This window comes from Streptomyces shinuiensis (assembly GCF_043660855.1).
Classification (GTDB): Bacteria; Actinomycetota; Actinomycetes; order Streptomycetales; family Streptomycetaceae; genus Streptomyces.
In genome coordinates this window covers 55,986-113,656 of the sequence record NZ_JBIHML010000002.1, presented here as the reverse complement: position 1 = coordinate 113,656, position 57,671 = coordinate 55,986, and the positions used below count along the sequence as shown (strand labels likewise).

Sequence of the window (57,671 nt, the reverse complement as noted above, 5' to 3'; positions counted from 1 at the left end):
TGTCCTGACCCTGGTTGTCGTAGCGGCGCATGACAACCCGCGCGATCCCCGAGATCATCTCGAAGCCGCGGAGCTGAACGGTCTCCACCAGGCCGTGCAGGCGCACGTCGAGGGTGAGGCGGTGTCCGGCGCGCCGGGCCCGGCCTGCCATCTCGGTCAAGGCGGTCATCAGCTGAGATGCCTCGGCCAGTTCTGGGTCGATCTTGGCCCCGGTGGACAGCGCGCTCTCCAGTTCCAGGTCGTCAACATCGTCCAGACCGAGGTCCGTCTCGGGATCGTCCGGCTCGGCCCTGCGCAGCTCCCGGTTGAGCTTGTGGACGTGCGCTATCAGCAGACGCGGACTGTCCAGGGCCTGTACGGAGTCGAGCCCGGAGGCCCGAGCCGCGTGGTCCTCGGCGGCCCGGGCGAGGGTGCGCATGGCCTGCCCGCCCGCCGTGTTGCGCTGCTCCCACTTGTCGAGGTGGGCGCTGACTTTGGCGGCGTGGCGGGCGATGAGGCTTGCCGCCAGCGTGGTGATCTTGGCAGCCTGGACCGCGGTCTGGGGAGTGATCTCCGCCTGTTCGTTGAGGCGTACCAGGACGTCGTCGACCTGCTGGCGGATGTCGCGTATGGCGTGCCAGTCGGGGTGGCTGAAGTAGTAGGCCTGGTTGTCCTGCGCGGCAGCCATCGCGGCGTTAAGGCCTGCCAGATCGCGAGGGCCTGCTTCGGGAGGCGCATCCGCGGTATCCAGCGCCCGGGCACGGCGCATGCCGCGCTGGAGGTTGACCAGACGTGCGTAGCGTTCGAGTGCTTCCGCGTTCATGCCCGCGGTCACGTCGGTGGACAACTTCGGTACGGGCGGGGTTGGTTCGGTCTGCAGTGGGGTCGGTGTCGTCATCACGGTCTCCGCGTCAGGACTGGCTTGGGGCGAGTGAGGCGGACTGACCTGCGGCGAGAGCGTTGTCTGCGGCTTCCTGGTGTGCGCTCTTGCGCAGGTTCTTGCGCACACGTGATGCAGGCGTGGCGCTGTCGTCCGGCTCGGGCTCGCCACCGGTCACGCTGCGTGTCTCCTTGTCGGCGATGATCTTGCTGAGGAGCTCCAGGAGCCGGGCCATGACGAGGTCGTCGGCCTCCGCCTCCGGAGCGTCCGCCGCTGTAGAGGCGGGGCTCTTCGCAGTCGGCGCGGGGTCGGTTGCGGCGGGTGAGGTGCGGGATCCGGTCGGGGTTGCCGGCCGGGCGAGGAGGGTGTCGATGTCGGTGGCGCGGGCCAAGACGGTGCGCGGTGCGTCGGCCCGGTAGGGGCCAAGGATCTGCTGCTCCTCCAGGCGGTGCAGGAGCCGGTCGGCCCGCTCGGCGGTGACGTTCATGGTGCGCCGCAGGGTGAGCGGGGAGGCGTTCCGGTGGGCGGTGACCGTCAGGGCAGCCTGCCGCAACTGGGCCGGGGAAATGGGGCCTTGCGGGTCGTCTCCGGTAGGCACGATGCCGATCAGACGCTGCTGGTAGGCCCAGGCCACACCGTTGAGGAGGTCGGCGGTGGGCTCGTAGGGGTTGGCGTCCTCGCCGGTGTGCGGGTCGGTGTCACGCAGTTCGGCGACGCGGACGGCGAGCCGGTCCAGCAGCAGTTCGTGTGCGGCGATCAGGTTCGGGACGGGCGGGGCGCCCGCGACCAGGCCGTTGTCGGGCAGGAAGTCCCCGCCCGGGGGCTGGCCGTTGAGCTGTTCGTAGCGGGCACGCCAGCGTGCCCGGTTGATGATCCACTGTTCCTGGAGTTCACCGCGCTCGGCGAGCGTGGTGGTGGGGGACGCCATGCGGCGTTCGAGGTCGCGTTCGATATGAGCGAGGTCCTGCATGCGCCGGTCGGTACGCACCGCGCGCGGGACAGTCTGCTCGTCCGGGTCATGGCCGCGCAGGCGAGCAACGGTGCGTTCCAGGCGGTCACCCAGGCCGGTGAGCCGGATCTTGGAGGCGACGGTGGCGAGTCCCTCAAGGATACGGACGACGCACCTCTTGGCCCGGTTCATCAGCTGTTCACCGCCGGGGCCGTGCAGCCGGCGCAGCGCGGGCTCGCCGGCATCCATCTGGGCTACCAGGTCGGTGATCTTCTCGTAGAGAGTGTCGGGCAGGCCGATGGAGTACGGGCGCAGTGCGGCGAGGGCTTCGTGCGCACTGTGGTGGGCGACGGTGAGATCGGCCGCCATCGGGGTCTCGTCAGCGGGCGGGAGCTCAGCGGCGGCTCGGGTGATGTCGGCGAGTTCGACTGCCTCCTGGCTGAACCCGTTGTCGAGTTCCTCCCAGGTCTGCTGTGTGGCCTCTTCCTGAGTCCAGGAGCCGTCGTTGCGCAGGACCCAGATGTGATCGTCGGCCGCCAGGACGTCCAGAGCCATGTCCGGGTGGCCGGCCGTGTACGCGGAGAGGGCCTGTTCGGCACGGCGCCTGGTGTGCTCCTGGTTGCCATCGGTGCCCTGGGCGATCGTGTCGAGGAGATCAGCGAGCTGGGCGGGGGTGGGTTGGGCCGGGAACGCGGCTGGCAGGATGCTGCGCACCGCTGTGCGCCATGTCTGACTCAGGGGGGTGCCGAGGAGTCCGGCGGCTTGGGCGGCGCGCCACTCGATGGCGGCGAGCAGTTCAGGGCCGCTCATCTCCACGAAGCGGCTGTACGACATGCGCAGCGAGTCGGACCGGGCGGTACCGAGCCACACCACGACCGTGGGGTCCTCGCTCGCCTGGTCGTCCCCTGACGTGCTCAGGTCGACGCCGTAGACGGTGCCCAGCTGCAGCGGCTGCGGAAGCCGGTTGGGCTCGGGACTCTCGATGGTGTGCTGACCGAGGCGTTCGTGCACGGCCGCGTGCAGGGCATACGCCGCGGTGGTGCGGTCGGTGTACTCGACCGGCCGTCCGTCGACCGGTGAGGGCAGGGACATCCTCAGCACCAGTTCCCCGGATTCGAGGACTGGTTCGTTGGTCGGCGCACTGGTGGGGGTTGCGGATTCGCTCGCGCGTGTCCCCGCGGGCCACTGCCCGGGCCGTCGGCCATCTGCGGCTTCTGCGCCGGATTCCGTTGCGGACGGCGTCGCCCAGACGGATTGGCGGCTACGGACATGGGGGTCGTTCGCGAAGTACCCCTCGGGATCGGCTGCGAGCAGGTCCAGGGCCTGCTCGTAGACCTCGTTCTCGTAGTCCTCGTGGTGTCTGCCCGGCCCGAGCAGCACCGCTGTGGCGGTCATGTACCCGGGAATGCCCCACTCCTGGTCGAGTCGCTTCGCCCAGGTGAGCGCGGCGTGCTGGAGTGCGGTCGTGTCGCCGGGTGCTTGGGTCTGCACCGCCTGGTGGATGTAGCGCGCAGCCTCGGCGGCAATGAACCGGGTGCGCGGGGGGAACGCGGCCGAGTTGAGGGCGTGGTTGGCACGTTCGGTGTCGTCCGCGTTCTTCAACAGGACCGCTTCGACGGCGGCGTCGAGAAGTGGCTGGTGCTGTTCCAGGGCCTGCAGGACGGATGCTGCTCCGTCGCCGCTGGCTTCGATGCCCTCTTCCCACAGCTTCGCGGCGTCCTTGGCATCCGGAGCGGTGGTCACCCTCGTCGGGCCGGCTGCCTTCACCAGCAGGTCCCACTTGTCGAGCAGTACCTTGCGACCGCTCTCGTCCGCGTCCAGGAAGGCGATGTGGGGGCGCGGGTTGTCGGTGTCGAGACCCCTGAGGAGCGTGAGCTGGCGTTCGGTAAACGCTGTGCCCATCGGGGCGCCGACCACGGGCCGCTGCTCGATCGGTACGGTGGCAGCCGCCCGCGCAACAGCGATCACGTCGAGGTAGCCCTCGACGCTGACCCGGGGCCCGCTGCTCTGGTCCAAGGCCTGTGCCTGCGCAGGGTGGTGGAGACCGAAGACCAGATCGCCCTTGTTGAAAAGGTCCGCGTCGTTCGAGGTGTTGAAGTACTTCGGTCCCCCGCGCTCCTTGGCCTGTTCCTCCGTCTCGCCGGGCCGGTCGACGCGCCGCCCGCTGAAACCGACGATGTCCCCGTTCTCATCGTGGATGGGGAACATGATCCGGTCGGTGAACGCGTCGATGAGCGTGCCGCGCTTGCTGCGGGTGGCGAGGCCTGCGTGAAGGAGTTCTGCCTCGGTGAAGCCCTGGGCTGTGAGCTCATTGACCAGCACGTCCCAGCGGCCGGCGCCGCGGTCCGAGGGCGCGTACCCCAGGCCCCACTCTCGCTGCACCTCGGCGGGAAGGTGCCGTTCCTCGGTCAGGTAGGTGCGTGACAGTTCGGCGTTCGGATCGTCCTGCAGTCGCTCGGTGAAGAGCTGCGCGGCCGCACGATTGGCGGCGATCAGCCGTTCGCGTGGCACGACGGTCCCTTGCGGCGCGCCAGCGGCGGGCAGAGCGCCTTGTCCGACCTGGGGCGTGTGCTGGAGGTCGACGCGGTAGACAGCCAGGCGCTGGTCTGGATGCTGGCGTATCGCCTCATGGAGGGCGGGCCGGAGTTGATCCGCGATCTCGCGGTCGCGCTCGGCATCGCCGCTGGCCTCCAGCGTGATCACGACGGTGCGCTCGGCGGTGGCGACACCCGTCGCTCCCAGCGTGACCCCGAGGTCGGTCAGGACGGAGCGGGCCAGCTCCGTCATCTGGTCGACCGGTTCGGCGGGGGCGGGCGCGGGTCGCTCGGTAGTCGCGGCAGGGGTGGCCTCTTCCGGCGGGGTGCCGCCCTGTTCATGCTGCTGTGCTGCGTCAGGAGGCGTGGCGGTGTTGTCCTCCGGCGCAGTGGCACCTGTGCTGGTCGAGGCCACGGTCTGTTTCGTGGCGGCGCCAGCCTCCGGTGCTGTGGGGGACTCCCCCGCCAGGGGTGTGTCCACTCCGGCAGACGTGGTCTGTGCGCGGGTTTCTCGCGTGGTTGCGGTCTCGGGCGCATTGGAAGCTGGGGGCTGTGCGGATTCGGCGAGGGTTTGCGGCTCGGGCGCCTGTGGTGCGGTGGCTGTGGCGGCAGGCTGCTGCGCCTCGGCCGGCCTTGCGGTCCTTTGGTCCGACGCCAGGGGTTCAGGGTTCTCGGCAGCTTCGGAGGGGGCGTAGTCCAGGAGGGGACGACCTCCCTCATCACTCGCGTTCAACCATGCCGTGACTGCGGTCAGCAGCGTTGCCGGAGCGGTCACGGCAAGTTCGTGGCCCGGAATGGAGACGGCCCGTGCGTTCCCCGGATCGTCGGCGGCAGTGAGCCCGAGCACGAGGACGGGTGTGGGCGTGTTCGCCTGGCCGACCATCGCGTAGACCGGACGACCATGGATGTGGGCGAGTATCGAGACGACTGGGTCGCCAGCGGCCAGGCGGCTCTGTGTCTCGGCGAGCAGGCGGGGGGCGGCCTCGGCCGCGGACATGATGCTCTCGCCTGGCACCTCGAAGACGGGCAGCTCGCTGTCGTCGTCCTGGTCCACAACCACGGTGGTGGCCTCCTGTGCCGTCTGGGGAACCGGTTCGGCGGGGTTCTGCACGCCGACGGGTTCGGATAGCTGGGCGACCTGCTGAGCGCGGATCGGTAGGTACTGGCCGAGCTGCAGCCAGCCGTCCTCGGTCTGCTGACCGAGGGCAAGGAATTGGCCCTCGGCGGCCCTTTCGTACAGATGGCGAAGCACGTCCGTGCTGCTTGTGCGCGCGACCTGAGCAAAGAAGATCTTCGCCATGTTCATTTGCCCGCACCGGATGTGGTGGTTCAGCCGCTGCGCAAGCTGCTCGCGCTGGCCGTCCTCGTCCAGGCCCTGGTCAAGCGCGGCTTGCAGGGCGAGCAGGGCGGCAAGGCCAGGACTACCGAGGTCTCGGGAGTCCGCCAGAATGGTTGCTGCTTCCGCGGCGGCCGGGGTGTGCGCCAGCCACTGCTCGTGCTGGTCGAGTTCTGTCAGCAGGGCCTCGTGGGCAGCGGTGTATGCAGCCGCGTCCGGATAGGGCGCCGGGGCCCCGAGGTCCGACTGTGTTTCGCGTGTCCTGGTTCGGCCGGGGACGGCGGCTTCCTCGGGGAAGGCCGTGCTCGGGGAAGTACTGGTGGCCACGGTGCCCTCCTCACGTACAGCGGCCGGTCGGGGGTGCGGGTTGTTCCCGTCTTCAGGAGCGATGCTCAGCGGCCGGTCGCCGACCTCATTGGCGGCCTCCGCTGCCGGGGCAGCAGGGTGGATGCCGGGTGGCTCCTCGGCGGCCTCGCTGATGGACGTGCTCTCGTCCGGTAGGACGGGGCCATCAGGCGCGGTTTCCTGTGCACCGTCGGGCGCGCCAGGCCCGGGGGTGGTCGGTGTGGTGTTGGCGGAGGCCGCCATCGTGACCGGAGTGTCGGGTTTCTGCGGCACCGGACCGGTCTCGGGCTTCCTGGCTGCGGCCGGGCCTGCGGAGAGAGCAGTCTCAGGCGGACCGGCTTCGCCGCTGTCTGTCGGTGCCGGCTGCGTCAGCACCGTCTCTGTGCTGCTTGCTTGATCTCCTACGGCCTGGCCCTGCCGGTTGTGCTGCGAGGTGCTGGTGCTCTCGTCGGGCGGGGGCGTTGATGTCGCCTCGCTTCCGACGACGCTGTTGTCGTTGGGGGTCGGCTCTGCCGTGGTGTCTCGGGTATCTCCGTCCAGCGGCGTGTGAGGCCCGCCGTCGTCCACCGGAGCTGATGTTGGCGCAGAAGGCGCGCTGGCTGGACCGACCTGGTCGGACGCAGCGGGACCGGACTGTGTCTGGGCATCGACCGGAGCGACATCGGCAGGGCCCGGGTCGGGTGCGTCACCGGTGGGTGTGGAGGGGGCGGGCCTGGGCTCCAGAGCGCGCCAGGTCGCGCGGCGGTCTGCCACGGTGTCGACCGTGTCGGTCTCGCCCAGCGCGTAGGCCCGAAGTTCGTTGGCCACGTGCTGAGCGGCTTCGGCGACGTGCTCGGCTGCGGGCAGCTGCGGGAACTTGACTGCCTTGTTGCCGAGCGGGACCAGTTCGCCCGACCAACCCGCTGCGTCCTCCAGCACGTGGACGATCGCGTCTGCGTCCAGGCCGTACTTCCTCGCGTGGTCGCGGACGGTGTCGAGGTAAGTGATGACAATGCCGCGTACCCGTACCCGGTGGACATCGTCCGCCTGTACGCCCCTGGCGGTCTTCCACTGCGGGTTGCGTACGTTGCTCACGTAGTGGTCGGCCGCTTCCTTTCCCGCCTCCTCCAGAGCGGCGCGCAGGTTCAGTACGGCGCGGGCGGCGTACTCGTGGGAGACGGGGTCGGTCAGCGTCTCGAGCGCGGCGGCAGCGTTCTCGTCGTACTGGGCCAGCGGATACTGATAGGTCCAGTACAAGTGGTCCGGGCCCGCTGTGAGGTCCGCGACGTCACGGGCGGTCGGCTGGGCGGCCCGCGCGGCGGCTGCGGCCGCCATGGCGTAGGTTTCCTCGATCTCCTTCTTGGACCGCCTGCCGGTCTTGTGCCAGTCGTCCCGCAGGGGTGCCGGGGCTGGTGGCCGTGGGGCGCTCCCGCTCTCCTCGGGCACTGGGAGGGCGCCCAGGGGCGCGTAGTCGATGGGCGGCAGTGGCGCCTGGTCGACGGTCTCGAGGTCCCGGGGGGCACCGGGCACGGGGAGGTTGTGGCGGTTGTACCAGGCGTAGCCGTGGTCGGAGAGCTGGATCTGCGTGCCGGCGCGTTCGGCCAGCCCTTCGTTCAGGAGGGCGCTGATGCGCTGCGGTGAGCCCGCCGGGTGGACGGAGCGGCGGGGAACGCGCTGCATGAACCGGCCGTCGACTTCGGTGATATTGCCGCGGGCGATGTCGTTGAGGACCTGATGGCGTTCTCGGGAGTAGCGCGGGAGTTCTTCCGCCAGCTCGGTCGCTGTCGTGTCAGATGCTGCTGTGCCGTCCCGGGCCGGCGTCGGCACGGAGAACAGCTCGGTCTGTTCTCTGGCGCTGGGCTGAAGTGCCTCGGTGGCAGGATCCTCCTGCGGCCCGGGCGCTTTTGCGGGCGCCGAAGGAGCCTTGTGATCGTCCCAGGACGCCACCGAGGGTGCCTCGGCCAGGCCGGAGGGGACGTCGGCCGACCAACCTTCTGGCTCGACGGGGTCATCGACGACCTCCTGGGGGCGGTGTTGCGGGGGCGTCACGTCGGCGGCGGGCAGGTTGCTGACGCCATCGGCCGTCGTACCGACAGTGGTCGTGGAGAAGGTTGTGTTCGCCCCTGGGGGATTCTGGCCTGGTGTCGGCGGCAGTTCGCTCAAGGGTGCTGCGGACGTGTGCTCGGCACCGCTGGCGTCCTGCCCCCGTTTATCGGCCACCTCTTCCGGCTTCTGGGGCGCATCTGCGGCTGGGGTTTGGCCTTCGATGACGGCGGACCGCTCGCCACGGCTCATCGCCGCCCAGCTCCAGAGCCGCTGTGCCAACTCCGCCATGTCAGCATGCCGGGCGGCATCCTCCGAGCTGATTTGGGGGACCTGGCCGTCATCCAGCAGCACCGGCTTCTCGCGGACGGCCCGCATTGCGTGAGGGTCCAACGGCGGCAGTCGCCGAGCCGCCGACTTGCGTTCCTCGTTGTTCATCCACGACCGACGCGAGGCCTTGTACCGTGCCTCATAGGCGGCGCGCTCATCCTCGTGGAGCCCTTCCGGGTACAGCGTCGCGAGGTACAGCGCTTCTCGCCCCATGTCCGAGGGGTGCAAGAGCGTCAAGGTCTCAGCATCGCTACCTGTCACCAAGAACCCGGCCGCGCGCAGCATCGCGACCCGCTCGGCATTCACCTTCCGCCCTGCCACGACGTGCCCGTCAGCGGTCCGCTTCACCAGATGCGGGGCGCCGGTCTCATCCAGCCACAGTCGCCCCTGGTGTGCGTGAGCCATGTCCGCGGCGACTGCCGGCCACCAGCCCAGTTCGGGCACCGCACCCTCGGCCCGCCACCGGGCGCCTTCCAGCAGGTCACGATTGGCGGCGTCCATGCGCGTCACAGCGCTCAGTTCCCGGTCGCGCTCAGCCCGCAGCATGTCGAGCATCGCCTGCAACTGTTCACGCGCCTCGGCCTGCCGGGCTGGCTCTGTAGCCAGCTTGAGCTCTTCGAGAACCTCCCTCAAGGTATCCGCGGTCGTGGCGACGCCAGCCGCCCGCTGCGTCTTCACCGCTGCACTGATCGCCTCGGACGCGTAGTACGCCAGCCGCGACTCCTCTCCGTCAGCGTGTGCCCGCCGCGCCCCGCTGTGATGGTGCTCAGCGTCGAGCCAATGTGCGTGGGCGGCATGCATGACCGCCTCCAGACGCTCCTCATTCCGGGTCGAGGACCTTGACAGGGCTCGCTCCGCCCCGTTGGCCGCCTCGTCCGCGTACTGGAAGGCCCGGTCGGCCACGTCCATGAGAGCGGCGAGGTAACCGTCTCGGTCGAGCTCTTCCAGCTCCTCGCCCACAGATGCGGGCGCGTCGCTTCCCTCCCCTGGGCCTGTGGCCACCGGGGTAGTGTGCTGCCTCTGCCAGACGTTGGCTTGCTGCTCCGGCGCGGCGCTCTGCTCGTCCGGCTCGGTATCAGCGGCGTTGGGTATTTCACCGTTCGGCGCCGGGTGGCTTCGGGGGATGCCGTCGCCGGCAGTCCCGGGCACGGTGGAGCGGACAGGTGAGTCTGGGTCACCGCGTGCGTCGGCGTCTGTCTCCTGGCTGCCGGTGCTGTGGGGGCTGCGCGCCGCCGTGCGGGTTTTCCCCGCGGCCGCACGCGCGTTCGTCTGAGCCGTATCGGAGGTGTCGATGGGCCTGACCTGCTCCGGAAGGTTGGGGCGTGCGGATCGGCCCGGATGCCTGTGTACGGGGGCGAGGACGCGAGGTACGTCATCGTCGGCGGACCAACCCGAGGCTGGGGCAGCCAACCCGGACGGCGCTTCGTCCTTCGCCGTCCATCCGGAGCCGGCCGCAGTCGTTGAATCCGGCTCCACCGCAGACAGGTCCAGCACGCGCGGGGCGTCGTCGGTGCTCGCCCACCCCTCGGCCACAGGGCCAAGTGCCGACGGTGCGTCCTCCTCGCCCCAAGCGCTATCCGTGCTGCTCGTCGCAGCGGTGCCGTCTGCTTCCCCGCCGTCCTGCCCGGGCGCGAGAACACGAGGAATGTCGTCCGTCGCGGACCAACCCGTCACCAGTTCGGGAAGCACCAACCCCGACGGCGGCTCCTCCCCTGCGGTCCAACCCGGGCCCGGCAAGGTCGAGGCGGATGCCTTTGAAGCGGATGGGTTCAGGACGCGCGGGGCGTCCTGGTCGCTCGCCCATCCGTCCGGCACAGGGCTAAGGGGCGAAGGTGCGTCCTCGTCTCCCCACGCCCCATCCGGTGTAGTGCGGACAGCTGAATTGTCTGCCTCCGCGGCGTCCTGTCCGGGGCCGAGTACGCGGGGTACATCGTCCGATGCAGACCAGCCCGTGACGGGTTCGGGAAGCGTCAGACCTGACGGAGCCTCCGATGCCCAGTGCGGGTCCGGTGCCAGGGCGCGCGGGGCGTCGTCGGTGCTCGCCCACCCCTCGGCCACAGGGCCAAGTGCCGACGGTGCGTCCTCCTCGCCCCACGCCCCGTCCGCGCTGGCGGTGACGGCTGAACCAGCCATTCGCCCAGCGTTCTGCTCGGGGGCAAGGACGCGCGGGGCGTCGTCATCGCTCCCCCACCCCTCGGCAACAGCGTCAAGGGCGGAGGGTGCATCCTCCTGGCTCCACTCCTCAGCGGCAGTCGTGCCCACAGCGCGGCCGGCTGCTCCTCCGGCATCGTGCTCGGGTGCCAGCGGGCGAGGTGCATCGTCCGCGGCAGACCAGCCCGGATCCACGTCGGCAAGCGCCAGACCCGACGGAGGTTCCTCGGCCGCCGTCCAACCAACCGGTTCGACCGCGGCCGGGGATGCCAGCTGCCTCGCGACCGGGTCCAGGACGCGCGGCGCGTCCTGGTGACTCGCCCATCCAGCATTGCCGGGGCTGAGGGCGGAGGGAACGTCTTCGTCTCCCCACGCGCCGCTGCCACCACTCAGGGCGGCGGGGCTGGCTGTCTCCCCAGTGGTCTGTTCAGGTCCAGGGGCGAGTACACGGGAAGCGTCGTGCACGGCAGACCAGCTCGGAGCCTCGCCGGACACCGCCAGACCCGACGGAGGTTCCTCCTCCGTGGCCCATCCTGTGTCGGGTGGCAGGACTCTGGGTGCGTCGTCCGCGTCCGTCCATCCTTCGGCCGCAGCATCAAGCGCGGAGGGGGCGTCCTGGTCTCCCCAGCCGCCCTCTGCACTGCGGGGCGGGATCGAGAATTCCTCCGGGGCGGTGGCCAATTCGTCACCTCGTTGAAGATCACGGGTGGCGGCCGGGCCGCCTGCAGTCCCTGGGGCAGATCAAGTGCCTTTCGACGCTAGGGATCACGGGTGTTCGAGGGCGCTACCTCCTTGCGGGCCTCCCGCCTGGGGGGATTCGTGACTCAGAAATCTGGTGACCGATTCCCCCAGGCGGTCCGTGACGCCTGCGCCCTCGGTCAACGGGTCGGGGAGGAGGTCGGTGCGACCGGGCGTTCCGTCTCGTCGGGGCGCGGCTGCTGCGATCGCCCGGAGGGCGCAACAGTGGAAGGCATCTGGGGCATCTGCCGTTGGCGGGCTCCGGCCTGCAGGCGGTCGCGGAGCTGGCGCGCACGGTCAGCATTGAGACGATCTTGAACGAATGCCTCCCCGTAGCGCTCAACGATCTGGACCACCTTGGCGCTGGTGGCACCGTGGAGGTCATCTCGGGTGAAGAGTCCGGCAGGCGCGGCCTTGGCATCGAATCCGAAGCGCAACACGTTTCCGTGCTGCGGGTGGCCGGTCACCGCGACGTACAGGTTCAGGGCGCTCATCGTGTTCTGGAGCGTGGGCACGCTGGGCGCGTGCGGGTCGTCCATGAGCTTCAGGAGGTCATCGCGCAGCCGGTCTGGGACGATGGGCCCGGGATCCTTCGGGCTCGGCTGGCGCTGGGATGCCGGGAGGCGGGCCAGCACACCGCGCAGTACCTGTTCTCCGGTGGCGCCTTCGAGCTCCGCGGCCGTGAACTGCGCAGCCGCGCGGGGTGCGTTGGGGTCGAACCCGAACTGCACAACCTGTCCGTGCCGGGGGCTCTGGGCGACCCGTACGTACAGCGGCGCGCCGCCGACGATCGCGTGCTCGGTGGGCGTGGTGGGTGCCTCTCGGTCGTTGAGCAGGCGCAGCAGGTCACGGCGTAGTTGTTCGCCCTCGGACAGCTTGGTGGGAAGCTCCGTTACATTCTGCGCCTCGGCTTCCCCCTGTAGCTCCGGCTCCGCCTCGGCTTCCTCGTGCAGCTCGGTTTCCGGTTCGCGGTCTGCTTCGTGCTCGGACTCCAGGTCGTCGGCTTCGATCTCCGGGGCGTCCTCCGGCTCGTGCTCCGACTCCAGGTCGGCCTCCGGGTCTGCACCGGCCTCGTTTTCGAGCTCGGATGCCAGTCCCAGCACAGCTGCGAGCTCCGCCTCGAAGTCAACGTCCTGATCGGCGTCAGCTTCGAATTCCGAGGCCAGCTCCGCCTTGAGTTCGGCCGTCAGCTCCGCCTCCATCTCCGCGCCCATGTCCGGCCCGGCCTCTGTTTCCGGCTCGGGTGTGATGTGCGGCTGAGGAGCCGGCCGGGCCAGGGCGGTGGGTTGCGGCTGTGCCTCTTGCGGTGCGAGCGGCGCCCGCAGGGAGAGTCGGTAGACCGTTTCGGGCAGTTCGAAGGCCGTGGCCTTCAACTCGACCGAGGCCGGCTGGATGTCCGCCCCGTTGACGATGGTGGCGTCCATCAAGTACGTCCGCTCGCCACCGCCGTGGGGGTGGTTGTGGGTCACCATGGCGCGGCCGCGGAGCCGGAGGGTGTCGGCGGCGGGTGTCCCCGCGGCGCCGCTCGGCACGAGCGGCGTGCCGTCGGCATCGAGGTCGAATTCGATGACGTCGTCGTTGAGGACGAAGTCGGCGGGCAGGCGCAGGCCGATGGGCTCGCCGTCTGCGTCGTGGATGGTGTCCTGGCCCGGGTGCTGTACGGGCAGATTACGGGGCAGGTGCCAGGTGCTGTCGTCGTCCAGGGTGATCGCTACGGTGCCGAACCCGGTGTCGGCGCGCTGGATGACTTCCCAGGCCTTGTCCTCGTCGTTGATCCTCAGCCAGACCCAGTCGCCGGGGGTGAGCGCGTCTGCCCAGCGCATGGTGTCAGTGTCCTGCTCGGAGCGCTGGGGCTGGTCCTCGAAGAGCTGCCACATGGCGTCGCTGGGGGAGTTGGCGTTGTCGTGCGCGCGGTCGTGGTGAGCGCGCTCCTCCAGGACCGTGTGGTTGAGGTGGACGAACTCCCCTGCGGACAGCCGGGCACCGAGCTGCGGGTCGCTCCAGTCGATCGGCTCCCCGTCGCTGGTCCGCAGCTCGGTGAGGCGGCCGGCGAAGTCGCGTGCTTCTTCCAGGGAGGGCAGCCCCTCCAACGGTCGGGGGGTGACGGCGAGGTCGCGGGCGGCTTCGGGGCTGAGGTAGAGATCGGGCAGGAGGCCGTCGAAGGGCAGGCCACTGCCGGCGGGGAGCACCTCGAAGGTCTCGCCATTCCGGCGGATGGCGAACTGGCCGTCATCGGTGAGCTCCACCAGTTCGCGGTCCTTGGCGAGCTTGCGCACCTCGGTGCGGCGCCCGGGGCTGAGTCCGGGGATGTTCGCGGCCATCAGGTGGGTGCGGACCTGGCCGAGGGAGGCGAAGCGCCGCTGCACTACGCCCGTCTCCCCTCCCGGTGTCACGGGTGCAAGCGGGGTGGCGACCATGACGTGACTGGTGGAGCGGATGTTCTGGATCAGGTTGCCGGTGGCGGCGTCCAGGACCCGCCCCCAGCCGCGTTCCGCGCCCTTCGCATCGGCGGATTCCTCGATCCGCACCAGGACCGGGACGTCCAGGGGTTCCAGGTTAGAGCGCAGTTGGGTTGCCTGCGGGTTGTTGACCTCGCCCTTCCACCAGAAGGTGCCGTCGGCTGCTGCCACCTCGCCGAGGACCTTTTTCACAGTGGTGATTACGAAGTTGCCCGGCGCCGGCATGGAGGGGTCGGTCAGCTCAGGAGCGGGCCGGGGCGCGGTCTGAGGAGCAGGCGCGGTCAGGCGGCGGCCGGTGCTCTGGTAGTACTCCTTGGCGTAGCGCCGGTCCCGCTCGTCGAGGCCCTGGGTGACCAGGGCGTGCAGGATCGCCTGCTTGATGTCGTGGCCGTGCTGGTCCTTCCAGTGGAGGGCCTTCATGGGCAGGGCCCGGAGGGTGGGGTTGGGCATGTCCCAGGGGAAGGGGCGGCCCTGTTCGTCGCGGATGCTCTCCAAGGCGTCCGCGATCCGGTTGGCCCGCTCGCGGGTCTTGATCTGCTCGCCCCAGGGCCCAAAGACCTTGGTGAGCCGGTCCGGTGCCCGCACTTCGTAGCGTTCGGGGGCGACGGTGATGATCGCGAGTCGTCCGCCGGAGCTCAGGTGGGTTCCGGCCTCGGTTTTGCCGTGCTTGCGGCACCGCTCGACGATCATCTGTTGGCTGCGCTGGTCCGGGTCGGCCTTGTAGTGGACGACGCTGCTCAGGTGGGCCTTGAGCAGCATGTTGGAGTCGGCCGTAGGATCGGCCTTCTTCTCCTCGGGGGTAAGGAGGAAGCGCGGTGCCGGAATCGGGGCGGGTCCTGCGGGCGCCTTCAGCGGCTGGTTCTCGGGGACACCGGCGAGGAAGCGGCTGAGCGCGACCGCGGCACCTTCGGGGCTGGCGTAGGCGGTGCCCTCAGCCAGGGCCAGTTGGCCGTCCGGGACGAAGTGGTGGCCCGCGGCGCTCGCCACAACGGTGCCGAGCCGGGTGCCGTTGCGCAAGATGCCCCGGGCGCCGCCGGGGTCGGCCGCCTCCAGGATGAGGTCGGCCAGGTCTTGGCGGAAGGCGTCCATGCCGCCGAGCTGCTCGGCGTCCATCCGGCGCAGGCGGCGCTGCTCCAGCTCGGTACGAAGCGCGTCGCGCAGCTCGACGGCGCGGACACTGTCTGCGCTGTCGCCCTGTGCCGCGTACGCGTTGAGCCACTGGTCCAGGGCGGTGGCCCGGCTCTCGAGCTCGGCGGACCGCAGGCTCTGCGGCGGGCTGGAGAACAGCGGGGGCTTGGGCGTGCGGTCCTGCACCAGCACGGGTGCCACCGCGCCCGGGCGGGGGGCGCGCTCGGGGCGGTCCTGGAGGGTGACGAGCTGTGTGGCGTCCCGCCAGGCCAGTACCTCTTCGAGCCCGTGGAAGTGGCCGCGCTCGTCGCGCAGCGTGTACGGTCCGACCTCGACGGCCTGGGCCCACTCGCCGCTCTTGCGCAGCAGGACTTCGACCCGGGTGCCGTCCGGGCGCGGCTCGAGGTCGGCGACCGTCCACCGGTCGGCCCGCTGGGCGTAGGAGAAGTCTTTCCTCAGTGTGGCGAGGAGAGCAACGGAAACGTCTCGTGCGACGGCATCCTGTTCGGTAACCGGCGCCGGGGCCTGGGCGGTTTGCTGCGGCTGGGCTGCGCCGTCGCCCGGTACCGCGACGACCTGATCGCGGGTGAAGACCAGGACGCGGCCGTCCGCGCTGGTCCCGGCGTACGAGCTGGTGTCGGCCTCGGCCAGCTCCACGGTGACCGTGCTGTACAGCTGCTGGGTGCCCGGCTGGCTGGCTGCGTGCGCGGGGTGGTGCGGGTCGAGGATGCGGACCCGCTGGCCCACATCGAGGGTAGGAGAAGCGCTCGGGTCGGCGGGTATCCAGCCCTCGGGGGCGGGCCGGGTGAGGTTGCGGCGATCGTGGGCGGCGGCTTCGCCTTCCACCGTGCCGCCCTCGACGGAGGTTTCGAGCCGTCCGTGGAAGGCGGTCTCGGCGCCCAGGGTTCCGGAAAGATAGACCGGCTGGTGAAGTTGGACCTGGTCGGCGCCGACGGGGTTCCAGGCGACGTAGACCCGCAGGCCGCTGGCTTCGTCACCGACCTGGACCTTCACCAGCTGGTCGGTGCCGCGGGTGTCCTTCGCGATGACCGTGCCCAGGACCGGAACCAGGGCCGGGCCCGCCTCGTGCCGCTGTACCTCGCCCGTACCCGGGGCGGTGGTTGCCAGCTCGGGGGCGGAGACACGCAGGCTGGGCTCGCTGGCGAGACGCTGGCGGATGCCGTCGGCGTCTTCCTTGGTCTCGAAGACGGCTTCGACGGGGTCCTGGTCCTGGTTGCGGATCCAGACGACGTCCCTGCTGGTGCGGTCCACGACGACCCAGCGACGGCCGGCGTCCGTAGCCCGGGCGATCACCTTGAACGACGGCGCCGACGCGGCGGTGGAGGCGGGTTGCGGGCTTTCGGCCGCAGGCGATGCGTCACTGGCGGCGGGCGGCGCTGCGAGACTCTGCTCCCCGTCGACGGCGGGGTCCTGGCCTGCCGCCGCGGCGGTGGTCGGCTGCTCCTGCTGCTCGTTGCGGAGCGGTGCGGCGGCGAAGAACGGCGTTCCGGTGCGGATGCGGTCGACGTGCGTGCCGGTGACGGCGTCCTCGACGTCGACGACGCCGCGCGGCCCGAACTTCAGCCGGACGAGGATGGGTTGTGTGATCGACTTCTTGCGCCCGGCTGCCCGGCCGCCCCACCACAGGGTGCCGTCCGCCCCGGTCAGGGCACTGGTCTCGTGCGGCTTGAGCGCGGTGAACGTCTCCCGGTCAGGGGCCGTCTGCGGCATGTCGTCTGCGGTGGTGGGCGCCGTCTGAGTCTGCTGCTCGGTCCCGTCCGGTGTGTCCACGGCGGCTTCCCCCCCGACGCCGTCTGTAGCAGACGGCGTGTTCGGTGCCTGCGGTGCCTGGCCGTCGGCGCTGGGCGCGGCGGCAGGACGGGGCGTGGTCTGCCGGTCCGGCGAGGCCGTGCCGGTCGGGCTGGGGGTTGTCAGCGGCACGAAGCCGTTGTTGAGGGCCTCGTCCAGTTCCTCGTCGCTGGCCACGGGCAGCAGGGGGCGGTTCTGCCCGTCACGGCGGACGATCTGACCGGTGACGACTGTCTGAGTGCTGCCGTCCTCGGCGCGGACGATCAGCGCGGTGCCGTCGCGCTCCGCGACGTGACCGTCGAGGAGGTTCTCTCCGTCCTCGCTCCAGAAGGTGAGGTGGTTGCCGGGCTCGAAGTCGTCGACCTGCCATGCGCGCCGATAGATTCCGTCTGGCTCCTGCATCGGGTCGTCATCGCGGGTGACGTCGAAGATCCAGCCGAGCGAGCCGGCATCCAGGATGTCGGTGGCGCGGGTGACCGCGACGTAGGCCAGGCGCAGTTGTTCGTCCTTGGGGATGGTGTCCCAGTCGATGCCACCGCTGGCGCTCTCCTTGGGGCCCTTGAAGTCGCCAGCGATCCGGACGCGCTGCGACTCCATGCCCTTGGCCTTGTGCGCGGTGGACACCAGGAGGTCATGCGGCGCGGTCTGGTCGACGACTTGCCCGCCGTTGTCGCTGGCGGGGGCGGTGTAGTGGTCGGTGATGTACTGCTCGACCCGCTCGCGCAGCCGGTGGCGCTGGGCCTCGGTCGCGGAGGTGGCGGGCTTTCTGGGCGGCGGGAAGCTCCACCGCTTGGCGTCGCCGTCCCATCCGAAGCCGACGCTCTTGCTCTTGAGCCACTCCTTCGTGGTCCGGAAGTTGCCGTCTCCGTGGGCGAATTTCACGTACAGGCGCTCGCCGTCGTCCTCGACGAACGGCCGTGGCATCCGCACGGACTCCAGCAGCGCGTCGAGCTCCTCGCTGTGCCGCTCCATCAGCTTGAACATGGAGTCGAGCTGCTTGAGTTCGGGCTCGCTCTCGGCGGTCTCCAGGATTTCGTCCCAGGCCATGCCGTTGAAGCGGGCCAGTTCCTGATGGCTGGTGCGCTCACCCTCGCGCAGCGCTTCCGCGGCTTCCAGGAACTTACGCAGGTCAGCCAGTCCCCCGGACACCGCGACCTTGCGGCCCGCGCGCAGGCCTTCGACGGCGCCGAGGACCACGCCCGCGTTGGTGCGGGCGATGAGCATCGTCTCGTCACCCGGGTCGATCTCTTTAAGGCGGGAGGACTTGCGGTCCCAGCCCGCCAGCCGCATGCGGGTGCCGCCCAGGCGTAGGAAGCGGTTGCCGATGTCGGCGACGGCATCGCCGAACCGGAAGGTCTGGGTGAGCGTGGCGGTCGCGTCTGCGGGCAGCCGCCCCAGGGCGTCGGTCGCTCCGCGGAAGCCGTAGATGGCCTGGTTGCTGTCGCCGACCGCCACGACCTGGATGCCGGCTTCGCGGACGTTGGCCACGATCGACTCCATGACCGGGTTGACGTCCTGTGCTTCATCCCACATCAGCACGTCGGTGTCGGGGACCCGGCCGGAGAGCGCCCACATCTTGACGGTGTGATCGAAGGACAGCGGGAGGTCGCGGTCCTTGTTGGTGGCCTTCGGATCGGTGAGGTTGTCCCACATCTCCTGCGCGAGGGGGCGGATCGCGGCGAAGATCGCATTCCGGTTGTGCGAGATGCCGTCCGGCAGGTGGTGGACGGCGAAGTCGTCGTCTGCGGACTTCACCCATTCCGACAGCAGCCGGTTGGCCAGGTACGCGGCACGCTGCGGGGTCAGCGAATCGCCTCCGGCCGGGATCCGGGAGCGCCAGCGCATCCGGTCGGCGATCTGCTGCTCGTTGAGCTTCGGCCAGTTCAGCCGGGTCAGCAGGGCCTCGTCGACCATGCTGTTGGCGTAGGCGTTCGCGGTGGTGGGGGTGAGGTTGTCGCTGTACTCGCCGCGCTGCTGCGCCTCGATCGCCTCGTCGGCAACCGACCGGTTGAAGGCGAGGTACAGGAGGCGCTTGCCGGGCATGCGCCGCGACAACATCTTCAAGGTGGTGGACTTGCCGGTGCCGGCCAGCGCCATCACCCGCAGGTCCAGGCCGCGCCGGGCCGCGGCCTCGATGATGATGTCCTGCTCAGCAGTGGGCGGGAATTCCTCCGCCGCCGCGGCGGCCGCGACGATCTCCGCCCACCGGGCATCGCTGTACCCGCCGGGCTTCGCGGGCGGCAGGTCGTCCACGCTGGTGACGGCGCCCTGGGCCTCGTTGGGGTTGAGCCGGTAGCCGTCGGCCCGCTCACGCAGGATCTGCCCGCGGGACGGCTCGACCAGGTTGCCCTGGGCGTCGTACTGCGGTTGCGGTACCCAGTCTTCGGCCTCCTGGCGCAGCAGAGCCCAGCGGCGCCGCTCCGCGCGCAGCCGGTAGGCCAGCGACAGCGGATCGGTGGCGTCCCTGAGCGCATCGAGGGTCTCGTCGAGGTCATCGATGTCCATCGCCTCGATCGCCATGCCGTGCGCAGCCTCGCCCTGGGACATCTGGCCAGAGGGCCCGCGCATCGGGGTGGGGCGCTCCCTCTGTGCCGCCGGTGCCGCACCGTCCTCTTCACTGACGTCGGCCGCGTGTCCAAGTGCCGCGGGGGCCGGGGCAGCCGTCTGTGCCCTGTTGGCGGCTTCGGCTTCCTGCTTGGCCTCAAGGCTCTCGAAGACGGGTATCTCGCGGCCGCGAGCCGACAGCATCGCCCGCAACGCGTTGACCTTCTCGGTGCGGGTCTCGTACGTCAGGTTCTTCGGCATTGCGTGCCAGTACATGCCGTGCTGACGGTGCGCCCCGTCCAATTTGCGCCGGTTGAAGCCGCGCGGGCCGCCGGCGACCTCGAGCGCGAAGATGAGCTCGCGGTACTGGTTTGAGGCCCCCCACACGTGGGTGTGGTCGGGGTGGTGCTCGATCCACACGTTCAGCCACGTCTGGTCGTTGGGCACGTCGTTGAGTTCGGCGTGCACCTCCACCAGGTGCCGGACGGAACGCTCGATGGTGTCGTGGCCCTTGATGGGGCTGTCGTCGCCGTACAGGGTCTTGTGCTTGCCCTGGTTGTAGGTACGGTTCTCGACCGAGCCGATCTTCCGATCGCTCGGCCCGTATACCACGGTGCCAGGGTAGGCGCTGACCTGGTGGTATCCCGGGTAGCCGGGCACGGGGACGGCGTCCTCGGGCAGTTCGCCCTCCGCTACAGCGGGCGCCTGGTCAAGGCCGAGTTCGCGGGCGCGGTCCTGGCGCTCCTGGCCGGTGGCGACCCACTCGTCGTAGGACTGGACAACCTGGGCGACGGCGCCCGACACGGTCTCGAACGGATGCCGCGTCGTCCAGTTCTCGATGGTGGTGGCGGCGTATCCGCCGTCGGGTCGGGTGACGACGGAGCCGATGGCCTCACCGTCCAGCAGCACCGGGGCACGCAGGAACTGGCCGTCGGCCGCAAATTCGCCAACGGTGACGCGTGCGAGCAGAGCACGGGTCACCTCCTGGCCGCCGAGCCGCATGGCATCGTAGATCGACACCGGCCTGTCGTCCGGCTGGTCCTGGGCCGGGTCGATGCGGGGGGCCGCCTTGTCCGGCTGCGCTGGCTCCTGTGCGGTTGTCTCGGAGGCGCCGTCGGCCGGTGCGGCCGCCTCGTTCTCGGGCTGGTTGTCCTCGCGCGGGAGGTCGGCGTCGGAGGGGTCGAGGTTCAGCTGGCCTTCCGGCACTGCCCCGCTGTCCTGTGCGGCAGATGCCGGGGCGCTGTCGAAGTCCTCGGGGCGCATCTGCGTCCAGGACCCGCTGGCCGGCGTCTGCTCGCTGGACGGCGGGGCGGCGGAGGGTGCCGCTGCTGCAGGCTCCGGGGCGGGCTCCGCCTCCGGTGCCGGGGAGATGCTGATCCCCTGCAGTTGCTGGGCGGTGGTCTCGACGTCCTCGAAGGCGTCGGCCCACTGCTGGGCCACCGCGTGGGCTGCCTGGGCGCGCTGCGCCACCTCGGGCCACCCGGTCCGCTCGGCGTCGGCCGCCAGGCGGGCGGCAGCGTCCCGGGCGCCCGCGATCTGCTGACGCAGGGCGGAGATCGGACTGGGACGTGCGTAGATCGCGGCCAGTGCGTTGCGGACGGCGTCCAGTGCGTCGGTGAGCTCAAGGCTGCTGCCGGGGAGCACAATGTTGGTGTGGGTGTGCCGCAGGGCCTCGATCAGCGCTGGGCGGGCGGCACGGGCGACGACGGTTTCCGGGCGCACCTCCCACTGTCCGACCGCCTCCCGTAGCGGGCCCGGCAGGGCGTGGACCCGGTTGAGCTCGTGGCGGACGAGGTGCCCGTCGCGGGTGCCTTCGACGGTGAGGGAGCCGTCGGCTCCGCGGTGCATGCCGGTCAGGGTGAGTGGCTGGGACCAGTTCTCCGGTGACAGGCCCTTCTCCGGTGACTCGGGCAGGCGGATGACGGTGCCGGGCTCGACCTGAGACCAGTTGGTGCGCCGCCATCCGGCTGGTGCCTTGGCGCTCAGACGGTCCTCGCGGCGGATCGCGTCGCCCTCGGCGTCTCCCTTGCGCTCCAGGGGGATGAGGGGGTTGCCGTCCAGGTCGATGAACCAGAACTTGTCGCCCCGCAGGCGCGGCATGTTCTCCAGGGACTCCTTCTTGACGACGGCGCCGAGCGGCTCGCCCCACTCGTTGGCCAGCAGCTTCCCGCCGTGCTCCTTGAGTGCCTTGGGGTTGCCGAGGACCGCCTGGAGGCGGGCACGCCGCTTCTCCGTGGCCGCGAGGTTGCCCGAGACCCGTTCCCGTTCGGTGGTGATCTGGGCGCGGCGGGCTTCGACGAAGGGAGCGTGCGCGGTGTCGGCCAACGGCAGCTCCAGGCGGGCCTCTTCGACCTCAAGGACCTCGGGGGACTTGTCCCGCAGGTTGCGGGTGCCGGGGCGGGCGGTGGTGATCTCACCGACCGGGTCGGCGGCGGTGAGCAGGTCCTGGCCGCGGCGGCGGGCCAGGACGTCGCCGTAGTCGGCGCTCTCCAGCTCGACGGTGAGTTGTCCGGGCTGGACGTCGGTGACGGTGTGCCACCAGCTGTGCGATCCCTTGAGGAGGACCTGGTCTCCTGCCTGGAACTCGATCGGGCTCCAGTCCCTGCGCTCCTCCTCGGTGAGCGCGTCGAGTTCGCTGCGCCGGGTGACGTCGAGTTCGGGCAGGGTGGTGTCGGCGGGCGCGCCGTCGCGGTGGTAGTGGACGGCGATGGAGCGGCTGTGCTTGAGCATGCGCCGGACGAACAGGCCCGTCTTGTAGGCCCGGGTCTCGGGCCGGATGCGCGGGTTCTGCACCCATGCGCCTGCACTGGGCTTGCGGATGAAGTCCTCCGCCTCCAGGGCGGCCAGGGCGTCCTTGTCGGTGTCGGCGACTCCGAACACCCACGTACGGTTCTCCCCGCCGTGCTCGCGGTCGTGGCGGATCCACACGGTTTCCGCGGGCCGGGGACCGGTGAGCTGAGCGGCTTCCTGCAGGGCCTGATGGCGTTCGGCGATCTTCTTGGCGCTCGCGAAGGGAGTGCGCTCCCCGGGCATGTAGTCCGTGCCGACCGCGACCGTCCACTTGGTCTTGCCGTCCCAACCGTTGGGGCCGTGCCCGTGGCCGATCTGCTCGCTGCCGTAGCCCACGGTGATGTGCTCGACGTCGTCGCGGGCGCCCTCGCGTGGCGGCTCCAGCCGCCACCAGTAGCCGGGCATGCCGGTGATTTCCTGCGCGTCGAACGGGATGCCGGGGCTTTCGTCCGTTTGCCCGCCAGACACGGCGGCAGGAGCCGCAGCCACGGGTGCGGCCTGCTGCTGAGCCTGGTGGCGTGTGGCGAGCAGCTTCGCGCATTCCGCCGACGTCTGCCCGCCGTGCACCGGCTCGGTGTCGTCGGGGATCGTCCAGCCGGTTCTGCCCTGCCACCCGGGCCCGTGTACCTCACCGATCGTTTCATCTCCGAAGCCGACGGTGACACGCTCGGTTGTGTAGCGGTCGGTGGCTTGCGGAGGCTCCTCGCGCCACCAGTAGCCGGGCATCCCCTCGATTTCCTGGGTGGCGTAGCGGCTGTCGGCCGTCGGGGCCGGCGTGACGTCCGATGCAGCGGCGCTGCTCGGGTCGGCGGACGACGTGGCGACCTGATCCGTAGCTTGCGCAGCGGCCTGTTCGGCAGGTTCGGGCGAGTCTTGTTCGGCCAGGGCGGGGACGGCTTCGTAGCGGCGCATGGCGTTGAGGGCATCGGCCACGGTCGGGTGTACTTCGCCACCGCGTGGTCCGGTGCGCCTATCGGGCCACCAGGCCCAGGACCGCTCCTTGTCGGCGGCGTAGCGGCCCTTTCGCAGCCCCCATTCCAGGCCGAACTTCCAGTGCCCGACAACGGTGCGGGCCTCCAGGACGACTTTGAACCGGTCGGTGCTGTAGCTGCCGGGGATGGTTTCGCGCGTCATGCTCCACCCGCGGGCCTGGGCGGTCTTCCACAGCTCCTCGACGGTGGCGGGGACCGGGTAACCGGGCTCCCAGACCCCACCCTCCGTTATCGGTATGTCGTCACCGGGTGCAGGGGCAGTGGTCATCGAGGCCTCCGGTGCCGGGGCCGCCGTCTCGGGCATCGGCGCGGCATCTGGTGCAGGTTCGGGTGCGGGGATGGTTCGGCTGTCGACGAAGGTGCGCAGCCGTTCGGGCATCTCGTGGACGTGTCCGGACAGCACCCGCACCAGCCCGTACAGGTCGCTGGAGTGCTGCTGATCGTTCTCGAGCTGGGTGCGCAGCGCGGCCACGGCGGGGGCGAGACGCTCGATGGCCTCGGCCTTGGTGCGGATCTGGCTGTCGTCGAACTGGATCCGGTCGTGCGCCTGCACCTGGTCGAGGGCGTCCAGGACGCGGGTCAGCGTGGGCTGCTGGGTGTAGGTGAGCGGCCAGGTATGACGGGCGGCGGTGCGTAGTGCGGCGGCAACGGGTTCGAGTTCGGCGAAGGCCCAGGACACGCGCATCGCGTCGGGGTAGGTGGTGTGGCCGGGCAGCGGCTGGCCGCTCTCCTCGGCCCAGACGCGCAGGGCGTTGAGGACCGCGTGGTGGAAGTTGCCCGACCCATACGGCTGCGGGGGCAGGATGGTCAGCGGCTGGTCGGTGTGTCCGGGCAGGTGCTGTCCCATCACGGTGTGCCAGCCCGAGCCCTCCTTGACGAGGGTGGCCACGATCGTGTCGTCGGGCGTGCGCAGGGTGTAGGCGGGGCCGCTCCAGATGGCTTCCTGGACGACGGTGTAGTCGTCGGTGCCCGGGACGCGGTAGCACAGCCGGTCGGGGTGGCCGGGGTGGGTGATCTGCTCGTATGTCTGGTTGCCGAAAGCCTCGTAGTCGCCGAGCTCCTCCGTGGGGAGAGTCGCGAGGGGGCGTCGGCGCGGGTCGGAGTAGCCCAGGCGCGGCATGAGGAACGGATCCTCGTACCAGGGTTCCATCGCGGTGGGGAACACCTGCCGCCACGCTTCGCTCCATGCGGTGGCGGCCGTCCTGTCGGCGTGCCGCCGGGCTTGGTCGGCGAGCGCGGTGAAGACGGGATCCAGCTCTGCCGGGAGGGCTTCCCGAAGGGCGGGGTTCTGGGTGGCGCGGGCCAGCATCAGGATCGGTCGGACGACTTCAGAGGGCGTGCTGGGACTCAAGGCCCGCACGGCTGCCATCGCCTCGCGCAGCTGGGAGGTGCGCGGGTCGGCGGCCGGCCACAGCGGATGAGCGGCCACTGCCCAAGCCGCGGTGATCATGTCCGTGGTGGCGCGGGTAAAGTCTTCGAGGCTGGTGTAGGGGCCGTCCTGGGGGGAGGTGGGCTCCAGGTCGAACAGCGAGTCCGCTTCCGGTGACGCGGCGGGGGCCAGGTAGCGGTTCCAGGACGCGGCAAGGGCCTGGGAGGTCGGGGCGCCGGAGGCTCGCACAGCGTCCCAGACCGTCGCTTCAGCGTTGCGAAGACGGGTCCGGTCGGCCCTGCTGTCCGGGGTGACGGCGAGGGCGGTGACATACTCCTCGTCGGCGTCGAGGAGTTCGCGGCGCGCCTCGTCGCTCAGCCCCATCTGAATCCAGGCGGACAGTTCCTCCCAGCGCATCACCATGCGGACCGTCGGCCAGGTGCGGCTTCCTTCGGTGGTGATCAGGATGCCGTCGGGGGCGGGGTCGAGCCGGCCCACGGCGCGCAGGTCCTCGGGGAGGTTGGGTCCTCCGAGCCAGATGCCGCGGCCGGAGCCGACCAGCTCCTCGCGCCAGGCGTGCCACTGGGCGGGGTCGTCCATCCGCCGCACGAATGCCGCGAGTCCTGATCCCGGCTCGCCGACGGCGAGCACTCCGTAGGCGTCGATCATGGTTCGGATGACGGCGTGCTGCTGGGCGAGGGAGATGCCGGGCACAGCCCAGTCGGCGATCTCGAGACCCGCCGGTGCGGCAGGACTGTCGGCCTCCGGACCTGTGGTCGCGGAAGCGGGTGCCTGCTGTGCCTGCGCACCGGCGGGGCGCGGCGCGTTGTCGAACAGGGACTCCCAGGCGTCCGTGGTGGCGGTAACCCGCCACATGGCGGTGAAGGAGTCGGCTGCTTGCACCAGCTCGGCCAGAGCCTGTGCCGCATCGTCGGGCACCGTCGTACCCGACCATGCGCTCTGCACGGCGATGACGGCCGCGTGGACAGCTTCGACGGCCGCGTGGAAGTCGTGGGGGTCACGCAGGGAGACCCGACGGAAGGTATCCAGGGCCTCGCGCAGCGCCGTCTCGGGACCTGGCTGAGTGGCCTGTTGCTTGAAGTGGGAAGTGCGGGCCACTGCCCGGATGGCGTCGTTGAGAGCGCGGCGTGGTGCGCTGATCTCCTTGAAGTGGGTGAAGGCCGTGGCCTGCGGCTGCTTGCCCCCCGGCTGGTCGGCGGGCTGGTCGGCCTCGTCGTTGCCGCCAGGTGCGGGGGGCGGCGGAGTACCGGGGCCGGCGCCGCCCCCGGAGAGCGGCTCGGCTGCCCGCTGGTCGTGGCCGCTGCGTTGGCCCTCGCCGGGCCCGGCGGCGGGACCGGAGGGTGCTTCGCCCGCAGGGCTGGCACCGGACTGCGCCTGAGCGGCCAGTGCTGTCTGCGGCTGCATCGCAGGTGCTGGGGCCACGGCGGGAAGGTTGTTGTTGTCGGGCTGGTGCGCTCGGTCGGGCGACGTTGGCAGCCGCAGGAGACGCGGCGCCCGCTCGACCAGCCCGGTCAGCGGCACGAGCACTTGACTGAACGGGCGGCTCATGGTGTGCGCGAGCGTGTAGTTGCGTCCCTTGCCGTACCGGCTGGGGAAGACACTCAGCCTGTCGCCGGCGGCGGTGAAGCTGCCTGGTGCGGTGACGCGGCCGTGGACGTTGCTGGTGCGCTGCGAGGTGGAGCTCTCAAAGCCATCCGCCCAGACCTCGTCACCGGGCTGCAGCTCCCAGGGGTAGACAAGGTCCCAGCCGTGGCGGCCGCGTCCCCGAGCAGCCCTCTCGCCGGGCGGGTACAGGTCGGCGGCCGCGGTGATGTCGTCCGCCAGCTGCCGCGCGTGCTGCCGTGTCTGGGCGTAGGAACCGGAAGCGGTCCCCAGACGCTTGTCGAAGTCGCGGAGCAGGTCACTGATCAGGTGCAGGTCCTGGAAGGGATCGCCGCTGTAGCTGACGCCCTGCGCCAGCCGGGTCAGGGCGTCCTGAGCCAGGCGCCAGGGGGCGCTGGGCTGCACCTTCTTGAACAGGCGGCGATCGGCGTCGCCGTCCGGCGCCGGGCTGTTGGGCAGTCGGTTGAGGAACTCAGTGGCTCGTTCCTGCAGGAGATGAGGCATGCGGGCGTGGCGCCGCAGTTGGTGCCGGGCCGCCGGTCCATGGAGCCAGGACGCGGGTCCGCTGCGTCCTTGGTGGTCGATCCAGGTGGCGTCGTCCAGGCTGATGACCCTGTGCAGGTCGATGGGCTGGCCATGCTCGTCGGTGCGTTCGCGCAGGTTCGGGGCTGTGGTGACGGTGCCCCGCACAGTCACCCACTCCCCCACGGCGGGCGCCGTCGCGCCAAGCAGGCGGCTGTCGGCCACGTCGGTCGCGGTGACCTGGTGGCGGAAGCTGATCCGGTCGCCGGGGGCGAGGTCCCGGATGGTGGCGATCGTGTTGTAGCCCGCGGCGAGTTCGGTGTCCTGCCGGGTGCGCCGGGCTTCACCGTCGTGCTCTGTGTCGGCCGGCAGATGCCCGTCTTCGACCGCTGTTGCGTGCACCACCTCCTCGACGGTGTCACCGGAGCCGGTGCGCCACAGGCGGGCGACGTGTCCGGCCAGGGGGGAGGTGAATGGGAAGGCGGTCTCGGAGGGGCCGGCCAGGACCGCTTCGACGCGGGCGGCGAACCGCAGGGCGGTGCGCTTGTCGGCCAGGGCCGGGGCCCCGGGAAGGTCGGCCATCGGACCGGGCAGTGCCACGTGCCACTGCCGGTCGTCGGGGTGCTCGTAGACGGCGAGGTTCCCGCTGGGGGTCAGGGCCAGGCTGCCGGAGTCGGCGATCGCCCTCAGGTGTGCGGCCCGGTTGGGGGCGAGGGTGCTCTGGCCGGGTTCGGCCAGCTCCGGGCTGTCGGAGCGAAGGTGGTCGAGGAGGTCGTCGAGGAGTTCGAAGCGGGCGCCGTCGGCGCTGGCGGCGAACCGCGGCAGCGTCGCCAGGTGGTCCAGGGTTGCCTGAGGATCCAGGGGGGTGAAGATCAGGCGGTGCGTGCGTACCGCGCCCGGGTGGGCCGGGATGTCGACGACGACCGTGCCGTCGGTGTCGGTGTAGGCCAGGGCCCCGGCCGCGATCAGTGACCTCGCGGTGTGCGTGACGTCGTGGCCCTCCCAGGGCCCGGCGTCGGTGCCACTCGCGGGGGCATACAGGCGCCAGGGATCTGCGGTGAACTCGTGTGAGCGTGTGGCGCGCTGCGTACGGCGGGCGTTGCGTTCCCGGGCACCGGGCGGGACTCCCTGGGGCAGGGAGGCGGACAGGTGCTTCCAGTGGCCGTCCGCTGCGGTCTGCTGCAGTCGTTGTGCACTCTGTCGCATCACGGCCGCCCATGCCCTGGCCTGTCGCCGGACGTGGTCGGATGCGCCCTGGTCTGTGAGGAACGCATCGAGCGTGTCGGCGGCGTCGGCGAGCTGGAACGCGTAGGGGACGGTGACCTCAGGCGGGGCCGGTACCTCGCCCGGATGCAGGGCGAGGTCGTTCAGCCCGGTGGTGAACAGCAGTGCGTGTGCGACCGGGTCGGCCGCTCGGAAGGCCTCGGCCAGGTCGTGGTCCGCGTCCCAATGCAGCGGCGACACGGGCACTTCGGCGAGGTGGTCGCGCCATTCCCTCGCGCTTGAGTAGGGACGCACCGTCTCCCCGGCTTCGCGGGGAGCAGGGGCGCCCGCGGCCGGAGAAAGGGCCCTTTGCTGGTCGTCCTCGGGGACTGTGTCGTGCTCGGCGCGCGCCGTATCGCTGGACGGCGCGGGGCCGGCCGTCGGCTGGGCGGCCGGGGTAGGTGCGTGGTCGGGGGTGCGCTGTTCCTCTGCCCACGTGGGGTGGGGGTTGGCGAGCCGGGTACGGGCCACGTCGTCCCGGCCGCTGGCGTACGCGTCCAGCAGGCGTTGCAGCGTGGAGGCGAGGCCGCGGACGAAACGGTCGGCGCCCTGCCCGTGTGCCTCGACCAGAGCACGCTCGAGGTCCTCGTTGCGGCGTGCGCCCTCGCGCTTCAGGAGGTCGAGCAGGCGGTAGGCGGGGGTGCGCTGCAGGGTGTGGCTGCGGGCCGACTGGTCCAGGACGCCGGGCGGGTTGCTGGCCAGGGGGAAGTCCTGGTCGAGCGCGGCCAGCTCTGCGTCCAGGCCGGCGAGGTCGTCGAGGTCGGGATGCCGGTCCGGAACGGCGGACAGCAGGGTGGTGAGCTGCGCGCGCAGCGGTCGCAGGGCGGCCTTGACGGCGGTGAGGCGCACCGTGGCGGGCCGGGTGTTGTGGGCGGGGCTGTTCGGTCCGATGGGCACCGCGCCCTGTGGCCAGCGCACCACCACGCCGCGCGCGCCGAGGCGTTCGGTGGTGTACCCGGCGCGCTGGAGGTCGGAGTCGAGGGTGATGCGTCCGGTCGCGATGACGGCCGTGGCGGCACCGGCGCCGGGAAAGTCCCGCTCGGTGGCAGTGCGCACCTGGAAGGTCTCGGTGGGGTCGGTGCGCCGGCGGTGGGCGTCCAGGACCGCGTGGACTTCGGTGGCGAGCTGGTGGCGTTCGGCGTCCAGGCCTCGGGGCGGGGTGACGGTGACGTGGCGGGCCTCGCCGCGGTGGGCGCTGCGCGGGTTGTCCTCGACGACGGTGACGGGCTGCCAGCCCAGGTCGTGCAGGCTCCCGATGCGGGCATCGCGCACATTGGGTGCCTCGAACGGCATCATCGTCATGGTGATGGCGACGGTGCCGTCCAGATGCGGAACCAGGGTGTATCCGCCGCCGCCCCATGCGGCGGGCACCAGTCCACTGTCGTCCAGAACCTGGGCGATGGCGCGCTCGGCCGCGGTGACGGTGCCGGTGGGGGCGGTGGCCGCCGACGGCGGGCACAGCGGGGCCTGCGCGCCGTCGGGGAAGATCCGCGGCTCGTCGGCGGAGGCGATCCAGTCGGCTGCCAGCTCCTGTGCGGACGCCGCCAGGGCGGCGATGACCTCCTGGTCGGCGGTCGGGAGCTCGTGGTGAGCGGCGCGTTCGGCGAGGTAGCGGGCGGCCCGGGCTACGTCGAGGGTGGCCCGGTAGGCGCTCTCGCGATCGTTGAGGTTCTCGTCACGGGCGAGGATGCGCGCCGGGCGGCGCAGTGCCGCCGCGCCGAGGTCGTCGGTGTGCGGGCTGGCGAGCCTTTCGCGGACCGCGTCCAGGGCAAGGACCTGTTCGATCTGGTCCAGCAGCGGAGCGCGCCGGTTACGGAACGCGGTGATCGACCGGCGCACCGTGCCGCCGGGGAACTCGGCTTCCAGTGCCGCAGTGACGGTGGCCGGGCGGCTGGCCTTCAGCGTCTGCCACCAGGCGGCGAGCGGCCCCTCCCCCAGGACGTCTGCCCCGCTACGGGCGATGAGGTCGTTGAGCAGGGTGATCTGCTCGGCGGGCAACTCGTGCTGCCACGCGGTGCCGGACAGCCAGTCGGCCGCGGCCTGCCGGGCGGCCCCGGGCTCGGCACCGGGCTCGGCGTGGGCGACGAGCGCGGCATCGTTCTCGGCCCGGCGGCGCAGTTCGAGCAGGGCCAGGCGCAGGCGGGGATCGGCGTCCCGCTCGGTGGCGGCCACGGCTCCGGCGTGCGCTTCGGCGGCCTGGGCCGCGGCCTCGAGCACGCTCCCATCACCGGTCTTGTCGAGTCGGTGCAGGTGCGCCTGCTCGCGGGCCTGTTCGGCGAACGCGGCCAGGGCCTGGTGGCCGCTGTAGACGATGCCGTGCTCGCGGGCCTGCGTGAGGCGGGCGAGCACGATGGGCGCGGGTCCGTGGGTGAGGGGCCGCTGGCCTTCGAGGACGGCGGCGCGCACCAGTTCCAGGAGGTTGTCCTGGGCGGCGAGCCCGTGGGCGGCATCGGCGTAGGGCTGGGCGCCCGGCGGCACGGGCACGCTCTGGGCGGCCGGGCCGTCGGGGGTGGGTGCGGGGCGGGCGGAAACTGCGTCGGCGGGCAGGGTAAGCAGATGGCTGGCGATCCGGTCGACGTGGTGGCGCGCCAGGTTGTGCAGCGCGAGCGCGAAGAAGCCGCGCTGGGGTCCACTGTTGTTGAGCACGGTCTTGGCGGCGTCCGCGACCTTCTGGTGGCGGTGCATCTCTCCGGCGAGTCCGCCGACGTCACGGTGCCCGTCACACAGGCGCAGTGCTGACGCAAGGTCGTGGCCCGCCTCGGCCGGCATGTCGTCGTCGAAGGGCAGGTGGTCAAGGAGGTAGGCGAGCGCGGTGATGCGGTCCCGGTCCTGCTGCAGCTCCTGAACCGGGTAGGTCTCTCCGGTGGCGTTGGTGCGGTCGGGCACCAGGTGTTCGGCAAGCTGTTCCGCGGCCTGCTGGACGAGGCGCACGGCGTGGTGGGCAGGCTGTGCCGTGTGGCGCCCGCTGTGCCTCCCGATGACCTCTTCGACGGCGTGCAGCGTCTGCGCGGTGAGCGTCGCCAATTCGGTTGCCTGGGCGGCCTGTGCGTGCCAGGGGCTCGCGCCGCCGATGAAGGGCAGGGCCTGCTCGAACGCGGTGATCGTCTCGTTGTCGTCAAGGACGGTGCGCAGGTGACGCACCGCGTCCTTGTGCAGCGCGTACAGCGCGGCGCCGGCCTCGTCGAGTTCGGCTCCGGTAGTGATCGGCTCGGCGAGGGTGGCCTCGAAGGTGCTGGCGCGCTCCTCCAGGGGGGCGTCGATGGGGCGGCGCAGGGCCAGGCGCATGGTGTCGTCGGCCGTCTCGCCCACCGGAGTGAACAGGTGCGGCCCGTCCTCGCTCCCGGCGACGGTGAGGACTCCGTTGTCCCAGACCGGGAGCTGGGCGCCGGTGCGCCGGGCGAGCGCGTACAACTCGGCCGCGGTGTAGGTGACGGTGTCGTCCCAGGTGGCGGAGCCGGCGGCGCGCATGAGGTGCGAGGCGGGAAGGTGGGCGGCGATGGTCTGGGCGAGGACGCGGGCGTGCTGCTGCTCGCCGTCCTCGGCGCCGTTGGGCCAGGTCTCCTCCCCCGTGGCGGCCAGGGTTTCGGTGGTGAGGTGCATGCGGGCGGCGTGCTCGTAGGCGGCCGCCGCCAGGTTGCTGATGCTGGGCTCGGGGATGCCGTCGTCGTCCAGGCGTGTCTGGAAGGCGTGGGCGAGGTCGACGAGCGTGCGACACCAGCGCGCGGCCTTGGGGTGGGTACCGATCTGTTCGGCGGTCGCGTCCTGCCACAGCGCGATGGCCGCCTGGTCGGCGACGTCCTTGACGGCCTTCTCGCTGACGTACTGGTGACCGCTCCAGGTCCGGCTGAACTCGCCCAGGGCGGCGATGAGGTGCAGGGCGCCGGTACGGGCGGCGGCCTGGTCGGGGTAAGGGTCCTCGCCCTCCCCCATGCCCTGCGGGTCTGCAAGGTGCCAGGCAGCCAGCGCAGCCGCCGGGAGGGGAGCGCCGGGGGCTGCGGTCGCGGCGTTCAGGCGCGCGGTGACCTCGCGGACCAGATAGGCGTGCAGGAGGTCGGCGGCGGTGGTGGGCGCGTCATCGGCGCCGAAGTACAGCCTCAGCAGCCCGGCCGGAAGGTGGTCCTGGAGCGAGGCGAGGTGTGCCTCGGTGAAGCGGCTGATCAGGTCGTCCGCGTCGTCGCCCAGGCTGCCGGTCAGGCGCAGACGCAGGTCGATGTCGCTGCTGGCCGCGTCCGCGAGCTCGGCCACCTGCTCGGCCCACGGTTGCCACCGCTGCGGAAGGTCGGTGCCGGCGGCGGGCAGCGGGCTCAACTGTGCTGCCGCGTCGGCGGGAGCGGCTTCACGCAGGGTGTGCCACATGGTGCCGAACAGGCCGACGAAGTCGCCCATGGGTCCGATGTCGCTGTACAGGGCGCGGCGCAGGCGGGGCGACATGTCCTGCTCGCGCTGTTCCAGCCACGCCCACAGGGCGGGTGCCTGGGGCACCTCGGCCGTCGATGAGGCGTGGTGGTGGATGATCGACAGCAGCTGGTGGTCGGCGCGGGCCTGCGCGGTGAGGGCTTCAATTTCGCGCTTCAGGTGCGGGTCGGCTTCGTCGACGAGGCTCTGGGCGACCCTCGCGTGCCGGCCTGCGGTGCTGTCCAGGTTCATCAGCAGGTCGCCGTGGCCGAACTGGCCCTCGTCGGACTGCTCGTGCCACACCTGCTTGGTGAATTCGCTGATCTGGTGGCACAGGGCGGGCAGGACCGGGGAGACGCCCGCGGTCAGGTCGCCGTGCTCGCCGGCAAGGTGCTCCAGCAGGCGGAGCAGGGTCCGCTCGGCGGCCGAGGCGTCGGGGGTGAGCACGCCGGATTCCGTCACCCGCTGCGCAAGCCGGATGAGGTAGTTGTGGAAGGCGGCGAAGTCTTCCTGGCTGGTGGGGGGTTTGGCGGGGCCCAGGTCGGGCCGCGTCAACTGCAGGATGCCGCTCTGACGTGCGGTGGCCGCGGCGAGGTCGGGAGCGTGGGCGACGGTGGCGGTCCACTGCCGCCGCATGTCCGTGGCCACGCTGTCCAGCGCCTGCCAGCCGAGCATGCGGTCGGAGATATCGCCGGCGCGCAGGCGGGTGATGTCGATGACCTGGTCGAGGAGGGCGGCCCAGCTGGCCGGAGTGGCGCCGGGCCGGGGCGTCTCCAGCAGGGCGGACAGCGCAATGACGGAGTGCCGCTCCGCCGAGGGGAGCTGGCCGAGCGGGCCGACCTCCTCGGCCCACTCGCGCCAGGCGGCCTGCAGGCCGGCCAGGGCCGCGACCGCCTGCTCGGGGCTCGTGTACGCGTTCTTGCCGCTGGCCCGGCGCAGGGAGGCGCGGCTCAGCTCGGGCATGCCGCGGGCGGCGGCGCGGTCCAGGTAGTTGTCGCTGTGCCGCAGCAGGATGGTGAGCTGGGTCAGGGCCTGGTGCAGCGGGCGGGCTTCGCCCTTGTCGGTCAGTTCCGCACGCAAGAGCAGCAGGTGCTGATGCACCTCAGACATGGCCCGCCAGTGCTCGGCCGGCCCGCCGTTCTGGCCCGGTTCGGGCAGGCTCGCGGCGGCAGCCAGGGCGTCCTCGGTGGCCTGGGCGTGCCATGGCGTGACGTCTTCGATCAGCGCGCGGTGCTCGGCCAGCCACTGCCCGACGTCGGACAGGAGCTGGTCGGCGGCCTGGACGGCCTCCGGTCCCGGCGGGAAGGGAGCGGGGTGGAGGACTTCCAGGGCCCACTCCCCCGCCTGCTCGGCGCGCACGAGGAGGGCGGTGTCCCACTCCTGCACGGCGGCGCCCGGCCGCGCGGTGGCGAGGTCCTCGACGTACGCGTTGAACGGGTCGGTGTCCGGCCGCGGGGTGGCGGCGTATTCGATGAGGGCCCGGAAGATATCGGTGTCGATGTCGATGTCGGGGCCGGACAGGCCGGGCCAGCTGTCAGGCTGGTTGGACAGCAGGGCCCGGGCGTCGCTGGTGGTCAGGCCCTTGGCCATCGAGATGAACCGGGCGGCGTCCTCCTGCGCGGGTACTGCCTGGAGGGTGCCGGATCGGCCGCCGTCGTGCGACCACAGGGTCCATGGACCGTCGCCCTGCCAGGAGATCCGCTGGCCAGAGTCGGTGCCGAGACGGTCGTGCAGCTCGGCGCCGCGGCACACGAACACCTCATGGCCGCGCTGCACCGCGTACAGGGTGTCGTCCCCGGGCTGCTGGGCGAGCCGGGCGCTCTGCGCGGTCTGCGCGGTGACGTGGACAGCGAGCAGGTCGAGGTACGCGTCGTCGCCGAAGAACGCCCGCATCAGGGCGGTCTTGCGTGCACCGTCCGCACCGTCGAGCTCGTCCACGACCTGCTCCTGGATCCAGTCGCGGACCAGGCCGACACGGAGACTGTCGAGGGGGTCGTTGCTGACGGTGAGGCCGACGGTGTGCGGGTCGCGGGCGGCGGCGTCTAGGAGCCGGCCGATGAGCTCGGCGTGCTGCTGCCACTGTGGCGGCAGCGGGAGACGGCCTGCGCCGGTGGCGGGCTGGGTTCCGGTGGCGTGCTGGGCGACGGTGGCCGCCAGGCGGGCGAAGGCGCCGGTGAAGCCGCGCGGGGTGATATCGGCATGCAGGGTGTGCCGCAGGGCCGGGCTCATCTGCTCGGCGCGTGCGCCCAGCCAGTCCACCAGGGCCGGGGCGAACGGCACGGGGGCGTGACTGGTGAGCGGGTGGGCGGGGATGTGCGTCGAGGCGAGCAGCTCGGAGTCGGCGAGTGCCTGCTGGGTGAGGGCCTCCAGCTCGTCGTCGAGTCGGCCGTCGGTCTCGATGAGGGTGGCGTACAGCCTGCGGGCCCGCTGGGTCGCGGTGGCCGCGAAGTCGCGGAAGTCGCCGCTGCGGGAGTGGCGGTAGCCCTCGTCTTCGTGTTCCCGGATCACGCGGCGGGCTAGGTGGGCGGCTTCGTCGAGCAGGTGGGGCCAGGCCGGGTCGATGTGGCCGTTGGGCGCGGTCAGGGGGCGGCGGGCAAGGTCCTCCAGGAGGTGGGACAGGCGCCGTTCGGTGGCCGACTTGGTCGGCCTGAGCTGGTTGTGGATGCTGCGCACGGCGGTGCCGCCACGCGGCCCGTAGTAGCTCTCCAGTTCCTCGTAGTCGTAGCGGCCGTCGGTGTCCGTATAGGGCGCTGCCGGGGTGAGGTCGCGGGCGGCAACTTCAAGCGGGCGTGGCCCGGGGGCGAGGAGGGTGTCGGCCAGATCGGGATCGGTGAGCACCGTCCGGGCCAGGCGCCCCAGGTGGGTGGGGAGTTTGCCGGTGGCGCGGGTCAGATCCGTGGTCCCGGTGGCACGGGCGAGGCCGTAGAGGGCGTGCAGGTGCGCTGTCGCGCCGCCCGGGACGCGTGCGGCGGCCACCTGGGCCTTCAGCAGAGTGCTCTGCGCCTCGGTGCGCTCGAATCCGTTGGGCGTGGTGGGCTGCGCGGCGGCCTCGGCCAGGGCGTCGAGGGCCTGCTGGACCTCGGCCGCGTCCGCGTAGGGCGTCTCGAAGCGACGGGCCGTCTCGCGCAGCCACGTTTCGTCGGGCGCGGACGGCGGGGTGTGGGCGAGGCGGTCGACGTGGAGGGCGGCGGTGCGCGCGAGGTGGCGCAGCCGGCCGATGGCCCGGTCGGCGGTGGCGCGGCGGTCTGTGGGCGCGCCGTGCAGTTGCCCGGCCAGCGTTTCGGCGGCTATCTGAACCCGGGTGTACGCCTGGAGCTGCAGGCCCCAGTCCGCGGCTGGAGTCTGCTGCGCCTGGTTCCAGGAGTCGGTGAATTCCGCGATGGCCGCTGCGAGTTCCTCGCCGGGTTCGGCCGGGAGTTCCTGTGCGTAGTCTTCCTGCCACTGGTCGTGCAGTGCGTGCAGGTCCTCGCGTGCTCGGGCGGCGGAGTCGTGCTCGTTGTCCGTGGCGTACGGTGCGGGGCGGTCTTCCCCGAGAATCCAGCGCTCCTGGGTGCTGGGGCCATCGTTCTTGCCAGTGTCCTGCGCGGGCTCGTCCACGCGCTCCTCCGCAGGGGAGGGGGCGGGGGGCTGGGATGCGGTGTTGGCGGTGGGGTCAGCCGCGGCGAGGGTGCGCACGGCGTCTTCGTCGCCGTCGCGGATGGCCTGGATGAGGGGCTGGTTGTTCTGGCTCCAGGTGGCGATGGACTCTTCGAACTGGGCGCGCTCCTGGGCCTCGATGGTGCGGGCCAGGTCGTTCTCGTCGGCGTGCTGGGCCAGGGTGGCGCGGTGCCGGTCGAGGAAGGTGCGGGCGAGGCGGGTGAAGTGGCTCAGGGGCCCTTGCATGGTGGTGCGGTCGCGGCCCTTGAGGGAGCGCAGGAGCCGCTCGGCCTGGTTGAGGGAGTTGGTCAGGGCGGTCTCGGTGTCGTGGCCGTCGCGGTCCTCGTGTGCGGCGACCGCCTGGAACAGGTCGTGGCGCAGCTGGCTGAAGGCCCGGGGGATGTTCTCGCGATCCCAGGTCTGGCCAGCGGCGCGGTTGAGCTCGATTTCGGCGGCTTCCACCTCGGCGAAGGACTGGTTCCATTCCCGCTGGGTGGCGAAGACGGGCGCGGTTGCGGGTGAGGGCTCGGCGGCGGGCGGCGGCGCAGCCGGCACGCCGGTGGCAGGCGGGGTGGGTGCGGGCTTGCCGGTGGCCGTTGACGGGGCTGCGGTCGGAGTGCTGGTCGTGGTGGGTGTTTGCGCGGGGCTGTCGGCCGGGTTCTCGGTCGCGGAGGTCTGGGCGGCTTCGGGGGTTTCGGTGACAGAGGGTGCGGCGCGGCGGGCCAGGCCGGTGAGGCGGGCGTCGTTGGAGACGGCTTCGAGGCGTGATCCGTCGCGGCGGCGGGCGGTGAGGTGGCGGCCTTCGCTGCTGATGGTGTGCAGGGCTGGGCTGTCCTGCATGAGGCGGCGCAGCAGGGTGTGGGCGGCGAGGGTTTCGGTGCCGACCGTGTACTTGGCGGACAGGCCGAGGTCGTCGAGGCGGACGTACTCGCGGCCGTCCTCGGCGCCGGACTGGTCGGTGCGGGGTTCGTCGGAGTCCTCCCACTGGGCCAGAGCCGAGGGGGTGGCGAGGGTGGCGGTCCAGCGCTGTTCGTGCAGGGTGGCCAGGCGGCCGAGCCGCTTGAGGTCGGTGGCCATGGGGTTGTTCTTACCGAGCGTCTTGGTGGCGTCCTCGATGGCGGTGCGCCACAGGTCGGGCGGCACGATCGCGGCGGCGGGTGCCAGCACCTCGCCCGCCAGACGCTTGGCCCGCAGGCTGAGGCTCTCCTCGTGCAGCTGGGTGACGGCCTTGGTGAGCTTGCGGGCGCCGGGGCTGTTGACGGCGTCGGGGTGGGATTCGATGACCGCGCGCAGGGCTTCGGCCATCAGCCGCTCGGCGATCAGGGTGCCGAGCCGGTCGGTGTAGTGGGGGAAGTCCTCCTGCTCCTCATCGGCTCCGGTGGGGCCGTCGGCGGATGCACCGGAGCCGCCGCTGCCGCTGGAGCGGCGGCTGGAGCGTCCGCCTCCTCCTCCCCCGCCGGAGCGGACCATGGCCGCCCCGTCCTCGACGCCACCCGCGTAGCTGGGCACGGCGCCGGCGGGGCCGCTGCTCTGGGCAGGGGCTTCGGTTTCCAGCTCGGCCATCAGGGAGGCGAGCTTCGCCTTGGCCTCGATGAGGTTGTCGTCGTCGTGGTAGACGGTGCCGAGGTACTGCTGCGCGTTGGCAACCTCGGCCAGGGCATGGGCGTGCTGCTTCTGGGCGGTGGCGAGGTCGTCTTCGAGGTGGGCGAGGCGGTGTTCGAGAGACTGGATCGTGCCGGAGACGGAGGCGGGTTCGGTGGTGAGCTTCTTGTGGTCGACGGACACGGGCTTGCCGGCGCCGAAGTCGAGGTGGAGGTCGAGGAAGTCCCGGCGGGCGAAGATGGGCACGCCGCCGAGTTCGGCAATCTCCAGCGGCGGGTGGTTGCGCTGGCCGCGCAGTTCGTCGAGGGCGCCGATGAGCCGGAAGTGCAGGGCGCGCGCGGCGTCCTTGCGCTTGGTGTAGGTGCGCTTGGTGCCGGTGCGCTCCACAACGGTCATGGAGAAGTCGGTGTCGCGGGTGGAGCGGCGGGTGCCGGGCGTGGTGGCGTCGCCGAGGATGGTGGTGAGCCAGGAGATGCTGGCCTCGAGCTGCTCGGCGCGCAGGGTCTCGGAGTCGATGGTGTGCCGCAGCCCGTACTGGGCGGCGTTGTGGGCGTGCTTCTCGGCCTCCATGCCGAGGATCTCGTTCTGGAGGGTTCCGACTTCCTGCAGCCGCGGGTCGCCGGCGCCCATGGCGACGGCTTCGACCATGTACTCGTTGAGGTCCATCGCGATGTCGTCGATGGTGCGGTCGGTGAGCTTGCCGCTCATGAGCTGCTGGATGAACTTGGCCTTGCCCAGGACGAGCTGCCACACGTAGGCGTCGAAGGAGTTCTCGGTGACGTAGTTGTAGACGTGGACCTCGCGGCCCAGGTGGTAGTTCAGGTTCTTCTGGCGTACGACGCGGCCGGTGCGCTGGTGCAGGTCGACGGGACGCCAGGGGCAGTCCAGGTGGTGCACGGCGATCGCACGCCGCTGCACATTTGTCCCGGTTCCCATGGTTTCCGTGCTGCCGATGAGCACGCTGATCTTGCCGTTGCGGGCGTCGCGGAAGAGGGCTGCCTTCTCGCGGTCGCTCTTGGCTTCCTGCATGAAGCGGATGCCGTCGGTGGGCACGCCGCGGGCCGCAAGCTCCATGAACAGGCCGTCGTAGACGGTCCACTTGCCCTGCTTGAGGGCGTCCTTGGAGGGGGTGCCCAGGTCGGCGAAGACCAGCTGCAGGCTGCCGGGCAGTTCGTCGGGCGCCTCGTCCTTGGGGCCCTGGTAGACGTCGTCCTTGTGCTTGAAGTACAGCTCGGCGATCTTGTCGGCGGCCTTCGAGATCTTCGTCTGTTCACCCTCTTCGAGGGCGTAGCCGATCAGACGCGGGTCGAGGGCTGCCTGCCGCATCCAGGACGCCAGCTTGAGCATGTTGTCTTCGCTGGGGTCCACCGAGCGTGAGCGAATCGCGCGGGCCCGGCTCTTGGCCGTCTCGGCTATCTCGGCGTTGACGCTGGTGGGCGGGCACGTAATGATCTGCGGGCCGCCGCCGAACACGTCGGGAACCGGGAGGCCGAGGTCTTCGGCGGTCTTGACGTCGGTGGGCACCCACCAGGCCGTCAGCAGCTCCGGCATGTTGGTGAAGCGCGCGAAGCGGCTCTTGGTCTGCAGCCCGCCCTCGGGGGCGATCTCGATCTTGGTGTCGATCTCGGCGTGGTTGGCGACCCAGTCGTCGAAGTTGTCCAGGCCCTCGGCGGCCAGGATGTCGGGGCGCAGCAGCTTCATCCACACGTACGCCTCGGCGATGGAGTTGACCACCGGCGTCGCGGAGGCTCCGGTGATCACACGGGCGCCGTACTTGGCCCGCATGTACTCGAGCTTCATGTGCAGGTCGGTCGCGCGGATCGACCCGGCAATGCTCAGCCCGGCGTTGTTGGACGGGTTGTACAGATTTTTGAAGTTGTGGATCTCGTCGACGAACAGGTAGTCGATGCCGAGCTGCTCCCAGCTCAGGCCGCCCTCACGGATCGAGCGCATCCGGGCGCGCAGGGCCTGTTCGCGGACCAGCTTCTTGCCCTCAACCTCCTTGACGGTGTCGTCGTTGTTGGGGTCCTCGCCCTCGGCGATGAGCTTGGCGCGACGCCGCTCCAGGTCTCGGTCGAACTCGGCGAGCTGGTTGGCGATGTAGTTCTCGTGCTCGGCCGCGGAGAGCGGGATCGCCTTCATGACGCCGTACGTCATGATGATCGCGTCCCAGTCGCCGGTGGCGGCCTTGGCCGCGAACCGCTTGCGCTTGCGGCGGGTGGACAGATCCTTGGTGGAGGCGGTCAGCACCTTCGCACCGGGGTAGGCCTGCAGGAACTCCCTGGTCCACTGCTCGGCCATGTGGTTGGGCACCACGATCGCGGGCTTTCGGGCCAGGCCGAGGCGGCGCAGTTCCATGGCGCCCATGGACATCTCGAGCGTCTTGCCGGCGCCGACCTCGTGGGCCAGCAGCGCGGACGGCTCGTTGAGGATCCGGGAGACCGCGGCCTGCTGGTGGGGGCGCGGGTCGAACGCGGTGGACAGGCCCGGGAAGGACAGCTTGGGCGCGTCGTCGTAGTTGCGCAGGACGAAGCTGTTGAAGCGGGTGTTGTAGAGGTTGGCGAGGTGCTCGGCGCGCTCCTCGTCCTTCCACAGCCAGTTGCGGAACTCCTCGTTGATGCGCTCCGCGTACTTGTTGGCGATGGTCGTCGCGGTCATCGCCTCGGCCCGGAGCCGGGCCTTCTCCGCGGCGGTGGCCTCCTCGGGGAAGGAGGGGACGATCCGGATGGGCCGCTGGTTGAGCAGGGCACGGACGATCTGGACCGCGTTCATCTCCTGGGTGCCCCAGACCGCGGTCGTCATCACGTTCTGCTCGGTGTTGCAGTCGACCGTCCACGTGGAACCGGCGGCCCGCTCCACCTTGATCGACTCGTCGCGCAGCAGGCCGCGCAGGAACTCCTGCACGTAGGAGGCGTCCACCCAGGGCGCGCCGAGCTTGACGCGGATCTCCCCGGGCGGCACGTCCTTGGGCTGCACCTCAGTGAGCGCAGCGACGTTCGCGACGAACCGCTGATCGACAGCCGCGGCGTCCTGGGCCTGGGCGAGCTTGAGTCGGACGTTGCCCGACAGGTACTCGGCGGCCGGCACCAGCCGCCCGGTGTGGGGCTCCTCGAACACCACCCCGAACAGCGCGTCCCGCGCCGCCTGCTCACTGTCCAGCTCCAGCAGCCGGGCGATGACGTCGAGGCGGATCGTGCCGTGCAGGTCGAGGCTGATCGCGGCGGCCTCTTCGGGCGTCTCCGCCCTCTCGGGCAGGGTGCGCGGGGCGGAGACGCGCTGGGTGAAGATCTCGGACTTGCGGGCGGTGCCGGTTTCCTCGTCGTAGTCCTCGAGCGCGTAGACGAGCGGCGCGTGCGGGTCATCGGCGAAGCCGCCCTGCGGCGGCGGGACCCGCGCCCAGACCTTCAGCTTCCCGGTGTCGCGCATCTCGTCGCGCACCGCTTGCACCTCGGCCAGCGCCTCGCGCAGCGCGGCCGGGGCCTTGGTGGCATCCCAGCCGAGCAGGACCTGAAGGTCGGCTTCGGTCATCACGCCGTCGCCGAGATTGTCGATGGCGGCCTGCTGCTTCGAGCCGAGCCGGCCCGTCACCTCCAGGGCCGCGTCCATCAGCTGCTCGGACAGCTCCTCGGGCACGTCGTCCCAGGTGAGCTTGCGGGTGCGCTCCTGCCGGGTGAACCGGCTGACCGCCCCGTACTTCTCGACATACGCGTCGTAGTGCGCGTTCAGGGTCGAGCGCAGGAAGGTCAACCAGGCGTCATCGGCATCCGGGGAGGTCTCGGCGTCCAGGAGCTCGGAGACCGCGTCGCGTATCAGCAGCAGCGCCCTGAGCTCGTCGCGCTGGGTCTTGGGGCAGGGGTGCGGCTCGCTGTCCTCCAGTCGCGCCGACCAGAAGCTCCCGTCGTCGAGCTCGATGATCCGCCCGTCGAACCGCTCCGCGTTCTCCCCGAACAGCTCCTGCGCGCCGGGCCCCTGGATCTCTTCCTCGCGCCGTGCGGGGTTCTCGGTCATGACGAGGCCAGCCTCAACGGCGGCCGCGATCTCCCGCTCCAGCGCCCTGTTCAGGGCGGCAGCGGTGTCGCCGCCGCGGGCGCGGACCTCTGGGCGGTGCTTGCCGCCGCGGGCCCGGCCGGGGATCAGGGTTCCCAGGACGTTGCGCGGATGGGCCTGGTAGTACTCGTTGACGTCCATCCGCTTGTCGTCTTCGGTCTTCACCTCCTCGGTCTTCGCGAAGACGGCGCCTTGTTTCTTGTGGGAGGGCGCCTTGCGGCGGAACACCAAGAGGTCGGTGGCCACGTCGGTGCCGGCGGCTGCGGCATGGGCGCCGTTGGGCAGCCGGATCGCGCATACCAGGTCGGCGAGCTCGCCCATCTCGGCGCGGGCGGCCTTGGAGGACTTGTCGAGCGTGCCGGTGGAGGTGATGAACGCGGCCACTCCCCCGACCCGCACACCCTCCAGGGCCTTGATGATGAAATGATCATGCATCGGAAAATTGCCGGGATTGTGACGGGGGTCCGTCAGCCGTGCGGAATGGAACGGCACGTTTCCGATCGCGGCGTCGTACTCGCCGGTCCTGACCCTCGACTTCTCAAAGCCCTCGTTCAGGATCCGGGCCTGCGGATACAGGGCCTGACTGATCGCCGCAGTCACCGGGTCGAGCTCGACACCGGTCATCTCGGCCCCCTCAGGAGCCATCCCGATGAACGTGCCCACCCCGGAGCCCGGCTCCAGCACCCGGCCGCCCTTGAACCCGAGTGCTTGCAAGGCCCGCCAGATCACCTTCACGAACGCCGCGTCCGTGTAGTGCGCGTTCAGCGTGGTCCGCCGGGCGGCCTGGTACTCCGTCTCGCTCAGCAGGTCCCGCAGCTCCGCCTGCGCCGCCTCGTACTTCTCCCGGTGACTCTTCGTCCGCTCCCGCGAGGGGGCGAACAGGTTCGGCAGGGCACCCCACGACGACCACCGGGCCAGGACCCGGCGCTCCTCGTCGGTCGCCTCCCGGTTCTCGCCCTGGATGAGCCGCAGCACGCGCAGCGCGGCGAGGTTCGCCTCCAGCCGGGCCATCGGCGCGGCCGGAGCAAGATCGTTCTGGTCCTCGGGGCGGAACGCCCCCTCCTGGCCCGCCATTTACAGCAGCCCCTGACGGCCAAGAGCCTCATCCGAGAGACCGGTCAGCTCCAGCAGCCGGGCCGGAGCACCAGCCCGCAGCCGTTCACGCTCCGAAGCGCTGAAGTCCCCCGGCCTACTGCGCCCGGCCAGCAGGTCGTGTAGATGCTGCTCACGCCACTGCTCCTCGGCCACCTCGGCCTCGCTGAGGTGCGGATCGTCGGCCAGGTCGACGTCGTCTTCGGCCGGGAGGAGCACGAGCTCGCGCAGTACCTGAGCCTCAGCCTCGTGCCGCAGTTGCTGCAGACGGCCGGCACGCTCGAGATAGGACTCCCCCGCCACCGCAGGCGCAGTCACACGCTCCGCGGCCCAACGGCTCCGCACCTCGTCCTGGACATCGATGCCCAGCTCAGTGAAGAACGCCTCGGGGTCATCGATCTCCGCGATGCGCCCGGGCCGGAACTCCTGCCAATGCTGCTGCGCTCGCCGCCCGTACTGATTCACGTCCACACTCCCCACGTCCGGTGGGCAGCGCAGAACGATCAAGGACTAAGAGAGGCTCCTCCTACGCCGCCAGCAACCGATGCTCGACGGTGGCAGAGGCCCAAAACGGGTCTGAGCTGGGCGATCCCGTCGAGCGGGACCAACGAAGGATGGATCTGTTGCTGTGGTCCGCACTGCGGACCTGAGGTGGTTGATGGACAGCATCAGAAGGCTTGAAATCAGCACGTCTCTTGACGGTTTGCCTGCGGACCGTACATCCCAGGGGCGCTGCCCCTGGACCCCGCCAGGGGCCAAGCGGCCCCTGGACCCGCATGGCGGGGGCGCTGCCCCCGACCCCGGCAGGGGGCCTACTCGCCCAATGCAGTTGCTTTAATCCGGACCTGTGCCCCCTCCCACCCCTCGACCTGCACCACCGAAAGTCCGCCACGACGATGCGGTGCGCCGACGGAACTTTCATGAAGGACGACAAGGTCGCCTCCCTCGGCACGACGCTGCTGGACTCCGAGCAATACTCGGCGGCCGAGCTGGTCGCGCTCTACCGGCAGCGCTGGGAGATTGAGCTGGCCTTCGACGAGATCAAGAACCACTTTGGCCCCAATGAGGTTCTTCAGCGTGGCCATGAACGGGTGACGGGCAGGGCCGCGTAACGAGCGAGACCCCCGGGCGGTTGGTCGAGGTGTCTGACGTCTCAACTCGCCAGCCAAGGTGTCTCGTTGCCGACCTGTCCTGCCGCACTCGACCTGCCGCACGCGCTGGTGGAGTGGGTCACCGTGCTCATCGTCACCCGCGCGGGTGACCGCCGCTGCAAGCTCCGCCCCTCCCAACGGGCCATGGTCGTCCTGGTCCACCTGCGCGAGCACACCACCCTCGCCAAGGTCGCCGCAGGCTTCGGCATCAGCGAAGCCACCGCCCACATCTACGTACACAGCGTGACCGCACTGCTGGCGGACGAGGCTCCCTCCCTCACCCGCGCCCTGCGGCGGGCCAGGCCGGGCTGCATGCTGGTGGACGGCACCATCGCCGAGTGCGACCGGGTCGGCGACGGCGACTACTCCGGCAAGGCCCGGCAGCACGGCGTGAACATCCAGGCTGTCACCGGCCCGGCCGGCGAGCTGATCTGGTACTCACTGGCGCTACCGGGCCGCACGGTGGACATCACCGCGCCGCCCGTACCCACCGCATTGTCACCGTGTGTGAGCGCTTGCGGATCCCGGCCCTCGCGGACAAGGCCTACGAAGGAGCCGGCGGCACCTTCTGCACCCCATTCAAACGGCACTGCGGACGCGACCTCACCGTGCACCAGAAATCCGTCAACCGCACACACGCCCGCCTGCGCAGTCCCGTCGAGCGTGCCTTCGCCCGCCTGAAGGACTGGCGGATCTTCCGTCACGCCCGCTGTAGCCCCAACCGGCTCACATCAATCGTTCAAGTCGTCCTCACCCTGGAGCAGCACCGCTGAAGAACCTCAATGGTCCGATCAGGTCGCGGACCCCGGAAGGCATCCGGCAAGTACTCTGGGCTTACCTTGCCGTTCACCACGCGATCCGTCAGTTCGCTCATGCAGCCGCGTTGTCGGTCCGCCCCTCGACGCCGACCGCATCTCCTACCTGAAGTGCATCCGCATCGTCCACCGAAGGATCCCATCGCAAGCCGCAGCCACTGCTGCGAAACTGACGCGGGGCCTCACTGAAGCGGCCCAGGAGGCACGCAGCTGCCTACTTCAGGCCCGCCGGAACCGGAACTGCCCACGAGCGATCAAGAAGCCCAACAGATGGTCAGTGTTCAGAACCCGCGCAGGACGGAACACCGTCGAGCCTGGCCGCTGGATCCTCAACCAGACGAAGAAGCCCAAGAGTACTCGACAGGCTGGCAGACCAGTGCAGGTCAACGGCGTTTTGCGCTCTGGAGACATGGGCGAGCGGGGGGCGGTAGCTCCTCAGCCCTGGCGGGCTTGCGGTGCCCCGCCGGGGTGGTCGTTCGCCGTGGGCGGCGAGCGGTTCCGTTGGGGCCTTCAAGACAGGAAGTGCGGCTGAGACCGGGAGAGGGTTGCTGCAACATACGCGCGCCTGTTCCGTCGGCGCACCGCATCGTCGTGGCGGACTTTCGGTGGTGCAGGTCGAGGGGTGGGAGGGGGCACAGGTCCGGATTAAAGCAACTGCATTGGGCGAGTAGGCCCCCAGACCCCCAGGCCAGGCCCTTGCCGGCCTGGCCTGGACCAGCCCACAAGCCTTGCGCCGGCTCCTAACGTCGCCGACGCACCACTTGGGCGCTGGGCGCCCTCTTTGGGCACGTGGGCCTGATAAAGGTCGGCTCGAAGTAGCGGCTGGTGGGTCATAGGGGTGCGCCACCCTGAAGAAGTTCAGCGGCGTGGAGGTGACGAGCAGTGGTTACGGTCGTCCATGGGTGGGGATACGAGTGCGAGGAAGCAGTGCGTGGTGAAGCGCTGTCTGAGATGCAGCAGGTTGGTGCTTGACGTGGATACCGTGGTGAGGTATCACGCGCGCGCACACGATATAAGAGCTAGGGCTCCGCATCGTTGCAGGTCAGAGGGGTGTTACTGATGGGTAAGGTACGCCCCAGGCAACATATCGGCCCGCCAACGTAGCCTCTCGCGAGTCATCGGAAAGGGTTTTGCAACATATAGTTGCATCACGGGCGAGGGAGGTCCGTGGTGCGGCCGAAGCAGCACAAGGTGCCCATGGTTCGAACTGGCGATCTAGACTCAGTCGGGACGCCTTGCATGAGAGTCGGGTAGGTACCTCAGGGGCTACATTCGACACGCGGGATGCCACTATGCATGGCGTCTTTGCCACTTATAGTTGCGCTGGATAGGGTGCTCTTCGTCTGGTATCGATCATGAGGAGCACATGCACCCATGTCAGCACTCCCCTCCGAGGACCCGCAGCGGCAGCGGGCTCCCGATAGAGAGGCAGCGCCAAAGCCGAAGCGGAACGCACCTGCACCCAGCTCGTACCGCAGGCCTCGCGGAGTCCCGAGAACGAGGCCTGCCACGATCGTCAAGCTGCCTGAAGGCCATCGCGCGATCGTGGAGAAGAACCCCACCAGCGTGGGGTTTCTCGGCGGTGCCTTCAGCATGGACAGCCTGGAGTTCCTGAAGTGGATGGCGATCTACTTTCATGACGACAACGCATGCCTTCGGTCCCTGCTCTACCTGATGGGGAGCCAGCAGCCAGGGGGCACGATCAGGGCGACGCAGAAGGAGATCGCCCACGCCCTCCAGCTCAACCGAGTACACGTGAACAGGGCCATCGGTCGTCTCTTCGGCCTCGGACTCGTCCACATGGTTCAGCGAGGCCTCTACCAGCTGAACCCACAGGTCGCGCTTAGGGGTGGGACGATTGAGGTAGAGAAACCCGGTCGATCGGCGACTAGGAAGCCTGCAACACGGAAAGTGGATCAACTCGAGCTCATCGAGGAATTGGCTGAAGACCCGGCTGTCCCTGAGGAGTTCACACAGCTCATGCTTCCCAACAGGGCACCAAAGAAGCCCAGAGCGTCGGAGGGATAGATGACAGCTCAACCTGCCGAGGAGCGCGCTCCGGAACTCTGGACGTCTCCCAACGCTTTCGCTTATGTCCCCAGTGTTCCTGGTCCAGCACTCCGCGTGATGCTGTTTCTACTGGGCGTGCAGGAGCCGGGCGGCCGCATCGTCATCACCCAGGAGGACATCGCGTCGGCGCTGGGAATGAAGCGCTCAGCTGTCGGCCTGAGTCTCCAACATCTTCAGTTTGCTCGGATCGTTTGGAAGGAGCGACAGGGTGTGTACCAGCTGAACCCGCAGGTGGCGGGCTTCACCACGCCGGCGGAGGCGGAAGATGCGATTCGACACATGGACGAGTCGTTCTACTTGGATGTCGAAGACTTCGAGGAGCGCTACCAGGCCGCCGTCGAGGAGCACCAGGAGGCGCTGAAGCGGAAGGCAGCGATGCGTAAGGCGCCTGTCCTGCCGCCCACGGACCTGATCGCGCACCGTCAGCGCCGCAGCCGCCGGGTTCAAGCAGCCGCGGCTGAGTAAGCACCCAGTTCAACAAACACCGGGGCCCCCGCAAGAGCGGGGGCCCCGGTGTGTCTGGTATCGGTAAGAGTGTAGCCATCGACCACAGGAGTAGCTAGTCGGTCAAAGCCCCTCCAGTCGCGCACCTGTCCGCCTCGGCACTCACCAAGAGGCAGGGTGGGGCTACTCGACCGGAATCAGCCCTTCGACCTGTAGCTGCAGCAGGCCCTTACGAGCTGTCTCGCGGGTGACTCCGTACGTGCGAGAGAGAGCGAGTTCGGACGGTACCTGGAACTTCGGGTCTGCCTCGAGCTGTGGCCGGAGCTGTCCTGCGATGTACATCGCCCCCCCAGGCAGGAACTCATTGAGGGCGACCGCGATGAGTACGCCTGGTGAGTCCCTCACGCTCGCTTCGGTTGCCATTTCAAGGAGTACCTGCCTGTCCCCCTTTGTCGGCTGCCACCAGCGCTGCACAGGTCCTGTCCCCTTCAGGGGACCCTTGCTGCCCCTGGCGGCGAAGCGGCTGCGCTTCGGGATCACCCGAGCCGGCATCTTGGCACGAGCCATGACACCCGGCACATCCTCGGCGACGTAGTCGAGGGCTTCGATTACAACCTCGGTGACCGTCAGATCGTTGGCCTGACGGTATTCCTTGAGCCGGTCGGCGACCTCCTGGCTCACTCGGAAGCCGCTCTGCCCATTGCGGGCTTCGGCATCATCGCTCCCCTGCTCGTCGATCGGAGCGACCATAGCCTGCGGTGGCGCAGCAGGAACGACGGCTGGTACAGGGCGAGCAGCAGGAGCTGGCGCCACGCTCGGCGCAGGGGTGGCCCCCCAGCTGCTGAACGGATCGTCTGCACCGGCGTCCGGTGCGTCGAAGAGATCCTCCAGCTCTCCAGGAGCTTCCTGCTCTTCGGTGTCCTTGGTTGCCACAACTGCCTCCTCCGACATCAGGCGGCCTGCCTAAACTCGGCTGCACGCTGAAAGATCTGCGTCACGAGGACCTCGTAGTCGTTGGACAAGTGCTCTGCCGCTTCGGGGATGCCTCTGGCGCCGCCCTCCCGCTCCAGGTTGAGCTCGAATGCAGTCCTTCCGCGGTCTCGGATCAGACCGGCCATTGTGGACGAATGCCCCACCGCCTGAGGAAAGACGTATGCATGCTTGCCCAGGACCTTGCGTGAGCGCTTCTCGATCTCCCTGTGGATCTTGGTCGAGCCCCGAGGGGAGAAGCAGTGGGCGACTCCCAGGATCCTCAACTGCCGGTTGACCTGAACGGCCATCTTGAAGGCCTGGCCGAAGTCCTTGAGGCCATCATCGAGAGATGCCGCGTCGTACTTCACAGGCACAACGGCGTACCTAGCCGCAAGGAGGCACAGACGTAGCAGGTCAGGGTTCTCCGGAGGAGTGTCCAGGAAGATCACCTTGTATCGAGGGAGCAGCGGCGCCAGGCACACGGCCAGTCTCATGTAGGCCGCCATGAAGCCGTCGGTGCGCGCGACATCCGTGACGATCCCGTTGATCTTTCGAATCTCCGGACCTCCGACGATCACGTCGAGGTTCTCGCGGACCCCCGTGAGGGGCACGAGGGGCTTGCCCTCAGCCATAGACTCGGCGAATGCCTTGCCCTGGTCCTGTTCCCCATACCCCAGGTCACGGTGCATGTTGCCCTGGCCGTTCATGTCGATGGCAAGGGTAGGCAGCCCTTGACGCGCAGTCTTGGCTGCGGCGTTGGCGCTCAGCGTGGTCTTCCCTACACCACCCTTGCCATTGCCGAACATGAAGACGTTTCCGAACTGGTCGTAGTCGATTCCTAGATCGACGGCGGGAAAAGTCATGGGGGCAGGCTCACTTCTCAACGGTGGGCGAGGCTCGTATGGGCACCCGCATCATTGCAGACCTTCAGGTCTGCCCGCGTGGCAACACGCAGGTTGACCTGCAAGATCGAAGAGTGAGGCTACACACGGTGCCGCAAGCTGTCTAGCCTGTGGATCACCGCCCCTCTTAACGCCCCGCCCTACGGGCGTAGCAACCTGTGACCACGCCAACTCGCCAGTGCTCTTGAGGGCACGTGATCACGCAGCCCTATCCACCTGCCGTGACACCTTCACATTCCCACGTGTGCAGCGCCCCCCTCATGCATGCGCTAGGGCGAGTTTTGCAACACGCTTGTACGCATCAACAGTTGCACTCATAGATACAGAGGGGTACGCGAACAAGCAGGAGGAACATGAAACAGGCTGGTCTACATTAAGAGGCGCGAGTCGTTCAACGGGTGTATATGCGCTTGAGACCGCATTGGTTCGCACATGCAGTCCACCAAGCGCGCCAACAGTGCAACACGCGTGCAGGCACCCGTGTAGGAACCCATCAGATTCAGCCTTCAGATAAACGCACGCTGGCACATGACGCCTTGCCTTTTTGGGCGCGGACGTAAAGGCATGCTGATCTACACGTTTCATAACACGCACCTCATCGTGCTTTCCTGCGTGCACGCCGGCATGTAGCCACACAAACGATATAGAAGGCAGCAACCCATGTGTTACAGCCAGAACCTCAACTTGCCTGGACGCCCGTCTGCCCCCATGCGAGCAAGCACACGCACATACCTGCGCACAAACAGGCCGCCTCACCGGAGTTGCAACCTGCGCAAGGCTGCGCATGTATCGATGGGTTGACAGACCTATACCTGCATGCGATCTAACCTGCGTAGATGCAGGCGAGACAGTACACGAGAAGAAGTGTATGGCTACCTGAATGTGGCGTCGCATAGCTGGTCCTAGATGGCACCACATGTCCCAATGTGTGTTGACACACATGTCTGCCTGGTTGTCAGCGCCCATTGTATCGTGTTTGTTGTCGTGTTTGTTTCGGTGTTTGTTACTGATGGGTATCGACCCTGCTCCTCAGTATTATTGCAGGTCAGAAGCCACCAAGGTGCTGGGCTGCGATGGTTCACGCCGTTCCGAGGAGGCTTGCCATCGATCACGCTCAAGCCTCCCAGAGTAGCCTCGTCGAGGCCGGACAAGGTGGCCCTTTGAGTCTAGCCTGGCGGTCCACCAGGTAGCGATCTAGGGCTGACTCTGGGCCCACTTGTAATGCAACCAAGTAGTGAGGATGGACATGGTTTCAGGACGTCGGTGCGACCGGGGGGGGGGGCAGGAAGCCAATCGCGCCCGATGGCAGATTCCATCAGGCAGACTCTCTCTATTGCCGCTGCTGCCTTGAGTTCCGACTGTTCTCGTCGCTCCCTCCACAGGTTGGCACTGGTGCGTGAGTCAAGGCAGCCTTGGCTCGCTTAAGGCGGACCTACCCTTTGAATCTCGGGCTGGAGGTAGGTGCAGTTGTCGGGTGACTCCTCGATATGCTGTTGCAAGGTGGCCTGGCCGCCAGAATGCGTGTCAGTTAAGGAGAGCGGTCGGCAAGGGCTGTCTCGCCCGAGCGCGCAAGTCATCTGTGCAGCATTTTCACCTCAAGGGTTGCCTCTCATCGAGGGCAACGGGCACGTTCAGAGTCTCAAGTCCTCGTAGAGAGCTACTGCAGATTAGGCATCGGGCGTGCCCTAGCAGTGCCATTTCAGGCGACTGTCTTTGGGTTTAAGGAGGTCGGGGAAGTCCACAGCGTGTTGCTGTAGACGCGACGTGGCGGCATGGGCGGGACTGTTTCATGCTATGAATCCCAGGAACACAAGGGCGGCAGCCGCAGCTACACTCAACCGCTTCGTGCCGCAATGGACGAAGACAGTGGAGAGCATGGTGTAGACATCTGCGCGTCGGACCTTGCACACGACTACCTGAGGCAGCGTGTGGATCTCAGGAAATCTCAGGTGACAGCCCGGTGCTCGCGCTGCACTCAGCGCCTCCCAAGTCGTCGATGAGCCGAGGCAGCGACGGGGAATCCGATCAGCTGGCGATGTAGTGGATGGAAGGGAACAAACGTCAAGTACCAAGTGCTCTCCCCGCGGTGCCGCAGTGGCTGTTGCCCTTGCGCTGCCCCCTGCTGAAGCACCAGGTATGCGGCGATCTGGAGCGGATGAGGGGGACCGGTATCGGCATCCCCCGGGCAGGCAAGGCGAGTTCATCTCGCTCTCAGTGCGCAGCTAGGCCCTTGGCGTACGCGACTGCTGCTGGCATGTGGGCTCTCAGGCGACCTTGCTGACGCCTCTCCGCGCGGTGATCTCTGACCACAACGAAGGCTCGCAAGGTCGGCGCGAGCAGGTGGCTCGCAGGCCTGTGGCTCGCGCGTCGACGTGGTCCGGCAAGCTCTTTCGGCCCCGGGTCTAGTTCCTGATCCTCCTTGCCAGCAAAAGGGCAATTCCCCCAAATGGCGCACTCATTCAGCGTTTCCCAATGCCCTGACCTGCACTTTTGCCGGAATTCCCGCCTGGCGGCCTGTCAGGTCACCGTCGGGGCGATCTGTCGTCTGGGGTACTCGGGCCGTTAGGTGGCCCTTCAGGGCGCTTCTCGGCCTTGCCTGGTGCTGGCCATGCCACAGGGTAATGACTGATTGCCTTAGCGCCTATTACCTGTCGTGACCGCCTGCCGTAGTGCCCAGCATGCTGACTCGGATCGTCTGACTGTCGGCTCATCCCCATACCCACCGTCCGTCCGTAGCGGCGTAGAGCCTCGGGATGATCTCGCCAGTGGCAGGATTGATGGCGCAGCCGTCGGCACGCACATACTGGGGCAGGGCCACGGCAGGGTGGGGGAGGGGGGACTGCTGTGCGGTGCGGCGGCGCTCGGCGATGCGTACTTGTTCGTGACGCCAGTGGGTTCGTTGGGCCTCGTGGTGTCGGCGGCGTCGTTCTGCTGTGCCGGCGGTGCCCAGGCGCTCGGCGGTCTCGGTCCAACTGGTCACGGGGTCGGTGCAGTGCTGCGTCGGCGCTCCGGTGCCTTCCAGGGCGGTGGGGGAGAGGTGATAGAGCTCTCCTTCGTGGCGGACGAGGCCGAGGTTCTTGAGCTTGCTGAGCTGTCGGTAGGCGGTGGGGCGGGATATGGAGGCGCTGGCCTGGAGCTCGGTGAGGCTTTGTCCGTCTTGCTCGGCGAGGGAGGCGAGGATGGTGAGTCCGCTGCCGCCGAGTCCGTGGTGGGCGAAGGCATCAAGGTGCATCAGGCGGCTTGCCGTCCTGGAGTCGAGGTTGGCGTTGGTGTTGGTCTGTCTCACGGCTGGGCCACTCATGGCCCCCCCAGCCTCCGGCCCTTTGGGGGTGGACCAGTGGTGAGACGTGGTGGAGGGCAGTCGGGAGATGAGCATCCAGCGGGCGCCTTCGGTGGGGGAGCCGTTGTCGAGCTGGCGCAGCATCTTGGTGGCGAGGAGGCGTTGGTTGGAGTTGTGGGCGGTGGTCCGGCTGCAGCCCATCCTCTCGGCGAGGTCGCGTTCGGAGACGGTGTGGTCCCAACTCCCGCTCTGAGAGCAGATGTCCATGCGGGCGATGAGGTTGCGCAGGTCGGTCTTTCCGGTGATGCCCTTCCACGGGGTGCATTCGATGCGTGCGCGGAAGGCGGCCAGGGCGGCGTGGAAGTCCTGGCGGGTGGTGAGTGGGTCGGTGGAGTGGACGTACTGCTGGGCGCCGTCCCAGGCCCTCTGGAGCCATGCGGCGGCCTTGTCGTAGCCGCGGCGGTGTTGGAGGATGCGGGCGTGCTGGCCGGCCTTGTAGGGGCCGTCGAGCATGACTTGGACGAAGGCGGCGCGGTTCCATCCGGCGCGGACGGCGTCGGCGGCTATGGCGCGGGTGATGGCCCAGGCGTGGTCGGACGCGGCGGTGTTCTTCCCTCCGCGCTGGAGGTTGCCTGTCGCGTACGCGGCCTCCTGGTCGCCGAGGACGAGGAGCTTGTGCATCCGTGCGGAGAGCGGCGGGAGCGGGGCGAGGAGCCCGGTGCGCGGCGGCGGAGCCCCGAGGCGGGTGGGCGCGGAGGGCTTCGTCTGCCGCTGCGTCAGGTACGCGTGCTGGGACGTGAGCGCGGCTGTGCTCGCGGTGGGGGAGTGGCGGGGTGCGGGTACTGGCAGTGTGGTTGCTGCGGGGAGGACGGCTATCGCAGTGTCCATGATCACATCGCCCCTGCGGAGGGCCGTGGGGCAAAGGTGGAGCCCACCCTCGGGGGTCGCGGAGGTGCTGCGGCACCACACCGCGCACTGCTGTGCGGAGGGAGGTGAAGCAGGTCCGAGGAGAGGGCATAACTAGACGTTTCGGACAGGGGTGGGTGACAAGCGGCAGCCGTCTGCTGCATCATGAACGCGATCCGTTCCCGGTGTTGTTGTGGAACGTCGAAGCCCCTTGGCAGGGGCGCGAGCTCCGGAGTGGGAGTGATTTCGCCCGGACCTTCCAAAGCGGAGAAGCCGGGACTCGCTCGACTGGCAGGTCGGGCGATGACGATGGGCTGGCGGTTGATGAGGTGGTGGCACACCACATCGGGCGCGAGGCCGGGCCCGGGTGTTGAGCAGACAACACCGGGGCCGTTGGGAGCTAGGTCATCGGGTGCTCCCCGTTCGGGGGTCTGCCGTTCGTGACTGACACGTCATCCTCCTTGGCTGGTTGTGGCCTGCGTCGAGGCCTACGTGCGTACGCGCCCGCCAGCGCGGACCGCTGTGCGCACGTCGAAAGGGCCGGCGTGCGGCCCGGGGCGGGGGCACGCGGCCTGGGCGACAGCGAACTGCGGGTGGGTGATGACGACGCTGGACTCGATGGCCGTCTGGACGGCGTTGCGCATCAGCCGCCCGTAGGCGACCAGGGGATCGCCGTGCGCGTGGTCGGGGGCCAAGATGCTGACGGCGGCGACCACGTGGGGCTCGGCACCGGGCATTGCCGGAGCGCCGGGCAGGCGGCGGACCGGAACGGAGACGAGGATCCAGCCGGGCAGGGGTGCCTTGGTGAGTGCGACCTGGGTGGACCGGATCTGCCGCAGGTCTTCGCGTAGCGGGGCGTCGTGGCCGGCGAGGTTGGCGAGCATGACCAGACCCGGTGCGTCGGAATCGAGGGGAGCCCGGCGCAGTCGGTCTACGGCCCGGGGAGTGAAGGCCAGTTCGCGGCGCAGGCGCACGTCGTGGGTTCCGGCGGCGCCGATGCACAGGCGTTCGCCGGTGATGGGGGAGTAGGTGTGCAGCAGCACGGCGTGCTCGGTGCGGCTGTGCAGGCTCTTGAGGAGGAGGGCGGCGTCGAGCAGGGGAGTGGCGCTGGGATGCACGAGACCCGGGGTGTCGGTCGGGGCGGCAGGGGTGGAGCGCAGCTCCCAGTACCCGGAGCGCGGCCGGTAGCAGACCTTCGCCTTGAAGAGCTGGAGCAGTCGGCGCCGCACTTCCTCCTGCCCCATGGTCGTCCGGGCGGTGATCTCGCTCGACTTGTGCGGGCCGGGGCCGAGCTGGAGCAGGGCATGGAGCACCGCGTTCGTGCGGTCGCGCTCCCTGCGCTGATGTGAACTACGTATGCTGATGCCCACAATTCCTCCCCGTTGCGCCAAATCAGCACGCCAGCCAGGGCAGTTGGTGCTGTTGGTCCGTCTACAAGATCTCTACCTGGGCGTATAGGGAGTGACCAGGAACACCCTCTTCCGGAAGACCCTTTTCCTGTGACGGATCGTGAACAGAGAACTGGATCTTGTGGTGGAAGGCGCGGTTTTCGGGGTATTCGCTCTTGTTGCTGTCCGTCAAGTGTGTGGAATTTTTCACGTGCTTGACGTAGTAAAATGTCGATACATGGTCGCCGCCCGCCGTGTGGATTGGCGGTGCGCTCACCCGTAGAAGCGGGCATATCGCGCAAAATGGCATGGCAGTGGTATAGGTCTCTACTGCCGTGCAGGCCGCCACGACCAGCCGTCAGCGAACGCTTCTCATCCTGAGCGCCAGGCGATCTCGATGGCGTGAACGGCGGTGACCGTGCGACCGATGCGGTTGGTGCCGCACTGGGCCTTGCGGAGGATCCGCCATTGCTTGAGGCGGGCGAAGGCGCGTTCGCCCGGAGCGCGCAGCCGGGCGTGGTCCCGGTTGTACTGCTGGTGGTGCCCGGGCAGGTCGTGGTGGCGGTAGTAGGGGGTGCGGACGGTCGCGTCGGCACCTTGGTAGGCGCGGTCGGCCAGGACGAGGAGCTGACGGGACAGGCGGGCTTGGATCACACCGTGGGCGCGGGCTGCGGTCAGGTCGTGCGTGCGTCCTGGTGTCGCGCGGGAGAACCAGAGCGGGGTGCCGTCCGGGTGGGCGATGACCTGCACGTTCATCCCGTGGCGGCGGTGCTTCTGCGAGTAGTACGGCTCGTCCGCAGCGATGTCTCCCGGCCTTCGGCCGGGAGGTGCCCCCAGTCAGTGGCGATCAGGGGGCCGTCGAGGATGACGAACCCCTCCGGCGGCAGCTCGCGCAGGGCTTCGTGCAGGCTCGGGGCGCGCTCGGCGAGGAGGTCGACCGTTTCGCTCACATACCGGTCGGCGATGGTGGTGGAGACGCCGAACCCCGCTGCGGCCTGGGCCAGGGTCTCGTTCTTGCGCAGGTGCACCAGGACCAGCAGGGCCTGCCGGAAGCAGCCCAGCTTGCGCCAGCGGGAGTTCAGCTCACATCTTCGGGCGTAGATGAGCCAGGAAACGTGCTCCACGACCTCGTGCGGGACGTCGAGCATGGCTCGATACGGGACCAACAGGACTCCTGTGTCGGGACGTTGGCGAGTGAGATCACCAGCCGCAACGACCAGAAGCCCTGCCGCGTTACGGCCCCCGACCACCAGCCGCCATCACCCACGAACCACAGGATGAGAAGCGTTCAGCGACCTGTATTCAACCAAGTCCTGCGGACCCATGCAGTTTTAAGTGGAACCAGCGGGAACATCCGGATATGCGGGGGCGGTTGTCAGGGGCGGGCACCTACGGTGAATGTGATCGGCGGGACCGCCCTGTCGGCATGACCCGGTCCCAGCCGGTCGACGCTGGTGGCGGCCCGGTAGATGGTGCGGCACAGCGCCCGGCCGGGAGGGTTTTCTCGGCTCCACCAGCGGCCCCGGCGAGCCGCCACGTCCATCAGTTCCGCGATCTCCAGCCCGGACAGTTTCACGCGCGCGAGCCCAGTGCCATCCGGCCGCTCCATGCCGTCGGCGAAGTGCGCGGTGCCGTACCGATGCGCGCACCGGGTGAACAGCGACGCCCACACCGAGGGCGCGCACAGCAGCTCGATCCGGACGATGCCCGCGGTGACGTCCAGCCTGCGGCGCCGTCGCGTACCTCCCAGTCCTGGACCACGGAGTGCCAACTGGCCTGCGTGGCACCGCCCAACCCACTCACGCGTACGGCGGACTTGACGGCCATCTGGTCTCCTCAGTGGCAGCGGGCGGGAGCCGATCTCAACTGGTGTTCCTCCCGGCGGGAAGAAGCGCTCCGGCACGCCGATCACCCGTGAGTCCTTGGGCACGCTGGCCATGACCGCACCGAACCAACCGTCCAGCAGGGGAGACATTGCAGCAGGCGGGCGTGAGCAAGCAGCCGTAGTCCCGCGGTCGAGGGGGCCGACCAGAGCGCCGGATCCGCGATGCCGCTCACCTCCTAGTCCCGCATCAAGTCCAGGCTCGACGCCGCGAACAGCACAGCCCACCCGGTAGTTGCTCAGATCAGGAGGCAAGCAAGCAATGCACAGCCAGCCGGCAGGGGGAGACGCGGGCTGGGTCCCGAGCGTACAGAGCCAGCCGATCAACGGCGACGACGCCGCTCCCGACCACGGGCCCTTCGCCGTCACCTATACAGGCCCGGCCTGGTACGGCCAGGCTGCCACCCCCCAACTCGCTCCCGCCCCTGCGCCAGCCGCAGTCAACCCGCCCGCTCCCCACCCGCAGCAGGACTTCGTGCCCACAAAGCCCGAACCCTGGCCCGTTCAGCAGCCGGTGCAACCCGCGCCGGCGCAGACCATGCCGTCACCGCCCCCGGCCTCCCCAGGCCCGCCTCCCGCGGCCGCGCTCCAGCAACCCGCACCGCCTCCCGCTCAGGCCGGATACGGATACCCGCCAGCCGTTACCTACACCGCCCTTGCGGGACCGGCGTTCCCCACCGGCGGCCCCGCGCAGGCTGCCGCGGCCTGGCCGCCGCAGCTCCCCGCCGCGCCCGCCGCGATGCCAGCCACCGCGCAGCCGGCCCACCAGGCTCCCTACGCGGCGCCGCATCCGGCGCCTCCCGGCCCGGCGCATGCTCCCCTGGGGCACAGCGCCGCGACCGAGCTGTCCTCCGAACGGCTCCTGCGCGGTGCCCCGCCCAAGCCGCGCAGCGCCCGCCCTGGAACCCGCCCCTCACGCTTCCGCATCGGCGGCGCGCGCGAGGACGCCGAGACGCAGCGCAAGCTCGAACTCATCCGCACCCCGGTCCACGCCTGCTACCGGATCGCGGTGATCAGCCTCAAGGGCGGCGTCGGCAAGACCACCGTGACCACGGCGCTCGGCGCGACGCTCGCCAGCGAGCGCCAGGACAAGGTCCTGGCCGTCGACGCCAACCCGGACGCCGGCACCCTCGGGCGCCGAGTGCGGCGCGAGACCGGAGCAACCATCCGCGACCTCGTGCAGGCGATCCCAACTCTGAACACCTACATGGACATCCGTGCCTTCACCTCGCAGGCCCCCTCCGGACTCGAGATCCTGGCCAACGACGTCGACCCGGCCATCTCCACCACCTTCAACGACGACGACTACCGCCGCGCCATCGATGT

General features: G+C 69.6%; 12 protein-coding genes and 3 pseudogenes (2 of these 15 cut by a window edge). 5 read left to right on the top strand and 10 right to left on the bottom strand.

Features of this window, described 5'->3' with window-relative positions; translation table 11 throughout:
* From ACGRHY_RS27205 to ACGRHY_RS27190, 4 genes are all read right to left on the bottom strand, one after another.
* On the bottom strand, positions 1 to 877 hold the beginning of the coding sequence (locus tag ACGRHY_RS27205) for a hypothetical protein (RefSeq protein WP_394638294.1). 1,238 nt of this gene lie to the left of the window's left edge; the window shows 877 of its 2,115 coding nt (coding positions 1-877); its start codon is at positions 875 to 877; its stop codon lies off the left edge, out of view.
* A 13-nt stretch (positions 878 to 890) separates the two neighbouring features.
* Entirely contained in the window at positions 891 to 9,335 is an 8,445-nt protein-coding gene (locus ACGRHY_RS27200; RefSeq protein ID WP_394638293.1) for a toprim domain-containing protein, read from the bottom strand.
* A 2,069-nt stretch (positions 9,336 to 11,404) separates the two neighbouring features.
* Positions 11,405 to 42,517 (bottom strand): helicase-like domain-containing protein, encoded by a 31,113-nt coding sequence (locus ACGRHY_RS27195; protein ID WP_394638292.1) that lies wholly within the window; start codon positions 42,515 to 42,517, stop codon positions 11,405 to 11,407.
* Complete coding sequence (locus ACGRHY_RS27190) at positions 42,518 to 43,000, bottom strand: amidase (RefSeq protein WP_394638291.1); 483 nt, start codon at positions 42,998 to 43,000, stop codon at positions 42,518 to 42,520.
* Positions 43,001 to 43,311: 311 nt separating this feature from the next.
* On the opposite strand from ACGRHY_RS27190, the gene ACGRHY_RS27185 reads away from it, so the two are divergent.
* The 4 genes and pseudogenes from ACGRHY_RS27185 (at position 43,312) to ACGRHY_RS27170 (ending at position 47,036) form a co-directional block, all read left to right on the top strand.
* Positions 43,312 to 43,647, top strand: a complete 336-nt coding sequence (locus ACGRHY_RS27185) for a transposase (RefSeq protein ID WP_394638290.1) — start codon at positions 43,312 to 43,314, stop codon at positions 43,645 to 43,647.
* 66 nt (positions 43,648 to 43,713) lie between these two features.
* Positions 43,714 to 44,459: pseudogene (locus tag ACGRHY_RS27180) on the top strand (transposase).
* Positions 44,460 to 46,046: 1,587 nt separating this feature from the next.
* Positions 46,047 to 46,529, top strand: a complete 483-nt coding sequence (locus ACGRHY_RS27175) for a helix-turn-helix domain-containing protein (RefSeq protein WP_394638289.1) — start codon at positions 46,047 to 46,049, stop codon at positions 46,527 to 46,529.
* 99 nt (positions 46,530 to 46,628) lie between these two features.
* Positions 46,629 to 47,036 carry a hypothetical protein gene (locus tag ACGRHY_RS27170; RefSeq protein WP_394638288.1) on the top strand — a complete coding sequence of 136 codons (408 nt, stop codon included), beginning with the start codon at positions 46,629 to 46,631 and terminating at the stop codon, positions 47,034 to 47,036.
* A gap of 162 nt (positions 47,037 to 47,198) precedes the next feature.
* Here ACGRHY_RS27170 and ACGRHY_RS27165 read toward each other — a convergent pair whose 3' ends face one another.
* The 6 genes and pseudogenes from ACGRHY_RS27165 to ACGRHY_RS27140 form a co-directional block, all read right to left on the bottom strand.
* Entirely contained in the window at positions 47,199 to 47,948 is a 750-nt protein-coding gene (locus ACGRHY_RS27165; RefSeq protein WP_394638287.1) for a hypothetical protein, read from the bottom strand.
* Positions 47,949 to 47,965: 17 nt separating this feature from the next.
* Positions 47,966 to 48,850, bottom strand: a complete 885-nt coding sequence (locus ACGRHY_RS27160; RefSeq protein WP_394638286.1) for a ParA family protein — start codon at positions 48,848 to 48,850, stop codon at positions 47,966 to 47,968.
* A 2,746-nt stretch (positions 48,851 to 51,596) separates the two neighbouring features.
* Positions 51,597 to 53,057, bottom strand: a complete 1,461-nt coding sequence (locus ACGRHY_RS27155) for a helix-turn-helix domain-containing protein (RefSeq protein WP_394638285.1) — start codon at positions 53,055 to 53,057, stop codon at positions 51,597 to 51,599.
* 506 nt (positions 53,058 to 53,563) lie between these two features.
* Positions 53,564 to 54,445 (bottom strand): IclR family transcriptional regulator, encoded by an 882-nt coding sequence (locus ACGRHY_RS27150; RefSeq protein ID WP_394638284.1) that lies wholly within the window; start codon positions 54,443 to 54,445, stop codon positions 53,564 to 53,566.
* A gap of 390 nt (positions 54,446 to 54,835) precedes the next feature.
* Positions 54,836 to 55,611 (bottom strand): annotated as a pseudogene (locus ACGRHY_RS27145) (transposase family protein).
* 227 nt (positions 55,612 to 55,838) lie between these two features.
* Positions 55,839 to 56,234, bottom strand: a complete 396-nt coding sequence (locus ACGRHY_RS27140; protein ID WP_394638283.1) for a hypothetical protein — start codon at positions 56,232 to 56,234, stop codon at positions 55,839 to 55,841.
* Between the two features lie 526 nt (positions 56,235 to 56,760).
* On the opposite strand from ACGRHY_RS27140, the pseudogene ACGRHY_RS27135 reads away from it, so the two are divergent.
* A pseudogene (locus ACGRHY_RS27135) lies at positions 56,761 to 57,671 on the top strand (MinD/ParA family ATP-binding protein) (its annotated part continues 535 nt past the right edge of the window); the annotation flags it as partial.

What these genes read in the sequence shown, in the direction of transcription:
- ACGRHY_RS27160 (WP_394638286.1), bottom strand. Translation starts at nt 48,850, where the DNA reads ATGACTTTTCCCGCCGTCGATCTAGGAATCGACTACGACCAGTTCGGA.
- ACGRHY_RS27170 (WP_394638288.1), top strand. Translation starts at nt 46,629, where the DNA reads ATGCTGTTTCTACTGGGCGTGCAGGAGCCGGGCGGCCGCATCGTCATC.
- ACGRHY_RS27185 (WP_394638290.1), top strand. Translation starts at nt 43,312, where the DNA reads ATGGCGGGGGCGCTGCCCCCGACCCCGGCAGGGGGCCTACTCGCCCAA.
- ACGRHY_RS27195 (WP_394638292.1), bottom strand. Translation starts at nt 42,517, where the DNA reads ATGGCGGGCCAGGAGGGGGCGTTCCGCCCCGAGGACCAGAACGATCTT.
- ACGRHY_RS27155 (WP_394638285.1), bottom strand. Translation starts at nt 53,057, where the DNA reads ATGGACACTGCGATAGCCGTCCTCCCCGCAGCAACCACACTGCCAGTA.